The 56,106-nt window shown below is 68.0% G+C and carries 54 protein-coding genes (1 of these 54 only partly in view); 14 read left to right on the top strand and 40 right to left on the bottom strand.

All coding sequences use genetic code 11. The features are described from left to right. Nucleotides 1-138: 138 nt before the first annotated feature. Complete coding sequence (gene pepN / locus AXW83_RS02075) at nucleotides 139-2,778, top strand: aminopeptidase N (RefSeq protein WP_066610194.1); 2,640 nt, start codon at nucleotides 139-141, stop codon at nucleotides 2,776-2,778. Nucleotides 2,779-2,992: 214 nt separating this feature from the next. After that, nucleotides 2,993-5,293 carry a PAS domain-containing sensor histidine kinase gene (locus AXW83_RS02070; RefSeq protein ID WP_066610192.1) on the top strand — a complete coding sequence of 767 codons (2,301 nt, stop codon included), beginning with the start codon at nucleotides 2,993-2,995 and terminating at the stop codon, nucleotides 5,291-5,293. 3 nt (nucleotides 5,294-5,296) lie between these two features. Here the strand turns inward: AXW83_RS02070 and AXW83_RS02065 are convergent, their stop codons facing one another. From AXW83_RS02065 to AXW83_RS01970, 22 genes are all read right to left on the bottom strand, one after another. Then, nucleotides 5,297-8,251, bottom strand: a complete 2,955-nt coding sequence (locus tag AXW83_RS02065) for a bifunctional [glutamine synthetase] adenylyltransferase/[glutamine synthetase]-adenylyl-L-tyrosine phosphorylase (protein ID WP_066610191.1) — start codon at nucleotides 8,249-8,251, stop codon at nucleotides 5,297-5,299. A 16-nt stretch (nucleotides 8,252-8,267) separates the two neighbouring features. Further along, entirely contained in the window at nucleotides 8,268-9,761 is a 1,494-nt protein-coding gene (locus AXW83_RS02060) for a sensor histidine kinase (RefSeq protein ID WP_066619660.1), read from the bottom strand. Between the two features lie 16 nt (nucleotides 9,762-9,777). After that, a complete protein-coding gene (locus AXW83_RS02055; protein WP_066610190.1) occupies nucleotides 9,778-10,461 on the bottom strand; it encodes a response regulator transcription factor in 684 nt (227 codons plus the stop codon). Nucleotides 10,462-10,585: 124 nt separating this feature from the next. Further along, a complete protein-coding gene (locus AXW83_RS02050; protein ID WP_066610188.1) occupies nucleotides 10,586-11,755 on the bottom strand; it encodes a trypsin-like peptidase domain-containing protein in 1,170 nt (389 codons plus the stop codon). A 346-nt stretch (nucleotides 11,756-12,101) separates the two neighbouring features. Then, nucleotides 12,102-12,560, bottom strand: coding sequence for a cytochrome c-type biogenesis protein (locus AXW83_RS02045; protein ID WP_066610186.1), 459 nt, complete (start codon nucleotides 12,558-12,560; stop codon nucleotides 12,102-12,104). Nucleotides 12,561-12,565: 5 nt separating this feature from the next. Then, the gene (locus AXW83_RS02040) at nucleotides 12,566-14,548 is read right to left on the bottom strand and encodes a heme lyase CcmF/NrfE family subunit (RefSeq protein WP_066610184.1); all 1,983 of its coding nucleotides are present in this window, start codon (nucleotides 14,546-14,548) and stop codon (nucleotides 12,566-12,568) included. A gap of 7 nt (nucleotides 14,549-14,555) precedes the next feature. Then, nucleotides 14,556-15,023, bottom strand: coding sequence for a cytochrome c maturation protein CcmE (gene ccmE / locus AXW83_RS02035; RefSeq protein WP_066619656.1), 468 nt, complete (start codon nucleotides 15,021-15,023; stop codon nucleotides 14,556-14,558). A 41-nt stretch (nucleotides 15,024-15,064) separates the two neighbouring features. Then, complete coding sequence (gene ccmI / locus AXW83_RS02030; RefSeq protein ID WP_066610180.1) at nucleotides 15,065-16,168, bottom strand: c-type cytochrome biogenesis protein CcmI; 1,104 nt, start codon at nucleotides 16,166-16,168, stop codon at nucleotides 15,065-15,067. A 74-nt stretch (nucleotides 16,169-16,242) separates the two neighbouring features. After that, nucleotides 16,243-17,625 (bottom strand): sensor histidine kinase, encoded by a 1,383-nt coding sequence (locus AXW83_RS02025; RefSeq protein WP_066610177.1) that lies wholly within the window; start codon nucleotides 17,623-17,625, stop codon nucleotides 16,243-16,245. A 9-nt stretch (nucleotides 17,626-17,634) separates the two neighbouring features. Beyond that, nucleotides 17,635-18,303: a response regulator transcription factor gene (locus tag AXW83_RS02020; RefSeq protein ID WP_066610175.1), complete on the bottom strand. Its 669-nt coding sequence runs from the start codon at nucleotides 18,301-18,303 to the stop codon at nucleotides 17,635-17,637. A gap of 57 nt (nucleotides 18,304-18,360) precedes the next feature. Continuing rightward, the gene (locus AXW83_RS02015) at nucleotides 18,361-18,681 is read right to left on the bottom strand and encodes a PepSY domain-containing protein (RefSeq protein ID WP_066610172.1); all 321 of its coding nucleotides are present in this window, start codon (nucleotides 18,679-18,681) and stop codon (nucleotides 18,361-18,363) included. 89 nt (nucleotides 18,682-18,770) lie between these two features. After that, complete coding sequence (locus tag AXW83_RS02010; protein ID WP_066610170.1) at nucleotides 18,771-22,676, bottom strand: baseplate multidomain protein megatron; 3,906 nt, start codon at nucleotides 22,674-22,676, stop codon at nucleotides 18,771-18,773. Beyond that, on the bottom strand, nucleotides 22,676-23,125 hold the full coding sequence (locus AXW83_RS02005) for a C40 family peptidase (RefSeq protein ID WP_066610168.1): 450 nt from the start codon (nucleotides 23,123-23,125) through the stop codon (nucleotides 22,676-22,678). Before AXW83_RS02005 ends, AXW83_RS02010 begins: the two co-directional genes overlap by 1 nt. Continuing rightward, nucleotides 23,122-24,003 carry a DUF2163 domain-containing protein gene (locus AXW83_RS02000; RefSeq protein ID WP_066610166.1) on the bottom strand — a complete coding sequence of 294 codons (882 nt, stop codon included), beginning with the start codon at nucleotides 24,001-24,003 and terminating at the stop codon, nucleotides 23,122-23,124. Before AXW83_RS02000 ends, AXW83_RS02005 begins: the two co-directional genes overlap by 4 nt. 10 nt (nucleotides 24,004-24,013) lie before the next feature. After that, nucleotides 24,014-24,652, bottom strand: coding sequence for a DUF2460 domain-containing protein (locus AXW83_RS01995; protein ID WP_066610164.1), 639 nt, complete (start codon nucleotides 24,650-24,652; stop codon nucleotides 24,014-24,016). Nucleotides 24,653-24,695: 43 nt separating this feature from the next. After that, nucleotides 24,696-25,295, bottom strand: coding sequence for a phage tail tape measure protein (locus tag AXW83_RS01990; RefSeq protein WP_066610162.1), 600 nt, complete (start codon nucleotides 25,293-25,295; stop codon nucleotides 24,696-24,698). 34 nt (nucleotides 25,296-25,329) lie between these two features. Then, entirely contained in the window at nucleotides 25,330-25,491 is a 162-nt protein-coding gene (locus AXW83_RS26355) for a phage tail assembly chaperone (protein WP_082766895.1), read from the bottom strand. A 38-nt stretch (nucleotides 25,492-25,529) separates the two neighbouring features. Further along, on the bottom strand, nucleotides 25,530-25,889 hold the full coding sequence (locus AXW83_RS01985; protein WP_066610161.1) for a gene transfer agent family protein: 360 nt from the start codon (nucleotides 25,887-25,889) through the stop codon (nucleotides 25,530-25,532). A gap of 11 nt (nucleotides 25,890-25,900) precedes the next feature. After that, a complete protein-coding gene (locus AXW83_RS01980) occupies nucleotides 25,901-26,284 on the bottom strand; it encodes a phage major tail protein, TP901-1 family (protein WP_236841909.1) in 384 nt (127 codons plus the stop codon). After that, nucleotides 26,191-26,745, bottom strand: coding sequence for a DUF3168 domain-containing protein (locus AXW83_RS27690; RefSeq protein ID WP_082766894.1), 555 nt, complete (start codon nucleotides 26,743-26,745; stop codon nucleotides 26,191-26,193). Before AXW83_RS27690 ends, AXW83_RS01980 begins: the two co-directional genes overlap by 94 nt. Beyond that, the gene (locus AXW83_RS01975) at nucleotides 26,742-27,077 is read right to left on the bottom strand and encodes a phage head closure protein (protein ID WP_066610159.1); all 336 of its coding nucleotides are present in this window, start codon (nucleotides 27,075-27,077) and stop codon (nucleotides 26,742-26,744) included. Before AXW83_RS01975 ends, AXW83_RS27690 begins: the two co-directional genes overlap by 4 nt. Nucleotides 27,078-27,080: 3 nt before the next feature. Then, complete coding sequence (locus AXW83_RS01970; protein WP_066610158.1) at nucleotides 27,081-27,650, bottom strand: head-tail connector protein; 570 nt, start codon at nucleotides 27,648-27,650, stop codon at nucleotides 27,081-27,083. 72 nt (nucleotides 27,651-27,722) lie between these two features. Here AXW83_RS01970 and AXW83_RS01965 point away from each other — a divergent pair, with 72 nt between their 5' ends. Further along, entirely contained in the window at nucleotides 27,723-28,502 is a 780-nt protein-coding gene (locus tag AXW83_RS01965; RefSeq protein ID WP_066610157.1) for a S1 family peptidase, read from the top strand. A gap of 64 nt (nucleotides 28,503-28,566) precedes the next feature. Beyond that, entirely contained in the window at nucleotides 28,567-29,406 is an 840-nt protein-coding gene (locus AXW83_RS01960) for a S1 family peptidase (protein ID WP_236841795.1), read from the top strand. Between the two features lie 13 nt (nucleotides 29,407-29,419). Here the strand turns inward: AXW83_RS01960 and AXW83_RS01955 are convergent, their stop codons facing one another. The 9 genes from AXW83_RS01955 to AXW83_RS01920 all read right to left on the bottom strand — a co-directional run bounded on the left by AXW83_RS01955 (nucleotide 29,420) and on the right by AXW83_RS01920 (nucleotide 36,611). Further along, entirely contained in the window at nucleotides 29,420-30,664 is a 1,245-nt protein-coding gene (locus AXW83_RS01955; protein WP_066610155.1) for a phage major capsid protein, read from the bottom strand. Between the two features lie 26 nt (nucleotides 30,665-30,690). Then, a complete protein-coding gene (locus AXW83_RS01950) occupies nucleotides 30,691-31,209 on the bottom strand; it encodes an HK97 family phage prohead protease (RefSeq protein ID WP_066610153.1) in 519 nt (172 codons plus the stop codon). Further along, nucleotides 31,206-31,388, bottom strand: coding sequence for a hypothetical protein (locus AXW83_RS26895; protein WP_156639701.1), 183 nt, complete (start codon nucleotides 31,386-31,388; stop codon nucleotides 31,206-31,208). Before AXW83_RS26895 ends, AXW83_RS01950 begins: the two co-directional genes overlap by 4 nt. Then, nucleotides 31,385-31,585 carry a hypothetical protein gene (locus AXW83_RS01945; RefSeq protein ID WP_066610151.1) on the bottom strand — a complete coding sequence of 67 codons (201 nt, stop codon included), beginning with the start codon at nucleotides 31,583-31,585 and terminating at the stop codon, nucleotides 31,385-31,387. The genes AXW83_RS26895 and AXW83_RS01945 overlap by 4 nt, the downstream gene beginning before the upstream one ends. Then, nucleotides 31,582-32,769 carry a phage portal protein gene (locus AXW83_RS01940; protein ID WP_066610149.1) on the bottom strand — a complete coding sequence of 396 codons (1,188 nt, stop codon included), beginning with the start codon at nucleotides 32,767-32,769 and terminating at the stop codon, nucleotides 31,582-31,584. The genes AXW83_RS01945 and AXW83_RS01940 overlap by 4 nt, the downstream gene beginning before the upstream one ends. A 44-nt stretch (nucleotides 32,770-32,813) precedes the next feature. Then, nucleotides 32,814-34,127: a DNA-packaging protein gene (locus AXW83_RS01935; RefSeq protein WP_082767434.1), complete on the bottom strand. Its 1,314-nt coding sequence runs from the start codon at nucleotides 34,125-34,127 to the stop codon at nucleotides 32,814-32,816. Next, entirely contained in the window at nucleotides 34,060-34,458 is a 399-nt protein-coding gene (locus AXW83_RS26890; protein WP_156639698.1) for a hypothetical protein, read from the bottom strand. The genes AXW83_RS01935 and AXW83_RS26890 overlap by 68 nt, the downstream gene beginning before the upstream one ends. A gap of 160 nt (nucleotides 34,459-34,618) precedes the next feature. Then, nucleotides 34,619-35,200 carry an LOG family protein gene (locus AXW83_RS01925; RefSeq protein ID WP_156639695.1) on the bottom strand — a complete coding sequence of 194 codons (582 nt, stop codon included), beginning with the start codon at nucleotides 35,198-35,200 and terminating at the stop codon, nucleotides 34,619-34,621. Nucleotides 35,201-35,231: 31 nt separating this feature from the next. Further along, nucleotides 35,232-36,611, bottom strand: coding sequence for a dipeptidase (locus AXW83_RS01920; RefSeq protein ID WP_066610143.1), 1,380 nt, complete (start codon nucleotides 36,609-36,611; stop codon nucleotides 35,232-35,234). A 394-nt stretch (nucleotides 36,612-37,005) separates the two neighbouring features. On the opposite strand from AXW83_RS01920, the gene AXW83_RS01915 reads away from it, so the two are divergent. Next, nucleotides 37,006-37,908 carry a transposase gene (locus AXW83_RS01915; RefSeq protein ID WP_168166044.1) on the top strand — a complete coding sequence of 301 codons (903 nt, stop codon included), beginning with the start codon at nucleotides 37,006-37,008 and terminating at the stop codon, nucleotides 37,906-37,908. Between the two features lie 87 nt (nucleotides 37,909-37,995). Here the strand turns inward: AXW83_RS01915 and AXW83_RS01910 are convergent, their stop codons facing one another. Then, the gene (locus tag AXW83_RS01910) at nucleotides 37,996-39,552 is read right to left on the bottom strand and encodes a helicase HerA-like domain-containing protein (RefSeq protein ID WP_066610141.1); all 1,557 of its coding nucleotides are present in this window, start codon (nucleotides 39,550-39,552) and stop codon (nucleotides 37,996-37,998) included. A 144-nt stretch (nucleotides 39,553-39,696) separates the two neighbouring features. Here AXW83_RS01910 and AXW83_RS01905 point away from each other — a divergent pair, with 144 nt between their 5' ends. The 7 genes from AXW83_RS01905 (at nucleotide 39,697) to scpA (ending at nucleotide 46,241) form a co-directional block, all read left to right on the top strand. Then, a complete protein-coding gene (locus tag AXW83_RS01905; protein ID WP_066610139.1) occupies nucleotides 39,697-40,083 on the top strand; it encodes a hypothetical protein in 387 nt (128 codons plus the stop codon). Nucleotides 40,084-40,257: 174 nt separating this feature from the next. Next, nucleotides 40,258-42,177: a methylmalonyl-CoA mutase subunit beta gene (locus AXW83_RS01900; protein ID WP_236841794.1), complete on the top strand. Its 1,920-nt coding sequence runs from the start codon at nucleotides 40,258-40,260 to the stop codon at nucleotides 42,175-42,177. 12 nt (nucleotides 42,178-42,189) lie between these two features. Next, nucleotides 42,190-42,525 (top strand): type II toxin-antitoxin system RelE/ParE family toxin, encoded by a 336-nt coding sequence (locus AXW83_RS01895; protein ID WP_066610137.1) that lies wholly within the window; start codon nucleotides 42,190-42,192, stop codon nucleotides 42,523-42,525. A gap of 44 nt (nucleotides 42,526-42,569) precedes the next feature. Beyond that, nucleotides 42,570-42,818 carry a helix-turn-helix domain-containing protein gene (locus tag AXW83_RS26885; RefSeq protein ID WP_066619648.1) on the top strand — a complete coding sequence of 83 codons (249 nt, stop codon included), beginning with the start codon at nucleotides 42,570-42,572 and terminating at the stop codon, nucleotides 42,816-42,818. Further along, nucleotides 42,815-43,633: a bifunctional hydroxymethylpyrimidine kinase/phosphomethylpyrimidine kinase gene (gene thiD / locus AXW83_RS01885; RefSeq protein WP_066610135.1), complete on the top strand. Its 819-nt coding sequence runs from the start codon at nucleotides 42,815-42,817 to the stop codon at nucleotides 43,631-43,633. The genes AXW83_RS26885 and thiD overlap by 4 nt, the downstream gene beginning before the upstream one ends. Then, entirely contained in the window at nucleotides 43,630-44,079 is a 450-nt protein-coding gene (locus AXW83_RS01880; protein WP_156639692.1) for a hypothetical protein, read from the top strand. The genes thiD and AXW83_RS01880 overlap by 4 nt, the downstream gene beginning before the upstream one ends. Further along, the gene (scpA, locus tag AXW83_RS01875; protein WP_066610131.1) at nucleotides 44,076-46,241 is read left to right on the top strand and encodes a methylmalonyl-CoA mutase; all 2,166 of its coding nucleotides are present in this window, start codon (nucleotides 44,076-44,078) and stop codon (nucleotides 46,239-46,241) included. The genes AXW83_RS01880 and scpA overlap by 4 nt, the downstream gene beginning before the upstream one ends. Before the next feature lie 64 nt (nucleotides 46,242-46,305). Here scpA and AXW83_RS01870 read toward each other — a convergent pair whose 3' ends face one another. From AXW83_RS01870 to AXW83_RS01850, 5 genes are all read right to left on the bottom strand, one after another. Further along, nucleotides 46,306-46,575 (bottom strand): hypothetical protein, encoded by a 270-nt coding sequence (locus tag AXW83_RS01870; RefSeq protein WP_066610127.1) that lies wholly within the window; start codon nucleotides 46,573-46,575, stop codon nucleotides 46,306-46,308. Between the two features lie 100 nt (nucleotides 46,576-46,675). Then, nucleotides 46,676-47,464 (bottom strand): ABC transporter permease, encoded by a 789-nt coding sequence (locus AXW83_RS01865; RefSeq protein ID WP_066610125.1) that lies wholly within the window; start codon nucleotides 47,462-47,464, stop codon nucleotides 46,676-46,678. After that, nucleotides 47,461-48,357 carry an ABC transporter permease gene (locus AXW83_RS01860; protein ID WP_066610123.1) on the bottom strand — a complete coding sequence of 299 codons (897 nt, stop codon included), beginning with the start codon at nucleotides 48,355-48,357 and terminating at the stop codon, nucleotides 47,461-47,463. The genes AXW83_RS01865 and AXW83_RS01860 overlap by 4 nt, the downstream gene beginning before the upstream one ends. Continuing rightward, a complete protein-coding gene (locus AXW83_RS01855) occupies nucleotides 48,354-49,541 on the bottom strand; it encodes an ABC transporter ATP-binding protein (RefSeq protein WP_066610121.1) in 1,188 nt (395 codons plus the stop codon). Before AXW83_RS01855 ends, AXW83_RS01860 begins: the two co-directional genes overlap by 4 nt. Beyond that, nucleotides 49,538-50,647 (bottom strand): polyamine ABC transporter substrate-binding protein, encoded by a 1,110-nt coding sequence (locus AXW83_RS01850; RefSeq protein ID WP_066610117.1) that lies wholly within the window; start codon nucleotides 50,645-50,647, stop codon nucleotides 49,538-49,540. The genes AXW83_RS01855 and AXW83_RS01850 overlap by 4 nt, the downstream gene beginning before the upstream one ends. Before the next feature lie 110 nt (nucleotides 50,648-50,757). Between AXW83_RS01850 and AXW83_RS01845 the strand changes: the two genes are divergently transcribed. Continuing rightward, nucleotides 50,758-51,525: a DUF3750 domain-containing protein gene (locus AXW83_RS01845; protein ID WP_082767433.1), complete on the top strand. Its 768-nt coding sequence runs from the start codon at nucleotides 50,758-50,760 to the stop codon at nucleotides 51,523-51,525. 229 nt (nucleotides 51,526-51,754) lie between these two features. On the opposite strand, the gene AXW83_RS01840 is transcribed toward AXW83_RS01845, so the two are convergent. The 3 genes from AXW83_RS01840 to AXW83_RS01830 all read right to left on the bottom strand — a co-directional run bounded on the left by AXW83_RS01840 (nucleotide 51,755) and on the right by AXW83_RS01830 (nucleotide 55,428). Continuing rightward, nucleotides 51,755-53,038 (bottom strand): cystathionine gamma-synthase family protein, encoded by a 1,284-nt coding sequence (locus AXW83_RS01840; protein ID WP_066610113.1) that lies wholly within the window; start codon nucleotides 53,036-53,038, stop codon nucleotides 51,755-51,757. Between the two features lie 171 nt (nucleotides 53,039-53,209). Further along, nucleotides 53,210-54,211: an alpha/beta hydrolase gene (locus AXW83_RS01835; protein WP_066610111.1), complete on the bottom strand. Its 1,002-nt coding sequence runs from the start codon at nucleotides 54,209-54,211 to the stop codon at nucleotides 53,210-53,212. A gap of 89 nt (nucleotides 54,212-54,300) precedes the next feature. Beyond that, nucleotides 54,301-55,428, bottom strand: coding sequence for an alpha/beta hydrolase (locus AXW83_RS01830; RefSeq protein ID WP_168166043.1), 1,128 nt, complete (start codon nucleotides 55,426-55,428; stop codon nucleotides 54,301-54,303). A gap of 145 nt (nucleotides 55,429-55,573) precedes the next feature. Here AXW83_RS01830 and meaB point away from each other — a divergent pair, with 145 nt between their 5' ends. After that, nucleotides 55,574-56,106, top strand: partial view of a methylmalonyl Co-A mutase-associated GTPase MeaB gene (gene meaB, locus AXW83_RS01825; RefSeq protein ID WP_066610108.1) — the 5' portion only. 454 nt of this gene lie beyond the right edge of the window; only the first 533 of its 987 coding nucleotides appear in the window; the start codon lies at nucleotides 55,574-55,576; its stop codon lies beyond the right edge, outside the window.

The raw sequence follows: 56,106 nt of genomic DNA, 5'->3' as shown, positions 1-56,106 counted from the left end.
CTCCGCCCGGAATGACGGGGGTGTGTAAAAGAGCGGTGCCGATACGGCGACGTCGCGCGGGCTTCCAGGGACCCTGCGCGCGGGCTACACAAGCCTGCATCGCCATCATCGGCCCGACAATCGATTCCACAGGTTTCCATGCGCGCCGACGATACCCCGCTGATCCGCCTCGAGGATTATCGCCCGTCCGACTGGCTGATCGACACCGTCGATCTCGATATCAGGCTCGATCCGCACAAGACCAAAGTGCGAGCCCTGCTGGCGCTGCGGCCCAATCCGGCAGGCGACGGCGGCGCGCCGCTCGTCCTGGATGGGGACGACCTCGCGCTTGCCGGCATCGCGCTGGACGGAACGCCCCTCGCGCAGGATGCCTACAGCGCCACGCCCGGCTCGCTGACTGTGCACGCACCGCCCGCCCGCGGCTTCACTTTGACGATCGAGACTGTGCTCGCCCCTTCGGCCAACACCAAGCTGATGGGGCTCTACCGCTCCTCGAACGTCTATTGCACGCAGTGCGAGGCGGACGGCTTCCGCCGGATCACCTATTTCCTCGATCGGCCCGACGTGATGTCGGTCTACACCGTGCGTCTCGAGGCGAAGAAGAGCGACGCGCCGGTCCTGCTGTCGAACGGCAATCTCGTCGCGGCCGGCGAAGTGGCCGGGAGCGACCGGCATTTCGCCGTCTGGCACGACCCGCATCCGAAGCCCGCCTATCTTTTCGCGCTGGTGGGCGGCGCACTCGACCATGTCCGCGAGGATTACGTCACCGCCGATGGCCGCAAGGTCGAGCTTGCCGTCTATGTCGAGCCCGGCAAGGCCGGCCGCGCCGGCTGGGCGATGGACTCGCTCGTGCGCTGTATGCGCTGGGACGAGCGCGTCTTCGGCCGCAACTACGATCTCGAAATGTTCAACGTCGTCGCCGTCTCGGACTTCAACATGGGCGCGATGGAGAACAAGGGCCTCAACATCTTCAACGACAAATATGTTCTGGCCGACCCGCAGACCGCGACCGACGGCGACTATGCCTCGATCGAGGCGATCATCGCGCATGAATATTTCCACAACTGGACCGGCAACCGCATCACCTGCCGCGACTGGTTCCAGCTCTGCCTCAAGGAAGGGCTGACCGTCTTCCGCGACCAAGAATTCTCCGCCGACGAGCGCTCGAGGCCGGTGAAGCGGATCGCCGACGTGCGGACCTTGCGCGCGACGCAGTTTTCCGAGGATGCGGGCCCGCTTGCCCACCCCGTGCGGCCGCGCGCCTACAAGGAGATCAACAACTTCTACACGCCGACGGTCTACGAGAAGGGCGCGGAGGTCATCCGTATGCTCAAGGTCCTCATCGGCGAGGACGCCTTCCGCACTGGAATGGATCTCTATTTCATCCGCTGCGACGGGACCGCGGCCACGATCGAGGAATTCCTGGCCTGCTTCGCCGAGGCCTCGGGGCGAGACCTGGGCCATTTCGCGCGCTGGTACGAGCAGGCGGGCACGCCGACCATCGTCGCCTCCGGGCGCTACGACGCGCAGGCGAAGAGCTATACGCTCGATCTCGCGCAAACGACGCCTGCGACGCCCGGCCAGACGGACAAGCAGCCCGTGGTGCTGCCCGTGGTCATCGGTCTCGTCGGCAAGGCCGGCGACCTGCCCCTCAAAACGGCTTCCGAGGCCTATGCCGGCGACGGGCTGATCGTGCTCGACCGGGCGTCGCTCTCGGTGACCTTCGACGATGTGCCCGAGCCGCCGATTCCCTCGCTGCTGCGCGGCTTCTCGGCGCCGGTCAGGCTCGAACTCGATCTCGCCGACGCCGATCTGCTGCGGCTGCTGTCGAGCGACAGCGATTCCTTCAACTGCTGGCAGGCGCTGCAGAGCGTCGCCACCCGCGCCCTCGTCGCGGCAGGGCGCGGCGACGGTGCGACGCTCGCCGCAAGGGCCGACGATATCGCGGGCGCGCTTGGGCCGTTCCTGCGTAGCCAGGCGCTGGCCGATCCGGCATTCGCGGCGCAGGTGCTGCGCCTGCCCGCCATCGCCGACATCGCCCGCGAGATCGGCAGGGATGTCGATCCCGACGCGATCCACACGGCCCATCGCGCACTATCTGCCGCGGTCGGCACGAACCTGCGGGCGACGCTGCTGGAATTGCGCGAGGCGCTTGATACGGGGCAGCGCTACAGTCCCGACGCGGCCTCGGCCGGACGGCGCGCCCTGCGCAACGAGGCGCTCGGGCTGATCGCCATTGCCGAACCGGCGGCGGGCGCAAGGCTGGCGGAACGGCAGTTCGCGGCGGCCGACAACCTGACCGACCGGCTGGCGGCGCTCGCAGCGATGACGCTGATCCCCGGCGAGGATCGCGAGGCGCTGATCGCGCGCTTCGGCGATATCTACAGGGGCGAGCCGCTCGTCCTCGACAAATGGTTGATGGCGCAGGCTCTGATCGCGGAGCACGGCACCCTCGACCGGGTCAAGGGCCTGATGCAGCACCCGGCGTTCTCGCTCGGCAATCCCAACCGGGTGCGCTCGCTGATCGGCGGCTTCGCCGCCAACCTGACCCAGTTCAACCGGCCCGACGGCGCGGGCTATCTCTTCATCGCCGACATGGTGATCGCGCTCGACCGCACCAACCCCCAGATCGCCTCCCGCCTGCTCGGCTCGTTCAAGAGCTGGCGTATGCTGGAACCGGGCCGGAAAGCACTCGCGGAGACCGCGCTGGCGATGGTGGCGCAGACGCCGAACCTGTCGCGCGACGTGGCCGATATCGCCGAGCGGGCGCTTGCCTGAACCCGCCGCCCGACCGACCTGTCGGGAAGATTAACGTTTCATTACCCGCACAAGATTCATTGCAACGCACACTGCAACCTGAAGGCGAATTCTGCGGTGTCGATTCAACTCAAGGCTGGACAAACCGACTCACGCGGATTCAACTGAAACTGATTCGCGGGGATGCGGCACGTCTCCCGATCTGCTGACGGTAAAATTCCGAAGGGGGACGGGCATGTCGCGTGCGAACGCGGGCTGCGCAACCATGCGCGCGGCCACGATTCTGGGTGTCGGACGATCGCTGACGCATCCGCTGTACAGGCGGTTCGAGAGCCTCGAACCGACGATCCGCAAGGTCATTCCGGCGATCGTCGCCAGCTTCATCCTGATCCTGAGCGCCGGCGCCGTCATCCAGACCAATGCGATGCGCGACGATGCGGTGCTCGATGCCATCGGTGATGTGGATCTCGTCTCGGCACTGCTTGCACGAGAACTCGACGTTGCCAGCGCCTCCAATATTTCGCCCGAGACTGTTCTGGCGACACTCGCCGGACGCCATCTTTCCGCCAGCGGCCGCATCGTCCATGTCAGCGCGGCGGACGGACATGTCGTCGCCAGCGAGCCGGTGATCGGCCAGACCCAACGGACACTGGTCGATTTCCTCGGCCAGACCCAGCCGCTGACGGTGTTTGGCGACCGCGCCGGCGTGATGCGCATCACCCTGCCCGGCGGCACCGAAGGTCTCGCCACCGTGCGCAACCTCGCAGCCCCGCTCGGCCAGGTGGCCGTCATCCAGCCCATCGTCAAGGCCCTGGGTGCCTGGGAGCAACGCCGCAATGCCCTGATCGGGCTGTTCGGCACGGCAGGCCTGGTGCTGGCGGCGATCACGCTGGCCTTCCTGCTGCAATCGCGACGCGCACGCGCCGCCGACGAGGACTGCGACTGCGTGCGCGAACGCATCGACACCGCCCTCAATCGCGGCCATTGCGGCCTGTGGGACTGGGATCTGGCGCGCGGGCGGATCTACTGGTCGGATTCGATGTATGCGATGCTCGGCTACGACCGGGCCGGCGACTACATGTCCTTCGGCGAGGTCAACGGCTTCATCCATCCCGAGGATGCCGATCTCTACGCACTCGCCGACGCGATCAGCCGCGGCGAGGCCGACCATCTCGACCAGGAATTCCGCGTCCGCGACGTCAATGGCGGCTGGGTTTGGTTGAAAGCCCGGGCCGAGCTCGTCACCGACCGCCGCAGCAGGTCGCAGCATCTCGTCGGCATCGCGGTCGACATCTCGGAGCAGCGCCGGATGGCCGAGCGCACCGCCACCGCCGATGCGCGGCTGCGCGATGCGGTCGAAGCGATCTCGGAAGCCTTCGTGCTCTGGGACGCCGACCAGCGGCTGGTACTATGCAACGCCAAATACCAGCAGCTCCACCAGCTTTCCCCGGAGCTCGCGCAGGCCGGCATCAGCCATGACGAGGTGATGCAGGTCTCGGCCCAGCCCAATATCGACCGCGAGCCGGTCCGGGCCGTACGCGGGGCGGCGAGCGAGACCTCCTATGAGGCGCGCCTCTCGGACGGGCGCTGGCTCCAGATCAACGGCCGCCGCACCAAGGATGGAGGCTCGGTTTCGGTCGGCACCGACATCACCAAGCTGAAGCAGCAGGAAGAGCGGCTGACCCAGTCGGAGCAGCAGCTCCTGATGCACGTCACCGATCTCAAGGCCTCGCGCCAGAAGCTGGAGGCGCAGGCCCAGCAGCTCGCCGACATGGCCGAGCGCTATCTCGAACAGAAGGCCTCGGCGGAGAGCGCCAACCGCGCCAAGTCCGAATTCCTCGCCAATATGAGCCATGAGCTGCGCACGCCGCTCAACGCCATCATCGGCTTCTCCGAGATCATGGAGAACGGCCTGTTCGGCAATCTCGGCAGCGACCGCTATCTCGACTATGTCCGCGACATCCGATCGAGCGGCGGTTATCTGCTCGGGGTGATCAACGACATTCTCGACATGTCGCGCATCGAATCCGGCCGGATGCGGCTGGAAAAGTCCGATATCACGCTCAACCTCGTCGTCGACGAGGCCGTGCGCAAGGCCCGCGACGAGATCGACCGCAAGAACCTCTCCATCGCCGTCGAGGGGCCGCAGCATCTCCATCTCGAGGCCGACCCGCACGCGCTCTACCAGATCCTCGGCAATCTGCTCGACAACGCCGTCAAGTTCACCCCCGAGGGCGGCCAGATCGCGATCCGGATGCGCCAGGTGCCGAACGCGCTGAACATCTTCATCGAGGATACCGGCATCGGCATCCCCAAGGAGAAGATCGACCGGATCGGACGGCCCTTCGAGCAGGTCGAGGGCGATCTGACACGCAGCTACAAGGGCTCGGGTCTGGGCCTCGCCATTGCGCGTTCGCTGGCGGAGATGCATGGCGGCTCGCTGCGCCTGCGTTCCGCGATCGGCTCCGGCACCATCGTCATGGTCCACCTGCCGCTGAACGGCGGCGCCGGGCGGATCACCGCCAAGGCGGCTTGAGCATCACGCCCGCCGCGCAGCGCCGAGCAGGTGAGTAAAGGTCGACCGGACGCTTGCACGGGTCTCGTCCAGTTCTGCCCGCAGGACCTTCGCATCAGGCCGGCCGACGGCGGTGGCGATGCGCTGCAGGACGCGGGGCGGCACCCGCACAGGGTCGAAGGCGTCCTCGACCGTGAAGCGCTGCCAGAGCTGGACGTCGGCGATAAGCCGATGCGCCTCGGTCAGGCCGGCGGCGTCGGCCTGAGTCAGCAGGCCCACCTCGCGCGCCGCCGCGAAGACGGCAGGCGTATCGCCGGCCAGCAGGCTCGAATGATCGTGGGCGTGAGCCAGAACCAGGAACTGCGCCAGGAAATCGAGATCCGTCAGACCGCCGGCGGCGAGCTTGAGATCCCAGCCATCCTTCTCGCCCTTCTCCTTCGCGATCAGCGCGCGCATCTCCAGCACGGCGGCAGCAACCTTGGCCGGGTTGCGCTTGCGCGACAGGATCGCCGCGATGGCGGCTTCGACCCGCTGCCGCAGGCCGGCATCGCCCGCAACGACGCGGGCGCGGGTCAGCGCCATTTCCTCCCAGATCTCGGCGTCGCCGGCGTGATAGGCTTCGAAGCCGCTGAACTGCGTTGCAACGGGGCTCTTGTTGCCGGTGGGGCGCAGCCTCATGTCGACCTGGTAGAGCGTGCCGCGACGCGTCGGCACCGTCATGGCGGCGATGAGGCGCTGGGTGAAGCGGACATGCCAGGTGACCGGGTCGAGCGCCTTGCCGCCGGTGCTCGGGCCTGCGTCCTCCGGGCGATCGTAGAGCAGGATCAGGTCGAGGTCCGATGATGGCGTCAGTTCGCCCGCCCCGAGCCGCCCGAGCCCGAGCACCACGGCCTCCGCGCCCGCGATCGTGCCATGATCGGCGATGAAGGCGGCCCGCGTATCCGCGAAACCGACACGCAAGCAGGCTTCGGCCACGGCACAGTAGGCCTGCCCTGCGGCCTGCGCCGGATAGACGCCCGACATCAGCCGCGCACCGACGAGAAAGTTCTCCTGCCGGGCGGCGTCGCGCAGGCGGTCGAGTCCGTCCTCGACGCTGGGCGGCGGCGTCCCGACCGCGTTGCGGATGCGGCGCGTCAGGCCCTCGACCTCGAGCGCGGCCTTGGTGAAGGCCGGGTCGATGACGCTGTCGAGGACATGGGGGTGCATCGCGGCGACCTTCGCCAGGCGCGGGGCGCTGCCAAGGATGTCGGCGAAGAGCGTCAGCAGCGAGCCATGCGAGCGCAGCAGCGTCAGCAGTTCGACGGCCGCCGGCATCCGAACGAAGGCATTGTCGAGATGGGCGAGTGCGCCGTCAGGATCGGCGGTGCGGCCGAGCGCGACCAGCAGCGCCGGCGTCAGCTCGGTCAGGACCTCGCGGGCTCTGGAACTCGTGACGGCGGCGCGGCGCCCGAAATGCCAGCCCTTGACGGTCTCGATGGCGGTTCCGGGGTCACGGAAGCCTAGCTTGCGCAAGGTCGTGAGCGTGTCGGCGTCGACCTCCGTGCCGGTGAAGCTGAGCGTACCCGCCTCGTTGGCCAGCGACGGCCCCTCCTCGAAGAGCAGCGCATAATGGCCCTCGACCCGTCTGGCATGGGCGGTCAGGGCCTTGCCGAAGGCGGCGGTCGAGGGATAGCCGCAAAAGCGCGCGAAGGCTTCGAGGTCGTCCTTCTGCTTCGGCAGGGTCTGGGTCTGCTCGTCATGGCGCATCTGGAGGCGATGCTCGATGGTGCGCAGGAAGAGATAGGATGCGGTGAGTTCGTCGCGCGCCTGCGCCGTGATCCAGCCCTCGCGCGTCAGCTCGCCCAGCATCTCCAACGTGCGTGGCCCGCGCAGCGTCGGGCGCCGGCCGCCGAAGACGAGCTGCTGCGTCTGCACGAAGAACTCGATCTCACGGATGCCGCCGCGCCCGAGCTTCACGTTATGGCCGGCCACCGCGATCGTTTCGTGGCCCTTCACCGTCTGGATCTGGCGCTTCATCGCATGGATGTCGGCGATCGTGGCGAAGTCGAAATATTTGCGCCAGATGAAGGGCGCGAGATCGGCGACGAAGCGTGCGCCGAGCGCAAGGTCGCCCGCCACCGGGCGCGCCTTGATCATCGCGGCGCGCTCCCAGTTCTGCCCGACCGTCTCGTAATAGGAATAGGCGCTGGGCAGGGCGACGGCGACATGGGTCGATGCGGGGTCGGGCCGCAGGCGCAGGTCGACCCGGAAGACGTAGCCGTCGGGCGTGCGCTCCTGGATGATGCGGGCGATTGCCTGCGTGATCCTGACGAAGAAGCTCCACGGTTCGGCGACGCCGGCCGCCTCTGCGATCTCCGGGTCGAAGAAGACGACGATGTCGATGTCGGAGGAGTAGTTCAGCTCGCCGGCGCCGTGCTTGCCGAGCGCGAGCACGACGAGACCGGAGCCTGTGCCGGGCGCTGCGGGATCGGGCAGGTCGATCTTGCCCTGCGCCGCAGCCTGCCGAAGGACATGGTCGGTCGCCAGCCGCACGGCGGTGTCGGCCATCGCGGTCAGCGCGGCCGTGACGGTCACGACGTCCCAGACGCCGCCAATATCGGCGAGCGCGATCAGCAGCGCCATCTTCTGCCGGAAGCGGCGCAGCGCCCGCATCAGATCGGCGGTCTCGCCATCGGGACCGCCATGGCGCTCAACCTCGGCGAGGAGGGCGTCGCGACGTTGCGCGGGATCGGCATCGAGCGCGGCGAGCAGCGCCTGGGGATCGAAGCGCATGATCTGCGTCAGGAAGGGCGAATGCGCGACCACGCCCGCGACCAGCGCCGCAGCCTTGGGATGGTCCCCGAACAGGGCCGTCAGCGCCGCTCCGGCCTCCTCGTCGCGCAGCCGCTCGATCAGGTCGCGCGCGAGGATGGTCTCCGTCCGGGCGCGGGCCGGCCGGACGGGAGCCTTCGCAATCGCCTCGCAAAGCCGTTCGCCCATGCGTTCTCCCCGTCCCTCACGCGGAGTGCAGGCCATCAGGGTTCGGCGGCGCTGTCGAGGCCGGTTGCGCGGCGGCGGCCGGCATGTCCACAGGCTTCGACGGGAGCGCCGGCAGCGTGATGACGACGCGCAGGCCCGGCCCATTGTCCTCCAGCCTGAGCTGACCGCCATGGAGGCGCACGACACCCGACGCCAGCGACAGGCCGAGGCCGAAGCCGGGCTTGCTGCGGCTCTGGTCGAGGCGCACGAAGCGTTCCAGCACGCGGCCGCGATCGGCTTCGGGGATGCCCGGGCCATGATCGGCCACGACAAGCTCGACCTCGCTGCCCGCCTGGCGGGCGGCGACGAGCAGGCCGGGCCTGGCGTCGCCTTCGGCCTTGCCGTATTTCAGGGCGTTGTCGATCAGATTGGCGAGCGCCTGGCCGATCAGTTCGCGATTGCCGAGGACGCGCAGGCCCGGTGCGACCTTGGTCGAGAGGGCAAGTCCGGCCTCCTCCGCCGGCGGCTCGTAGAGTTCGGCCATGCCGGAGACGATCTCGGACAGGTCGAGTTCGGCCATGCTGTCGTCGATGCGGCCGGTCTCGAGTCTCGCGATCATCAGCAAGGCGTTGAAGACGCGGATCAGGTTGTCGGCCTCGTCGATCGAGCCGTCGAGCGCTGTGCGCAGTTCATCCTGCGATGTCGCCGTGCGCAACGCCTCCTCGGCGCGGTTGCGCAAGCGCGTCAGCGGCGTCTTGAGATCGTGAGCGATGTTGTCGGAGACCTGCTGCATTCCCGCCATCAGTTCGCCGATGCGATCGAGCATCGCGTTGAGGTTCAGCGCCAGGCGGTCGAGTTCGTCGCCGGTACCGGAAATCGAGAGCCTGCCCTTGAGGTCTCCGGCCATGATGGACTGGGCCGTGTCGGTCATGCCGTCGACGCGCTTGAGGACGCGCCTCGCCACGAACCAGCTGGCGAAGCAGCCGAGGACGAAGACCAGCGCCAGCGACCAGCCCGCCGCGCGCCTGATCACGACGCCGAGCCGCTCGCGTTCCTCGACGTCGCGACCGACGAGCAGCCTGAAGCCCGCCGGCAGCATGAAGACCCGCACGATGGCACGGCTGGGCGTATCGACCTGGTCGCTGGAGCGGGCATAGTCGATTTCGCTTTCGCCGGGGCGGTCGAGCGCGCCGGGTGGCAGCGCCTCGACATTGCCGGCGAGCCGTTCGCCGACCGGCGTGGCGACGAGATAGAGCGAGGCGCCGGGACCGCGCGAGCGCCGCTCGATGACGTTGACCAGCCGGCGGATGCCGCCCAGCCGCTGCTGCTCGGCCAGCCCCTGGATCTCGGCATCGATGGTCGAGCGGATCTGGTCGTCGAGCAGGCGCTTGGCGTTCCACGCGACATAGCCCAGCACGAAACCGGCGAAGAGCGCGAAGATGACGAGATAGACCGCCGTCAGCTTGAAGGCCGTCGTGCGGAAGAGGTTCGGCAGGAAGCGCTGCGCGGGTCGCGGCGCCGCTCGACCCAGCGCTGCCGGCCTCAGCTCAACGGGTTGTGTCACGGACCATATATCCCGCGCCGCGGATGGTGTGGATCATCGGATGCTCGAAGCCCTTGTCGACCTTGGCGCGCAGGCGGCTGACATGCACGTCGATGACATTGGTCTGGGGGTCGAAATGATAGTCCCAGACGTTCTCCAGCAGCATGGTGCGGGTCACGACCTGGCCGGCGTGCTTCATGAGGTATTCGAGCAGACGGAATTCGCGCGGCTGCAGCACCAGCTCTTCATCGACGCGGGTGACGCGGTGGGCAAGCCGGTCCAGTACGAGATCGCCGACGCGATAGGTCGTGGGCTCGGAGGCCGGCGCCGCCCGTCTTCGGGCCAGCACCTCGACGCGGGCGAGCAATTCGGAGAAGGCGTAGGGCTTGGGCAGATAGTCATCGCCTCCCGCCCGCAGACCCTTCACGCGGTCGTCGACCTGGGCGAGCGCCGAGAGGATCAGCGCCGGCGTCATGTCGTTCTGCTCGCGCAGCGAGCGGATCAGCGACAGGCCGTCGAGGCGCGGCAGCATGCGGTCGACGACGAGCACGTCGTAGCCGCCACCCTCGGCCATGCCGTAGCCCTCAAGCCCGTCCGCGGCGTGGTCGGCGATATGCCCGACCTCGCGGAAGGCCTTGGTCAGATAGGCCGCAGCCTCGGCATCATCTTCGACGATCAGGAGTCGCATGACTCAATCTTTATCCGATCAAACATGAAAACGGCAGGCCGGATGCGAGATCCGGCCTGCCGCGGCGAAGGCTGATGTCCCGGCGGGGGCGACTCATACCGAAACACCAGCCAGCCCGCCTCCCTTACGCGGCGGGCTGACGCCCGACCTCGAAGCTCAACTGGCGTTCCTTGCCGTCGCGCCAGACGGTGAGGCTCGTCTTGGTGCCGGGAGCGAACTTGGCGATCTTGCGGGACAGGTCGCGCGCATCGACCACTTTCTCGCCGTTGACGGCGATGATGGTGTCACCGCGCCTGACGCCCGCCTTTGCCGCCGGTCCGTCCTTCTGCGCCTCGGCGACGAGCGCGCCCTTGGCATCCTTGAGGCCGATCGCCTCGGCGACCTCGCCCGTCACGGGCTGGATCTGCACGCCGATGAAGCCGCGCGCGACCGAGCCGTCCTTCTTGAGGGAATCGACGACCTGCTCGACGGTCGAGGCGGGGATGGCGAAGGCTATGCCGACGCTGCCGCCGGACGGCGAGAAGATCGCGGTGTTGACGCCGACGACCTCGCCCTTCTGGTTGAAGGTCGGCCCGCCGGAATTGCCCTTGTTCACCGGCGCATCGATCTGCAGGTAGTCGTCATAGGGGCCCGAGCCGATGTCGCGGCCCTGGGCGGAGACGATGCCCGCGGTCACGGTGCCGCCGAGTCCGAAGGGATTGCCGACCGCCAGCACCCAATCGCCGATGCGCGGCTTGGCCGGGGCAAGCTGGACATACTGGAAGCTGCCGCCGTCCTTGACCTTGAGCAAGGCGAGATCGGTGCGCGGATCGGTGCCGACCACCTTGGCATCGAACGTCTTGCCGTCATCGGTGACGAGTTGAACCTCGACAGCATTCTGGACGACGTGATTGTTGGTCACGACATAGCCGTCCTGGCTGACGAAGAAGCCCGACCCCTGGGACATGCCCTGGCGCGGCTGCGGCCGGCCCTGCCGGGGGCCTTCCTCGCGGAAGAAGCGGCGCAATCCCGGAGGCAGATCCTCCAGATTGTCCTGTCCCTCGTCGTTGGCGGCGACGGCCTGCGTCTTGACGCGGACCGAAACGACCGCCGGCTTCACCTTCTCGACGATGTCGGCGAAGGAGGGAAGCGACGACTGGACGCCCGAAAGCTGGATGGGCTGGGCGAAGGCGGGGTGATCCAACTTGAGCGCGCCGTCGGCGAGGCCGGCCGCCAGGCCGATGCCGAGGGTCGCAGCGCCGGCGATCATGATGCCGCGCTTGAGGATGGACTTTGAGCTGGTCGATGTCGTCATGGCTGAAACCTCGAAAACGGGCCGGGCCTTCCCTGCCGTTGCCGAGGACCATGACGGAGCGCTCCTTACGCGGATTTGGCGCGAAGATGACGATTTCGTAAGGTTGGATTTCTTTCAAGGCGCATAGACCGAGGACGCTGACCGATAATCGTCTGCGGGGAGCAACCGCCGTCATTCCGGGGCTTCGCGCAGCGAAGAGCCCGGAACCCATACGCACTGCGCGTGTCGTATAAAGTGATCAGCTCCGGCGCGTTTTCTGGCGCCACCTGAGTTTATGGGTTCCGGGCTCGACCCTTCGGGCCGCCCCGGAATGACGAAGGTGGTTCAGGCCCAACCCATCCCGCCGCTAGTCCTGCATTAACCTGTCGATGCGCAGGCGCTCGTCGTCGGAGAGCGGCGTGGTGGGGGAGACAGGCGCGGCCATGCGGCGGCTGCGCCGGCCGATATAGGCCAGGCTCGTCATCAGGATCAGGAAGGGCGCGCTCCAGAGGGCTGCCGTCCGCCAGGACAAGGGCGGGCTCAGCAGCACGAACTCGCCATAGCGCGCCACGACGAAATCGCGCACGGCGCCGTCGCTGTCGCCCGTCTGCAGTCGCTCGCGCACAAGGATACGCAGATCGCGCGCGAGCGGGGCATCGGATTCGTCGATCGACTGGTTCTGGCAGACGAGGCAGCGCAACCCACCCGAAATCGCGCGAGCCCGCTGCTCCAGCGCCGCATCGGGGAGGATCTCGTCGGGCTGGACGGCCAGCGCCGGCCCGGCACCGGCAAGCCCTATCAGCATGAAAAGAGCGAAGCGCCGCATCTTTGTCATTCGGCCGGCTGCACAGTGGCAGGCGGGCGCATGGCGCGCTTGGGCGCGGCCAGCCTGAATCGCCGGTCGGAGAGGGAGAGCGCGCCGCCAAACGCCATCACGATCGCGCCGATCCAGATCAGCAGGATCAGCGGCTTGTCGTAGAGCCTGACCGCGATGCCGCCATCGCCCTGCGGCTCGCCCAGGCTGAGATAGGCCTGGCTCAACCCGTCGGTGCGGATGCCGGCCTCGGTCGTCGGCATGGCGCGCGCCGTGTAGATGCGCTTGCCGGCCTCGACCGGCCCGAGCACGCGGTCGCCCGAGAAGAGCTGGAAGCGCGCCACCTCCGCCCGGAAATTCGGGCCGGCTCGCGGCACGATCGATTCCAGCACGATGGTGTAGCGCCCGCTGGTCAGCCGCTCGCCGGGCTTGAGCACGCCGATCGCCTCGGTGCTCCAGGCGGCCGCTGCGATGCCGATGACGCTCAGGCCGACGCCGGCATGGGCGAAGGCGGTGCCCCAGGCCGAGCGCGGCAGCCCCTTGGCTCGCGACAGCATCGCCGAAAAGCCGCTTGCACGCGCTGCGACACGCTCGCCGAGATCGAAGGCCGCGCCGGCCACGAGGAAGACGCCGAGGCCGATGCCGAGCGGCGCCAGAACCGGGCCGCCGCGCATCCAGGCGAGCACGCCGACAGCTGCCAGGATTCCCAGCCCGAAGGCCGCCGCCATGCGTTGAGCCGCGCCGAGCAGGTCACCACGCTTCCAGCCCAGCGACTGGCCGAGCGGCATGACCAGCAGCAGCGGCACCAGCAGGGGCACGAAGGTCGCGTTGAAGAAGGGCGGCCCGACCGAGATCTTGTCCGCCGTCACCATCTCCAGCACCAGCGGATAGAGCGTGCCGATGAGGACCGTGGCGCAGGAGGTCGCGATGAAGACGTTGTTGACGACGAGCGCGCCCTCGCGGGAGACCGGGGCGAACAGCCCGCCCTGCCTGAGCAAGGGCGCGCGCCAGGCGAAGAGCGCCAGCGAGCCGCCGACGAAGAAGATCAGGATCGCCAGGATGAAGAGGCCGCGCTGCGGGTCGCTGGCGAAGGAGTGGACCGAGGTCAGCACGCCGGAGCGGACGATGAAGGTGCCTAGAAGCGAGAGCGAGAAGGTCAGGATCGCAAGCAGGATCGTCCAGACCTTGAGCGCATCGCGCTTCTCCATCACCACGGTCGAATGGATCAAGGCGGTGCCGGCAAGCCATGGCATCAGCGAGGCGTTCTCGACCGGGTCCCAGAACCACCAGCCGCCCCAGCCGAGTTCGTAATAGGCCCAGTAGGAGCCCATCGCGATGCCGAGCGTCAGGAAGACCCAGGCGAGCAGCGTCCAGGGGCGCACGGCGCGGGCCCAGACGGCATCGATCCGCCCATCGATCAGGGCCGCGACCGCGAAGGCGTAGGTTATCGAGAAGCCGACATAGCCGACATAGAGCAGCGGCGGATGGATCGCGAGACCGAGATCCTGCAGGATCGGATTGAGATCCTGCCCCTCGGCCGGGGCCGGCACGAGCCGGCGGAACGGGTTCGAGGTCAGGAGCGTGAAGGCGAGGAAGGCGACCGTGACCATGCCCTGGGCCGCCAGCGTTCCCGCCCGGAGCCGCGCCGGCAGCGAGCGCCGCGACAGCGCGACAAGCGCCCCGAACAGCGTCAGGATCAGCACCCAGAGCAGCATCGAGCCTTCGTGATTGCCCCAGGTCGAGGTCAGCTTGTAGATCAGCGGCTGGGCCGAATGGGAGTTCTCCATGACGTTCGCGACCGAGAAGTCGGAGCGCGCATAGGAGGCGACGAGCGCGCCGAACGACAGGGCGACCAGCAGAAAGCAAGCGATCGCCGCCGTCGAGCCGACGGAGGCGAGCGCGCGATCGTGCCGCGCCACACCCCACAGCGGCACCAGCGCCTGCACGACGGCGACGCCCAGCGCCAGCGCCAGCGCGAAATGGCCGATCTCGACGATCATGCGCGCCTCATGGCGTGGACGGGGTTTTGGTCGGTGGCGTGCCGCCCGGCTGCCAATGGCCCTGCTTCTTCAGCGTGTCGGCGACCTCGCGCGGCATGTAGGTCTCGTCGTGCTTGGCGAGCACCGAATCGGCTTTGAAACTGCCGGCGCCCTCGAAGACTCCTTCGGTGACGACGCCCTGCCCCTCGCGGAACAGATCGGGCAGCAGGCCCTCATAGCGGACCCTGACCGTGGTCTTGCTGTCGGTGATCGAGAAGGCGATGCGCTGGCCCGGGCCGCGTTCGAGCGAACCCGTCTCGACAAGACCGCCGAGCCGCATACGGGTGCCCGGCGCCAGACCCTTCTCGACGATTTCGGTCGGGCCATAGAAGAAGACGATGCTGTCGCGCATCGCCACGAGCACGAGACCCGCGGCCACGCACAACACGAGCCCCGCCGCGCCGATCAGCGCAAGTCGGCGCTGTTTGCGGGTCAGGCGTCGGCGGGCGATCACAGGATGGGGCTGACCCGCGACGCTCATGGCGCGGTCGCCCCGAGGCCGAGTTCGGCGGCCAGCGTATCGATCCGGGCGATTGCATTCACGTCCGGTGCGAGGCGCCGGCGTGCGGTCGAAACGGCCTCGCGTGCGGCCTGCGCCTCGCCCAGCACCGTCTGCGAACGGATCAGCCGCATCCAGTCCTCCAGATCTCCACCACTCTGTTTCAGGCGTTCCGCGAGTCCTGCGACCATGCCGCGGATCGCCGCCTGCTGGTCGGGGGCGGGCAAGCCGGCGATCGCCCGTCCGGCATCGTCAGCCTCGAGCGCCTGCAGACGCTGGCGGACAGCCTCCGCCCAGCCGGCATCTGCCGGCGCATCCTTGAGCAGGTCGCGCAGCGCCGCGATCGCGCCGGGGGCATCGCCGTCCTGCTCCTTGGCGACGGCGAGGAAGTAGCGCGCGCGCGCATTACCGGCATCCCGCCTGACTGCCTCGGCGAAGTTTTCGCGCGCAATAACGGTCACGACGCCTCCTGCGACCAGCGTCTGCGCCTCGCCGAGCCCGGCCAGCGCATCGGAATCCTGTCCATTCTGGCGCAGGATCGCCGAAAAGGCCCGGACCGCCTCTTCATAGCGACCCTGCCGGAGATAGATCGGTGCGAGAACCGACCAGCCGCGCGCATCGTCGGGATTGGCGGCGAGATGGGTCTCGATGCGGGCGAGCGCGACCTCGAAATCCTGCCGGGAGGGGTCGCTCTGCAGGCGCGCCGCGAGCGGCTGGTCGGGCGCGTCGGGCGATCCGAAGGCGCCATAGGTCAGCAGCGCCAGCAACGGCACGCAGGACAGGGCCAGCGCCGAGCTGGCCCGCCGGCGGCGCAGCGAAGATTCCGTCTCCCCGGTCGGGCCATCCTCGGTGCCGGCCGCCCGCAACAGGCGGCGTGCAGCCTCGGCCCTGGCCGCGTCGGCATCGGCGGGTCCGATCAACTTGCGGTCGAGGTCGCGATCGATCTCGCCCAATTGGGCGCGGTACAGGCTGGTCGCATCGGCCGTATCGGCGAAGGCGCCGGGATGCCTGCGCCCCAAAGGCCAGAGCAGCGCGAAAACCGCCGCTCCGGTCATGGCCGCGAAGATGATCCAGATCAGCATTCTGCGTTCTTAGCCAATCACGAGGCTCGCTTCATGTCCGAAGATGGCGACAAAGGGTCACGCGCCGGCTTTGCTCACACCGAGGGCAGCACGAGGCGCGCCCTGAGCCCCCCCAGCGGCGACGGCTGCAGCATGACCTCGCCGCCATAGAGCCTGGCGAGATCCTGCACGATGGAAAGTCCGAGGCCGGAGCCCGGCGTGGTCTCGTCCAGCCTGCGGCCGCGCTTGAGGACGACAGCCATGGCGTCGTCGGGCAATCCCGGCCCGTCATCGTCGATCAGGAGAACGAAACGCCCTTCGCTCGTCTCGGCTGCGGGCACAAACCCGACCTCGACCCGCGAACGCGCCCATTTGAAGGCGTTGTCGAGCAGGTTGCCGAGCATCTCCTCGAAATCCTGCTGCTCGCCGCGAAACTTCACGCCCTGCGGCACGAGATGCGTGCCGACGATGCCGCGCTCCTGTGATATCTTGGTGAAGGTCCGGATCAGTGCGTCGAGCGAGGGCACGACCTCGGTGACGCCGCCGAGCGCGCCCGACAAGGCCGCGGCGCGGGCCCGATCAAGATAATACTGGACCTGATCGCGCATCACTGCGGCTTGGGCCTTCACCGTTTGCGGCAGTTGGCCATCCCCCGTGCCGGCCTCGGCCTCGTTCAGCATCACGCTGAGCGGCGTCTTGAGCGCGTGGGCGAGATTGCCGACCTGCGTGCGGGCGCGCTCCAGGATCTCGCGGTTGGCGTCGATGAGCTGGTTGAGTTCGCCGGCCAGCGGAGCGAGATCGGGCGGGTACTTCCCGACGATGCGCGGCGTCTCGCCAGTGCGCACCATGCCTACGGCGGCGCCGAGCCGCACGAGCGGTCGCAGACCGAAGCGGACCTGGATGATGGTGGAGGCGACGAGCGCCAGCCCCAGAAGCAAAAACGTCATGGTCAGGGCGAAGCGGAAATCGCGGATGTCCCCATCGATCTCGTCGGTCGGAGCCGCGACCGCGACGGTGAACCGGCCGTCCTCACCGACGTCGATCTCGCGTTCGAGAATCCGTAGAGAGCGGTCGTCGGGGCCGGAGATGTAGCTTTCCCGCAGGCCGCGCGCGTTCGGCGCAATCTCCTGGTCGAGCAGCTTCGGCAGCTGCCCGCCGACCAGCGAGCGCGACGCGCGCACGCTCGGCCGCTCGCCGTCCAGACGCATGATCTGCCAGTACCAGCCCGACAGCGGCAGGTCGAAACGTGGCTCGCCGAGGTCGCCGATCGCCTGGCGCTCGGTCTCGGGCGGGGCGGCGAGATCGGCGACGAGTTCCTTGATGTAGACGCTGAGGCGCTCGTCGAAACCGCGCTCGGCCGAGCGGCGGTAGAATGTCGTCAGGCCGAAGCCGGCGAGGATCAGCACCAGCGCGCAGCAGATCGCTGCCGAGATGAACAGCCGCGCGCCGAGCGAATAGCGATGCGACCGGAACGGCATCGGACCGGATCAGACCTTCTCGGGGGCCGCGGCGATGTAACCCAGACCACGGATGGTCTCGATGATGTCGACGCCTAGCTTCTTGCGCAGGCGGCCGACGAAGACCTCGATCGTGTTGGAATCGCGGTCGAAATCCTGGTCGTAGAGATGCTCGACCAGTTCGGTGCGTGAGACCACCCTGCCCTGATGGTGCATCAGATAGGCGAGCAGGCGGTATTCGTGCGAGGTGAGCTTGACCGGATTGCCGTCGACGACGACGCGGCTCGCACGCGTATCGAGGCGGACCGGGCCGCAGATCAGTTCCGAGGTGGCATGTCCCGCCGCGCGGCGCAGCAAGGCCCGCACGCGCGCCAGCAGTTCCTCGATATGGAACGGTTTGACGACATAGTCGTCGGCGCCCGCGTCGAACCCCGAGACCTTGTCGCTCCAGCGGTCGCGCGCCGTCAGGATCAGCACGGGCATCGATTTCCCGACCCGACGCCAGCCCTGCAGAACGGCGACGCCGTCAACCTTGGGCAGGCCGAGATCGAGGATGACGGCGTCGTAGGGCTCGGTCTCGCCGAGATACAGCCCTTCCTCGCCGTCGAACGCCTTGTCGACGGCATAGCCGGCATTCTCCAGCGCGGTGACGATCTGGCGGTTCAGGTCCTTGTCGTCCTCGACGACGAGCAGTCTCACGGTCGGCTTGCTCCTGTGGATGAGATCTTCGGCGACATCCCGGCGGGGACGATCCCGTCAGCGTATCGTCGCGACCTTGCCGGACTGGCCTTCAAGCGTGACCCGCGCAACGCGGCCGTCGCGCTTCAGCGTTGTGACCACATAAACGAATTCGTCGCCCTGGCGACAGAGGCGTATCCGCAATACCTCGCCGGGCGCCGCGTTCCTGGCGTGCAGCGAGGCCTGGGCCGGCTGCATGACGCGGCCATCCGACACCGCCTCGCGCGTCTCGTCGGCCGACAGACAGGAAATCGGCGCCGGATCGTCGATCCTGACGATCGGCAAGGGCGCGGCCAGCAAGGCGACGGCGAGGATCGGTTCGAAGGGCATCATCGACATGCGCTAGTCCCGAACAACTGAACGCGCCATGAATAGGCAACCCGCCGAGGCGTCGGCGCTATCGCAGGTTGTGGCCTGCGCAGAGTATGTCAGCGCACCGCGATCCGTCCACGCCATTCGTGCCCCCTCCCCGCGACCACACTGATTTGTGCGATGACGAGGTCGATATCGGCCTGCGGCGCACCGAAATCTGCGAGTTCGAGCGCAGCGGGGTAGAGCCAGGATGGCGCAGCCGTCTCCGCCTGCCGCAACGGCTCCGTCCCGTTCAGCACGCCGACCACATAGCGCTCGCTGTCCTCGCCGAGCGGCACATCGGCGATGTCCCAGGAATCGCCGTCGATTCGCGTGCGCCTGATCCAGCGCAGTTCGATCCCGGCGACCGTGCGCCGCGCCTGCGGCCGGACGGGAGCGAAGGGGACGAGTGCCGCCCCGGTCACGCTTGCCTCGACCTCGGCCATCGTCGGATCGCCGATATCGCTCTGCACGGGCCCGATCCGGTAACGCCGGACCATGCCCAGATCGGAAACGTCGCTGGTCAGCGGAACGGCGGCACCGTCGAGGACGACCACCCGCGACCCGGCCGGCAGCGTGCGCGATGCCGCCGCCTCGGAGCCGCCTATGCCGCGGACGAAGCCCGACAGCCGGAAGATGCGCTCGCCGATGAGTTCGACGCGCGAGGCCGTGACGATCTCGACCGTGCCGTCGGCATCCAACAAGGCAAGCGCATTGGCCCCACCGAGCTCCGCTTCCGGCGGCACGGAGGAGAGCACGCCGCCGCGCAGCCTGACGTCGAGCGTCGCGTGGCGATCGCTGCGCCAGAGCGGCCCCGGCGGCAGCGCGGTCAGCGTCTCGCCGACGATGGAAGGCGCCTCAATCAAGCTGAGCGGCGAGAACACGCCGGCGTCGTCTGCCTGCCAGACAGCGAGCGCGCCCGGCCAGGGCGACGCGAAGGCTGCCAACGACAGCAAGGGCGGCGGCTGGGTTCGCACGATCGGCAGGGACAGCGGCACGACCATCGGGCGGCCGGGCAATGCCGGAGCGGCGCGCGGGATGCGGGCCGGCCCACGTGCCCCTGCCGTCCGGTAGATCGCCGGCTCGACGGCCCGCGCGCTCGCCTTGCGGCTCGGCCCGTCGCTGATCCGGGTCAGGCGGAACAGCCGATCGCTGCCGTCGATCGCGAGCGAGACGACATCGCCGGGTTCGAGGTCGATGCAGCGTGGCGACAGGTCGAGTTCCAGCGTCTCGCGGCCGGCCCAGACCTCCTGCAGGCGCTGGTCGGCCAGCCTTTGACCCTCGGCCGGGCGCGTCACGATCGCGGTCTCGACACCGATCTCTCGACGGGCGGCGCCCGCGAGCCGGCGCGAGCGCGCGGCCGCCGCGCGATAGTCGCCGTCGCCATCGCTGAAGGAGAGCCGCAGCTCGCGCGGCAATTCGCTTTCCTGGGCGCGGCGCAGTTCGTAGGGGCGCCCCTCGCGATCGAGCAGCAGATCGTCGAGGCCGAGCGCGCGCACAACCTTGCCGCCCCGGCCGCGAAAGACGAGCCGGCCAGCGCTCATCGTCGCATCGAAACCGAAGGCCTGCGCCAGCGAGTCGAGCGCCTGGCGCGCCGACATCGGGCGCTCGATCACATAGCCATCGACGAAGCCGTCCAGCGTTACCTCGTCGGGCGCCGGCAGGCCGAAATCGGCGAGGATGGCGCGCAGCAGGCGGTCGACAGGCGTGCCCTCGATGCGTCCGTTGATCCAGTGCCCGGTGTCGTAATTGGCGCCGTCGGCCCAGATCGCGTTGAGATCGGGGAAGGCCGGGAACGGCCTGGCATCCCAGGTCCAGACGAAGATGCCGGCGGGATCGACCATGCGGATGCCGGTGACGGGATGAACCGGGTTGCGGGCCGGGTCGAAGCCCGCGCGCGCCGGATCGAAACCGGAGATGATAGCCTCCAGCCCGCGCGCCTGCACCAGATCGTCGCGCGCGCCACTGGAGAAATGCGGCCAGGCGTCCTCGGCCGATTTCGGATCGACGAAGGCGTTTGGGGCATTGCCGCCCTTGTCGATCGCCGGCAGCCCGATCTCGGTCAGCCAGATCGGCTTGGCGCCGGGCACGAATGAGGTGGCTGTGGTCTCGACGCCCCCCGCGCGCTCGACATGCGGCTGGCTCCACCAGTTCACGAGGTCCTTGGGGCGGAAGATCCAGGGCTTGTCGTAGGCCCCATCCTCGATCGGCAGCCGGTCCTGCGCGAGGCGTCCGTCAGCATCGTCATAATACCAGTCATAGGCCTCGCCCGAATTCAGGCGCGACCGCAGATAGGCGAGATCGGCCGGTCCGCCGGCGATCGCGGCATCGGCATGGCCGCCGCCGTCGCGCCAGTCCGAAAGCGGCGGATACCAGTCGATGCCGATCGCGTCGATGGCGGGCGAGGCCCAGAGCGGATCGAGCGGAAAGCGGATGTCGTCGCCGTCATCGCGGACATCGGCGCCATACTCCGTCCAGTCGGCGGCATAGGTCAGCTTAGTGTCGGGCAGCAGCGTCCGCACGTCCTGAGCCAGATCGACCAGCCCGTCGACCATGGGATAGCCGGCCTCGCCTCTCACATGCGTCAGGCCGATCAGCTCCGAGCCCAGGACGAAGCCGTGGACGCCGCCTGCCGCCTGAGCCAGCATCGCGGCGTGCATGACGAGGCGGCGATAGCTCCATTCGTCCGGCTTGGCGCAGAGGATCTGTTCGCCTGCAAGCGCCATGTCCGCTGGCGCAACTGTGCCGATGAAGGCGGCGATCTGCGCATCGGCCGCCGCGCTGCCCTCGGCATCAGGCGCGGGGTTGCAGGTGATGCGGCCGCGCCAGGGATAGGCCGGCTGTCCGGCGAGCCCGGTCTGGGGGTCGATGAGGCCGTTGCCAGTCGGGATGTCCATCATAACGAAGGGATAGAGCACGACCTCCAGCCCATAGGCATCGCGCAGGCGCCGGATCAGCGCGATCACGCTCTCGTCGGAGGGCGTGCCGCCGAAGGCCGGACGGCCGTCGACCTGGCTGACGATAAGGGCCGTGGCGCGCGACAGTCCGGCGGCGGACCATTCCGCGCCGATGGTCGGCTTGTGCGGGATCTCGACGCGCGGCGCGAGCGTGCAATGCCCGGCGCGCAGATCGTCGCCGAACCAGGAGACGACGAGCGAGATGCGACGCAGCGCCGGGCAGAGCTCCATCAGATGTCCGAGCGCGGTATCGACATCGGCACCGCCATAGAGCTGGTGGCGGGTCTGGCTGGCGGTGACGCCGGGTTCCGGCTCGTGGCTGACGGCGCGCGTCTCGTAGATGAACTCGCCGGCGCCCGGGATCAGGGTCCCGGCCCGGATCATGCCGCCGAGCCCCTCGACGGCCCGCACCACCTCGAAGGAGAATTGCGGTACGCGATTGCCATAGTCGCCGAGCGAAAAGCGCTCGAACACGACATAGGCGAGGCCGCGATAGGCCGGCGCCGCGCCCGCTTCCTTGGCCGCGATCAATGGGTCGTGCTCCTGGCTCTCATGGCCGTGATGAACACGCATGGCGATCGTCGCGACATCGATCTCGCGGCCATCGGCCCAGATCCGGCGCACGAAGGCGATCGGCCCCTCGCACAGCCCGATCGCGAGATTGGCGTAGTAGCTGTAGGTGGTCTCGGTCGTCTTCTGCGAGCGCCCGCCCTTGCCGCCGGATTTCGTGCGCGAGACGGTGACCTTGATCTCCTCCTCGAAGCGCGTCGCCCAGATCAACTGGCCGCCGAGCCGCGCCCGGCCGTAGAGGCGCGGGACGGCTGCGCCCTCGGTCGAGGCAAGCCCGCCGATCTCCTTCAGGCGCGGCCCCTCGACGGCGCGGCTGCCGCCCTCGCCGCCGAGAAGGGCCTGGTCGATCCGGCTGCCGGCGATGCCGCCGAGCGCCTGCCCGATCGCGCCGCCGATCGGCCCGCCCAGCGCCGTCCCGATCGTGGCGCCGGCGACCTGGAGAAGAAGCGTGGCCATCAGTCTGCGAGCTCCGGAAAGGAAAAGGCGTGGCTGCGATGGCGCCGCCACCAATCCGTGAAGGCGACCTCGCTCACCTGCGCGCCGTCATGAGCGTGGATGATGCGGTCGGGCGCGCTCAGGATGGCGCAGTGCTTGGCCGGCAGATGCGCGCGCCAGCGAAACAGCAAAACGTCGCCGGGCAGGGCCTCGCCGGCGTCGGATAGGGGCCGCAGATGCCGCAAGGCTGCGGCGGCAAGCCTGTCCCCTCCGAGACTTTCTGCCCAGCTCTGCGAATAGGGCGGCGGCAATTCCGGCTCGCTGCCATAAAGATCGCGCCAGATGCCGCGGATCAGCCCGAGGCAGTCGCAGCCGACGCCGCGCAGCGAGGCCTGGTGGTGATAGGGCGTGCCGAGCCAGGCCTGGGCCGCCTCGACGATGCGCGCTTGCGTGACGAGCCCGGCGCTCATCGAAACAGACTCCCGCCGTCGAGTTGCCCGTCTCCCGGTTTCACGCCGCCGATGATGAAGTCGTTGCCGGGGATATGCGGAAAGCCGCGAAAATTGATTCCGTTTGAAAATTTCGATCGGCAGGTCTCGAAGGTCTTGTCGCAGCCGGGCGTCAGCATGAAGGCGTCGCCGACGGCGATCGCGGCGGGCGACGCCTGCCAGAGTTCGATCGCGACGAGCCCATCGGCGCCGGAATGGCGCTTCACCTCCGTGACGAAGCCGAGATTGGCGCCGCTGGTGAAGACCAGCCTCCCGCCGGTGAAATACCCGTCGGCATAGGCGCCCAGCCCCGGCGCGGTCAGCCCGAGCCGGCCGTCGCTCGTTGCGACGACAGCCTCGACCGGAGACAATGCGACGCCGCAGCGCGCATCGCCGAGATCGGCGGCGCAGGAGCGGGTGTAGAGCCGGCCGCGCTCCTCGTCGAATGCCTTTGCGAGCCCTCTCACCTCGGCGGTGAAGCCGGTATCGCCGCGCCGGACCTCGCCGACGAAGCCGGCTTCCAGCAGCAGGCGCTGGTCTGGAGAGGCCCAGTTGACCAGCCAGACCGAAACGCGCGCATCGTCGTAGAGCCCGCGCGACAGATCGGCCTCGTTGAGCCCGCTTGCGGCAAAGGCGCCCGAGACCTCGCCGCCGCCGATGGCGAAGCCGAGTTCGGCCGCGGTTTCGGCCGCCTCAAGTCCGGTGCTGGCGGCGAAGACGATGCCGTCGAAACTCAGGTCGCGGTCGTGATCGGTGAAGCCGAGCACGAGCCCGTCGCGTCGGGTCAGGCTCCAGCAATGGCACAAGGTCGTGGCGGTCCCTTCGAGATGGGCGGCCAGAGCGGTCGGAATGGCGCGCATCGCGGCCTCCTCAGATGATGATCTCGACGACCGGGATCTTGGGGATCTCGCCAGCCTCGAAGGCCGAGAGATCGACCTCGATCATGTCGGTGTCGAAGCGCACAGGAACGTCGAAGGAAAAGCCCGCCGTCACGGCGGCGCCGGACGCCGGAGCGTGTCCCGGCGCGAAGGTGACGCGACCGGTCGCCGGGTCGCAGCTCGCGACATCCGGCAACGCCGTGATGCCCGCGACGGCGACGAGCACGCTGCCGTCAACCGGCTTGGCGATGACGCGCCGGTAGGGCGCCTCTGCCAAGCCATAGTCCTTCGCGAGCTGGAAGATTCGCGTCACGCCGTCGCCGATGCCGAGCGTCTGGTCGGTCGCCGACGGCGTCTGCGAGGGCGGACAGCTCTTGCAGTCGAGCTGGTCGCGCCAGCGGAAGCCGTAGAGCCGACCGCGCCGCTCCTCGAAGAAGTCGATGATCGCCATCAGCGCATCGAGCGTGCGCACGCCGAGCCCGGCATCGTAGCGCCGCCGCGAATGGGCCCAGCGGCTGTTGCGGACCTCGCGACCCGAGGCCAGCGCGACGATCTGCGTCAGCCGCTCCGGCCCGCCCCGCGCACCGCGCGCGATGTCGAGCGGAAACCGAACCTCATGGAAATCGCTCATCGCCGCCGGCCTCCCGTGTCATGGCATGTCCGCGAAAGGGTTCTCACAGTGCGCGGCTGCCACGCGCCACGGCCCGCGCGATCGCGGCCGAGACCTGCGCCTCCGAGCGACGGAAGCTGTCGGCGTCTGGCGTCTGGACCTGGACCGTGACGCTGAGCGGGCGCACCGCCGCACCTCCCGCCCGGACGCCAAGCCTGCCATCGGGTCCGCGCGACAGCGGCATGATCGCCTCGGCGCCCCTCTCGCCCATCAGACCGAGACCACGACCGAGCGGGAAATAGGATGGTGAGGCGACGACCCCGCCATCGGCGAAGGGGACCGGGCGCGCCGCGCCCCCACCTCCACCGAGGCCTCCCAGCGCTCCGGTGAACAGCCCGGTCAGGCTCTTCACGCCCGAACTCAGCAGGCCGGAGAGACTGCTCTGGATCGGCTTCAGCGCGGATTTGAGCAGGCTCTCGGTCATCGACTTGCCGACGCTGCGCAGCACGTCCTCGAAGCGCTTGCCCTCGATGATGCCCTTGGCGAAGGCTGAGGTGATCGATTTGCCAAAGGCATCGGCCGATTTGCTGAGATTTCGAGTCAAGATGTTCATCGCGCGCAGATCGGCGAGACGGGACGAACCCGCGATATCGTCCTCGGCCATGGCAGGCCCCTCCTTTGATCGCAAACGAGCGGCCTCACCCATCGGGGTGCGCCGCCATCAGTTGCTGCAGAACCCCACGCTCCGTCGCGGCGCGACGCGCGGGACGATGGGCCATAAGCGCGGCGCCGATCTCGCGTGGCGTCGCGTTCCAGAACTGGTCGGGGCTCCAGCCCAGCCGTCCGAGGCCGAAGCTCATGACTTCATCCCAAGGAAACGGTACCGCCGCCGAAGGGCTCACCCCGCCGGCGGCAGCGAAGGGCGGCTTGCGTCGCCGGCCTCCGCAGCGGGATCGCCGAAGGTGGCGTCGAGCAGGCGGATCGCCGCCGTGATCGCGCCGTTCAGCCCGTTCTCGAAGGAAAGGCCCGCGACCTGATCGTCGCTGATGCTGCTGCCCGCGCCGCGCAGGCCGGCGGCCAGGATGCGCGTGACGTCGCGGGCCGAGAGCCGACCAGCGACGAATCGCTCGCCGAGCGCCGGCAGGCTGTCGACCGAGAACGCATCTTCCAGTTCGGCGAGTGCGCCAAGCGTCAGGCGCATCGGCAGGGCCTCGCCCTCGACCATGAGGGCGGTCTCGCCCCGGTAGCGATTGACCATGGAAAAGCTCCTCAAAGCGCGGTGAAGGTCAGCAGGCCGGCGGATTCCAGCGACAGGTCGAAGGTGACCTCGCCGTCGTGGTCGCCGCGGTATTCGAGGCTCGAGAGCTGGAACGGCCCCGCGATCGTGCCGAATTCCGGCACGACGACCTGCCAGTTGCGGATCACGCCGTCGAAGAATATCTGGCGCACGAGCGCGTCCGAAGCCTCGTCCTTGAAGATGCCGGCGCCGCTGATGCTGGCGCGCCTGACGCCTGCGCCGGCAAGCAGTTCGCGCCAGCGCCCGGCCGATTCGGCGTGGGTCACGTCGACCGCCTCGGCATTGAAGGCGATCTGGCGGGCCCGCAGGCCCGCGACCGTGACGAACGCACCGCCGGCATCGGCCGCCTTGAGCAGCAGGTCCTTGCCTCTTTGGGCCGACATCGGCACCTCCTTGTCAGATGGGAGCAGAGAGTTTCGGTGACGGCGCGCAGGCGGATCGTGACCGATGCCAGACCCGTTCGGCTCGTGCGCGCCAGCCGCGACGACTGCCAGCGCAGGTTGATCAGGCGGTGCCCGGACAGCGCGAGCGGCGCCTCGTCCAGCGCCAGGACGACGAGCGCGGCCGCTTCCAGCGCGAGGCGCGACGAACTGCTCCGGTCGGCCCAGACGACGAGCGACAGACCCTGCTCGCAGCCCTTGTCGCTGCCGGTGGACCAGTCCTGCGCGTCGACCTCGCCATGGACGACATAGACGCCGCTCGCGGCGCGCGGCGCCTCGTCGTGGACGCACCCGGCGCCGATCAGCGCCGTGAGATCCGTGTCTGCGGTCAGCCGGGTCTGGATCGCCGCGCGGAGGGCGAGGATCGCGTCGCTCATGGCTTGATCTCCTCGACGAGACAGACAAGCCGGCGCCTGCCGCCATCGGGATCGACGACGGCGCGGATCTCGAAGATCCGCTCCTGATCGCGGAAGCGTTGGCTGGCATCGATGCCGGCGCGCCAGCGCAAAGTGATGCGGTGGGTGGCCAGCTGTTCAGGCCGACCCATGCGCCAGCGCTCGTCGCCGGAGAGCCATTCGACCTGGCCCCAGAGCGCCGCAATGGTGGCGAATCCTTGTGTCCTGCCGCCAAGGCCGTCGGGCGTCTCGACCGGGGCCTCGAGAGCGAGACGTCGCTTCAGAATTCCGACCGTGTGGGATGGCGCACTCATCGCTCAGAGCCTCGCCCGGCGGAACGGTGCGACCAGCGCCATGATCTCGGGCGGGAGCGCAGCCGCGTCGCGGCCCGCGACATCGCCGCGCAGTTCGAACCAGCGCGCCGCCAGCCTTAGTACAGCCTGCCGCAGCAGCGCCGGCACATCGGATACGGCCGGCCCGTAGCCGGCCGTGACATCGATCTCGATCGCACCCCGGCTGCGGCCGGGAGCCGGCACGGCGCCTACCGCCCGGACGACAGGCGGGTCGGCCAGCGCATCGAGTTGCAGCGAACCAGGCGATACGGCCTGGGGCTGCCCGAGGCCGTCATAGACCCGCGCGGCGACGATCGCAGCGACCGGCGAAAGCGGCAGCCGCAGTTCTCCGCCCTCCGGCCAGCGGTCGATCACGATCCGCCAGCCCTGAGAGATCAGCATCCGGCCGGACGCCGCCTCGATCATCAGGCGCGCGGCCGTGATCAGCGTGGCGAGAAGCTCGTCTTCATCGGACTGGTCGAGGCGCAGGAAGGCCTTGGCCTCGGCAAGTGGAACCGGCTCGATCGCCGGCGGCGTAAGGGCAAGGGGCGTCATGGTCGCTCCGAATGCGGGTTCAATTGATCGGCTCGGCGCGCTATCAGCCCTCGTGACGAGAGGGAGAACGCGATGAAGATCGGTCACGGGATCGCAGCCGCGCTGTCGGCGCTCGGCCTGCTGCTTGTTGCAGCCCCCGCCGCGGCCGTGGTCGGCGGCCGCGAGGGCGGGCCGGCAGCGACCGCGACTCTGATGGTGCTGAACGCCCGCGGCGGCGTCTGTTCGGCGATCGTATTGTCGTCCCGAGCGATCCTGACGGCGGCGCATTGCGCCGATGGCGGTGTCGATCTCCGGGTCCACTGGAAGGACGGGGCAAACGCGCCGGTGCTGATCGCCCCGGCCGGCATCGCGCTCCATCCCGAATTCGACGCCAAGGCGATCACGACGCGGCGACGCTCGATCGACCTGGCCTTGCTGCGTATGGCCGAGCCGCTGCCGGCCCGCTTCGTGCCGGCCACGCTGATCGACGGTCCGCTGCCGCGCGCCGGCGCCACCGTCATGCTCGCGGGTTATGGCGTTTTGCGCGAGGGCGAGGCCCGCACCACCGGCGCCTATCGCTCCGCCGAACTGGTCGCGGTCGAGCCCTATGGCCCGGGCCGGATCCTGCTCTGGGCTTCAGACGCCGCGACCGGCGGGAAAAAGCCGGGAGCCGGCGCCTGCCAGGGCGATTCAGGCGGCCCGATGCTTGGCGACGACGGCGGGATCGTCGCCGTTACGAGCTGGTCTACCGGCCCTGCCGGCAAGCAATGCGGGCTGCTCAGCCAGGGCGTCGTGGTCGCGCCCCAGCGCACCTGGATCGACAGAACCTTGTCGCAATGGGGCGAAAGCGCGCTCTGGACGACACGCCGCTGATCGGGGGGCTGGACTGGCGCGCCGCAAGCCATAGACTGGCCTTGTCTTCAAACAGGTTCCGGCCATGACATTGCGCGTCCTTCCCCTCGCCTTCGCCGCCATGGCGGCCCTGGCCTCGCCGGCCTTCGCCGTCGTCGGCGGCACGGCCTCGCGCGACGTCTCCGGTGCGCGCGCCTCCACCCTGCGGGTGGAAACCAGCCGCGGCGAATTGTGCTCGGGCGCGGCGATCGGGCCCGAACTCGTGCTGACCGCCGCGCATTGCCTGATGGGCGGCGGCGCGGTCAGCGTCGTCAGCCTCGACCCCCGCTTTCGCGCCCGCCGGCACGCCGTCGTCGCGGTGCTGCCGCATCCGAGCTTCGTGCCCGGCACGACGCCGCGCACCCAGCCGGGAGCCGATCTCGCAGTGCTGCGCCTCTCGGCGCCGCTGCCGCGCGACATCGAGCCCCTGACCCTCGGCGGTGGGATGTGGCAGGGCGAGACCGTCACCATGGCGGGTTTCGGGCTCGCGATCGAGGACAACAAGGGCACGGCGCGCCGCCTGCGCGAGACGCGCCTCGTCAATGCCGGCAACTACACGACCGCCAACACCGTCAAGGTCGCCGTCGATACCGAGGCCAAGGGCGAGACCCCCGGCGCCGGAGCCTGCCGCGGCGATTCCGGCGGGCCGGTGCTGCGCGGCAGAGCCAGTTCCCGCGATCTCGTCGGGATCGTGAGCTGGTCGAGCGGCCCTCTCAATGCCCGCGTGCGACGCATCTGCGGCGGCTTCACCGCGATCACGCCGGTCAGCGACCATCGCGCCTGGATCTCCGAGGCAAGCACCCGGCTGCTGTCCTTCGGCGCCGACGCGCGGGAGGTCGAACGCGAACCTCCGCGCGCCGGCTACAGCTGGTGGTTCTCGCGCTGAGCCTGCTTTCGGCTCAGACCGCGAAGCGCAGGCCCTTGATCGCCGCGAAGTCCTGCACGCCGCCGCCGACCCGCTTGGTGGTGTAGAACAGCACATAGGGTTTCGCGGAATAGGGATCGCGCAGGATGCGCACGCCCGCCCGGTCGACCACCAGATAGCCGCGCTGGAAATCGCCGAAGGTCACGGCGACCGCGTTGTTGGCGATGTTGGGCATGTCCTCGGCCTCGACCAGCGGGAAGCCCATCAGTGTCGCGGGCGCACCCACCGAGGCCGGCGGCTGCCAGAGATAATGCCCGGTCGAGTCCTTGAACTTGCGGATAATGCTCTGCGTCTTGCGGTTCATCACGAAGGAGGCGTTCTGGCGATAGCCGGCCTTCAGCGCATAGACTAGGTCGACCAGGATGTCGGACTGGTTGGCGCCCGGAAAGGCGCCCGCGACGCCGGTGTTGAGCACGCCGATATTGCCCCAGCTCCAGCTGGTCTCGGCCACGAAGGGGTAGGCCAGGAAACCTTTCGGCTTGTCCGTGCCGTCGCCGATGACGAAGGCCGCGCCCTCCTGTTCGGCGAAGGCGCTCTCGACCTCTTCTGCGATCCACTGGTCGATGTTGACGATCGCGTCGTCGAGCAGGGTCTGGGTCGCAGCCGGCATGGCGTAGAGCTCCATCGCCGGGAAGCTGAGCTCGGCCAGCGTCGGCGAGCCGGTCTGCGGCCGCGCCGCGGCCTCCGCGACCCAGCCCGAGGCCGGACCGGTGGTCGAGAACGCCTTCTTGTAGGTCCCCGATGAAATCGTCCGGACGCTGGCGATGCCGCGGATCGGCGAAACGTTGGCCAGGCGCCGCAGGATCTCGCTCTCGACCGTGGAGGGAGCGAGATAGCCGCCGTCGGGGCCCGAGCCCGCCGACAGCGCCTTGCCTTCAAGGCGTTTCAGGCCGCCGGCCTCGCCGCTGCGGATATAGGCGGCGAAGGCGGCCTTGTGCTCGCCCACCAGCGGATCGCGCTTGTCGTCATGGCCGAGCGCCGGGCGGCTGCGATCCAGCACCAGCCGATCGAGGCGGCGCTTCGAATCGTCCAGCGCGGCGTCGATGCGGGCGAGCTTCTCCTCGGTCAGCGGATCGGCGCCGCTGCGGCCCTCGATCTGCGCCAGCCGCTGCTCGTTGGTCGCGCGGTAATTCTCCAGCGTGTAGCGCAGATCGTCGAGCGCCATCGACAAATCAGGGCCTGCGGCCTTTGTCTCGGGAGCGTGTGTCGAAAGGGTCATGGTCTCTCCTCGGGGTGAACGGGGTGTCAGGCGTAGGCGAAGGCGTCACGCGGCAGCGCCTTGACGGCGGAGACGCGGGCCTGCGGCAGCATCGGGAAGGTGACGATCGAGATTTCCCAGAGATCGACCCGCTCCAGCCGCCGCAATCCGGTGCGCGGCTCGGTGCGGGCCTTCTCCGGCCGGAAGCCGATCGAGAGCCCGTCGACCGCGCCTTCGCGCATCAAGGCGTGGATCTCGCGGGCCCGGGCGACGGCGAGCGAGAGTCGGCCGCGCACGAACAGGCCGCGGCTGTCCTCGATCAGCGTTGTCCAGCGGCCGATCGGCTCGGCCGGGTCGTGTTGCCAGAGCATCTTGATGCCGGCCGGGCCGCGCCTGACCAGGCTCTCGCGAAAGGCGCCCTGCTCGACGATGTCCTTGCCGAGATCGGCGATGCGGAACAGGCTGGCATAGCCCTCGAACATGCCGTCGAGGCCGATATGGGAGGGCGGCAAGGGCAGGAACTTCGATTCCCGCGCAAAGGGTGTCAGCGGCAGGGCCGCCCTCATCGGGCGCCCTCCCCACCCTTTGTCGGCCGGCCGGAGCCGCCTTCGAGCCGCCCGAGATTTTGGACGAAGCGGCCGAAGGCCTCGATCTTCGGGGGCGGTGTAGCGGGCCTGGGCGGCCGGGCACGTCCCGTACCCGAAGACAGGGATGGCGACGGCGTCTTCTCGCCCGAGCGGGTCATGGCTGGTCTCCTTCATGGCGGGCGTTGAAGCGGTTGAGTTCGCGCACGAACTCATCGAAGCGCCGGTTGGCGGCGGTCAGTTCGCGCATCACGACATAGGCGAAAGCGGACGCCGAGCCGGCCCAGAGCAGCAGCCCGAGATGGCCGACATCGCCCTTGCCGACGAAGGCGGCGAGAAGCTGTTCGAGCGCGTTCATGATCGTTCATCTCCAGTTGCCGGCGCGGCCCGGCCGTAGCCGACGGCCTCGCGTTTCTCGTCTGCGCTGAGGAAGTCGGCCGCGCCGACCCGACGCCAGAGCGATTCCCGCTCATCCGCGAGCGCTTCGACCGCATCGAGATCGGGCTCGAGCGTGAGGTCGTCGCCGAAGGCCGGCCCGAGCCATTGCGCCAGCGATTGCGCGGTGCGGCGGACCAGAGGGATCGCCGTCTGTCGCCAGAAGGCGCGGTTGGCCTCGGCGAAATTCGCGTGGGTGTTGTCGCCGGGCAGGCCGAGCAGCAGCGGCGGCACGCCGAAGGCGAGCGCGATCTCGCGCGCCGCCACGCCCTTGGCCGCAACGAAATCGAGCTCCGCCGGCGTCAGGGACAGAGGCTTCCAGTCGAGTCCGCCTTCCAGCAGCAGTGGCCGGCCGGCATTGCGGGCGCCTTGGAAGCTCTCCTCCAGCTCTCCCTTGAGGCGATCGAACTGCGCCTGCGTCAGGCTGGCGCCATCGGGGCTGTCATAGACCAGCGCGCCCGAGGGTCTGGCAGCATTGTCGAGCAGGGCCTTGTGCCAGTTGCTGGCGGCATTGTGGATGTCGAGCGAGCAGGCCGCCGCCTCGATCGGCGACAGGCCGTAATGGTCGTCGACGGGATGGAACAGTGTCAGATGCAGGATCGGCGGCAACGGGCCATCGTCCTGGCGCAGGCGCACGGTCTGGCCGTCGACGCTGTAGTCATAGGCTTCGGCCCAGCCGTCGCGACCTGGCACGACGCGCATCCGGTCGGGCCGCAGCGCATGGAGTTCGCGCGGCTCGCGACCAAGGCTCGCTACTTCGACATAGGCGTTTCCGGCGACGAGCAGGTGGCCATAGAGCATCTCGCGGAAGGCGATGCCGCCCTGGCGCGGGTTGGGGCTGTCGATCAGCATCAGCGCCGGATGCCCGGGCTCCTCCCGCCCGGCCACCTTGGCGACGAGCGGGGTCTGCGCCGCCGCTTCCGCGATCAGCCGGACGCAGCGATGCACGACCGGGTTGCGCTCATAACCCTCTCGAGCGAGCGCCGCATAATCGCGCGGCGTCCAGACCGGGCGACCGGCCTCGTGCAACGCGATCAACGGCCCGACGCGCGAGCGTTTGCGATCCGGCGCGGCAAGGCCGCGCAGGCTGCGAAGAAAGTCGAGCATGGAGATCTCGCTATTTTGAGTCCGGGACCGGCGGCGGGATGTCGCTACAGCCCTCTCACTCGCGGGCGGCCCTTGGCTGCCAGCATCAGATGCGTCAGTGCCCAGACCAGCGCGTCGAGCCGGTCCGGCGATCGGCCCGAACTCAGTCCTCCCGGCCCGAAATCGCACATCTCGTCCTCCAGCGCCGGGAAGCATCCGGCATGGCGCACCCGGCCCTGCGCATAGAGCGCCGCCACCGGCTCGGCCCGGAGGTACTTGCCGCGCGTCGCCCTGACCGCCATCACCGGCACGCCCGGATCGACCTCGCGGATGACGGAGGTCGCCATTTCGCCGCCCTGGTTGACCTCGACGACCAGCGCATCGGCCTCATGGCGGCGATAGAGCGCCACGGCCTTCGCCGCCCATTCATGCGGACGGCAGCCGGAGACCGTGCCGTCTTCCAGCACATGCCCGACGCCGTCCCTGTCGATGCCGGCAACCACCAGCCCGCAGGAATCGGCCCGCTGCGAGGACGAGGCCGGCGGATCGACGGCGACCACGATGCGCGCCAGCCCCGGCGCCTCCGTCTCGCGGCAGGCCTCGATCGTCGCCCGCGTCCAGAGTGCGTCGGCGCTTTCCTCGACAAGTTCGCCATCGAGTTCCTGCCGGCCCAGCCACGTGCCGCCATAGGTCTGCGTCACGCTGCGGATGAATTCAGCAGCCAGATTGAAGTGGTTTGCGCGGGTTGCTGCGCGGCTGATCGCGACATGCGGATCGGCCAGCAGGCGCTTGATCAGCGGCACGGGACGCGGCGTCGTGGTGACGATCTGGCGCGGCCGGTCGCCGAGGCGAAGCCCGAATTGCAGCATGTCCCAGCACTCCTGAAGGTTCGGCCATTTGGCCAGTTCGTCGGACCAGGCGGCGCCGAATTGCGGGCCGCGCAGGCCTTCGGGATCTTCGGCCGAAAAGGCCTGGGCGATCGCGCCGTTGGGCCATTCGAGCCGGCGCCGCGACGGAAACCAGGTCGGGCGCTCCCAGCGGGTGTGGATCGAGAGCAGGCCGGAAACGCCCTCGATCATGACGTCGCGGACCTGCCCCTGCGTCTCGCCGACTAGGGCGATGCGGTCCGTTTTGATGTCGGCGAAGGGCGGATGGCCCAGCGCCATGCCTTTGACCCATTCGGCGCCGGTGCGGGTCTTGCCGGCGCCGCGCCCGCCGAGGACGAGCCAGATCGGCTTCTGCGGCGGCTCGCCAAGCCGCTGATCGAGCCGGCCAAACAGGCTCCACGCCTCGCCGAGCACCGTCAGGCAATCAGCTTCCAGGTCCGGAAGGAGATGCTGCGGGATCAGCCTTGCCCAACTCTCGGTCGGCAAGCGCATCAAGACGTCGTGCAAGCTCCTTTCGGAGTTCGGCAACGTGGCGCAATCCGTCGGCGGGGTCGGCTTCATCGGTGGGCTTGCCCTCCTGGCTCGCGTTCGCCGCTTCCATGGCAACCAGTTCACGGACGGTGCGGGCGAGCACTGCAAGCGCCTTGGCGTCGGACTCGCTCGCGACGGAGCCCGTCGGCAGATCGTCAAGACGCGCCTCGTGCGCATCGAGATGCCGTTTGGCCGCCCGCCACAGGGTGTTGACCACGGCCTTGCGGCCGACGGTCAGACGTTTGGGTTTCGCAGCCGGCAGCACCGGGGCGTCGTTTTCGTCATCGGACATGTGGAAACCTCGACAGCCAGACATGCGAAAGCCGCCGGCTGAGGGGCTCGGCGGCTTGGCGTCTGGTCACACTTCGTGAGCGTTCCGAATGTCTACCGGATCAGCGTCACGCTGTCAAGATAATATTCCTACAACCTGGAGGTGCGAAGCCGGGGATAAGTCAAACCTCCTCCTTCTCCACCCATTTGATCGTCTGCGCCGGCACGTACTGTTCCATCCGGTCGAGCAAGGTCGCGGGCTGCGTGTCGGTGATCGTCATGGCGCGGTGGGTCTGCTTCAGAAAGCCGGCCTCGACCGTCTGATCGAGAAATGCCGCCAGCGGGTCGTAGAAACCCGCTATGTTCAGGAATGCCAGCGGCTTGGAATGGATGCCAAGCTGGCCCCAGGTCCAGATCTCGAACAGCTCCTCGAAGGTGCCGATGCCGCCGGGCATGGTGATGAAGCCGTCCGAGAGTTCGGCCATGCGCGCCTTGCGAATATGCATGGTCTCGACGATCTCGAGCCGGGTCAGCCCGAAATGGCCGACCTCCTTCTCGCGCAAGGCCCGGGGGATGACGCCATGGACTTCGCCGCCGGCTTCCAGCGCCGCATTGGCGACGATGCCCATCAGGCCGACAGCGCCGCCGCCATAGACTAGGACCAGCCCACGCCGGGCGACCTCGGCGCCCATGGCGCGGGCGCCGTCGGCATAGACGGGATCGTTGCCGGGATTGGACCCGCAGAAGACACAGACAGATTTCATGCCAGCCATTTTCCTTAAAACGCCTTTCTCCTCAGCCCAGAGCCTGCAAGATGCGCGCCCAGGAGCGCTGGCCCTTGTGGAACGAGGACAGGTCGTATTTCTCGTTGGGCGAATGCACGCGGTCGTCATCGAGGCCGAAGCCGACGAGCAGCGTGTCCATGCCGAGCAGGCGCTTGAAATCGCCGACCACGGGAACCGAGCCGCCCGAGCCGATGGTCACGGCCTTGCGGCCCCATTCCTCGGTCAGCGCCGCGCGCGCCTTGGTCAGCGCCGGCGAATCCGAGGGAACCGCGATGGCGGGCGAGGCGCCGTGCGCGATGAACTCCGCCGTCACATCGGCCGGCAGGCGCTCGCGCACGAAGGCCTGGAACGCCGCGGCGATCTTGCCGGGGTCCTGCTTGCCGACGAGGCGGAACGAGATCTTGGCCGAGGCCTTGCCGGCGATGACGGTCTTGGTGCCCTCCCCGGTATAGCCGCCCCAGATGCCGTTAACGTCGCAGGTCGGCCGCGACTGTATCTGCTCGATCAGCATGCGGCCCTTTTCGCCGATCGAGTGCTTCAGGCCGATCTGGCCCAGAAACTCCTCCTCGGTGAGGTTCAGATCGGCCCAATCGGCCTTCTGCTGGTTGGACGGTTCTTCGACGCCCTCATAGAAGCCGGGCAGCGTGATCCGGCCGTCCTCGTCGTGCAGGCCGGCGACGATCTTCGCCAGAACATGCACCGGGTTGGCGGCCGCGCCGCCGAACAGGCCCGAATGCAGGTCGCGATCGGCGCAGGTGATCGTGACCTCCTGATAGACCATGCCGCGCAGCGAGGCGGTGATCGCAGGTGTCTGCCGGTCCCACATGCCGGTGTCGCAGACCAGCGCGAAATCCGCCTTCAGCTCCTCGGCATTCTCACGGACGAAGGCCGGCAGGTTGAGCGAGCCCGATTCCTCCTCGCCCTCGACCATGATGGTGACGCCGACCGGCAGGTCGCCGGTCTCGGCGAGCGTCGCACGCATCGCCTCGACGAAGGTCATGACCTGGCCTTTGTCGTCGCACGCTCCGCGCGCGATGATCGCCCGGCGGCCCGGCTCGATCTCCCTGACCACCGGCTTGAACGGTTCGGTATCCCAGAGATTGAGCGGATCGACCGGCTGGACGTCGTAGTGGCCGTAGAACAGCACATGCGGCGCGCCGGGCCTGGGGCGGTGCGCGAGGACGATCGGCTGGCCCGGCGTTTCGCGCAGGCTCGCCTCGAAGCCGAGCGACTCGAGATCGGCAACGAGCCATTCGGCAGCGCGGCGCGTATCGGCGTTGAAAGCCGGATCGGTGCCGATCGAGGGGATCTCCAGCCAGGACGACAGACGCCCGAGCGCAGCCTCGAGATCGGAATCGAGGCGGGAGAGGATCGCGGGAAGTTTTGACATGGCACTCGGCACAGGCTGGGCTCTCATCGCCTGAGAGCCGATTCAGGTGGCGCCATCATGACAAGGCTTGGCGGCGGCGTCAGCTACCAAGACGGGCATGACGCATTGCGTCGGCTCGACAACCGAGCGCCGTCATTCCGGGCGCGGCGCAGCGAAGACCCGGAATCCATGCCGGAACGCCAATCTAGGCTCAGGCATGGATTCCTGTGTGTTTGATCTGTGTCATGATTTGTGCGGGCGGGAAGCCGTTGGATTCCTGGTGGCAAACACCGTGACCCGGCCAGGCTCCCGCCCGCGTTCCAAGACCCCATCCTGAACAGTTGACCGAGGCCGCTTGCACCGGACCTCGCAGCACAGGGACAGGCCCCATGATCATACACCCCTGCTTCATCGGATGCGATATCGCAAACACCATCTCGACCTGTTCGATGAGGCGAGTGGCACAAGTCTTCGTATCGCCAATACGAGCCCGGCCATCGCGGCCTGGCTGTCGGGGCTGGCCGATCCGGCCGGTAGCCTCATCGCCTTCGAGGCCACCGGCCCCTACGATGCAACCCTGCGCCGTGCGCTGGAACAGGCCGGCTTGCGTTTCGTGCGCCTCAATCCGGCGCGCGCGCGTGACTTCGCCCGCGCCACGGGGCGCCTGGCCAAGACCGATGCGATCGACGCCCGCATGCTCGCCGCCATGGCCCGCAGCCTCGCGCTGGAACCCGACGCACCTGTCGAGCCCGCTCGCAACGCTTTGGCCCAACTGCACAAACGCCGCGACCAGCTCGTCGCGATCCGTGCCGCCGAGCGCGTCCGTCTCAGCGAGGGACAGGACCAAGGCGGCAGCCTGGCGCGCCATCTTGCCTGGCTCGACGACGAGATCGACACGCTCGAGCGCCTCATCAGCGATGCCTTGTGCGCAAACGAGGCCCTGGCCCGCACACAGGCTCTGTTGCGTTCGGCGCCGGGCGTCGGACACGTCACCGCAACCACCCTGATCGCGCTGATGCCAGAACTCGGACATGTCTCGCCAAAGGCGATAGCAGCCTTGGCGGGGCTGGCCCCCTTCAACAACGACAGCGGCCGCCACCGCGGCAAGCGCAGCATCAGGGGCGGGCGCAGCCGCGTCCGGAGCGCCCTCTACATGGCGGCACTGGCAGCCAAGCGAACCTGCCAGCGCTTCAAGGCCTTCTACGACGCCATCCTCGAACGAAGTGCCGCAGCAAAAGTCGCCCTGATCGCCGTCGCCAGAAAACTCCTCACAATCCTCAACGCCATGATCAAGACAAACACAGCCTTCCAGCCATGATCAGGATGCGCAACGACACAGTTGCCGGGTCTCCGCTTCGCTCCGCCCGGAATGACGCCACGCTTTTGCGTAGACTTGCGAACCTTCTCAGCGCCGCCCACCCATCATGCTGCCGAGCACGCCGCGCAAAATCGCGCTGCCGACCTGGCGGCCGATAGACGTGGCCGCCGAGCGCGCCGCCGAGGTGATGATCTTCTCGGTCATGCTCTGCGGCAGGGCGCCGCCGCGGCTGCCAGGGCCGGTCTTGGGGCGCGGCGCATTCGCGTTGCCGCCGAGCCAGCCGCCGATCGTATCCATGATCCCGCCGCCGCCCGTGGTCGAGGCCTCGACCGGCGCTTCGCCGTCCGGCGTCAGGTTCTTGCGCTTCATCAGTTCTTCATAGGCCGAATCGCGGTCGACCATCGTGTCGTATTTGCCCTTGAAGCCGGACGCGTTCATCGCCTGCTGGCGGATCTGCGCCGAGCAGGGACCGACCTGAGCCATCGGCGGCGCGATCATCGTGCGCTCGACCATGGTCGGCGTGCCTTTGCCTTCCAGCGTCGAGGTCAGCGCCTCGCCGACGGCGAGCTGGGTGATCGCCTCCTCGGTGCTGAATTTCGGGTTCTGGCGGAAGGTTTCGGCAGCGGCCTTGACCGCCTTCTGGTCGCGCGGGGTGAAGGCGCGCAGCGCGTGCTGGACGCGGTTGCCGAGCTGGGCCAGCACCGTATCGGGGATATCGAGCGGGTTCTGCGTGACGAAATAGACGCCGACGCCTTTCGAGCGGATCAGCCGCACGACCTGCTCGACGGCCGTCAGCAGCGCCTTGGGCGCGCCATTGAACAGCAGATGCGCCTCGTCGAAGAAGAAGACGAGTTTCGGCTTGTCGAGGTCGCCGACTTCGGGAAGCTGCTCGAACAATTCCGAGAGCAGCCAGAGCAGGAAGGTCGCGTAGAGCCGCGGATTGGCCATCAGCTTGTCGGCGGCCATGATGTTGACGATGCCGCGGCCATAGCGGTCGGTCTTCATCAGGTCGGCGATCTCCAGCGCCGGCTCGCCGAAGAACAGGTCACCCTTCTGGTTCTCCAGTACCAGCAGCGAACGCTGGATCGTGCCGACCGTCTGGGAGGTGACGTTGCCATATTTCGTCGTCAGGTCCTTGGCGTTCTCAGCGATGAAGGCAAGGATCGCGCGCAGATCCTTGAGGTCCAGTAGCAAGAGCTTCTGCTCGTCGGCGATGCGGAAGGCGATGTTGAGCACGCCTTCCTGGGTGTCGTTGAGATCGAGCAGCCGCGCCAGCAGCAGCGGCCCCATCTCCGAGATCGTCGCACGGACGGGATGGCCCTGCTCGCCGAACACGTCCCAGAACACGGTGCTGAACTGGTCGGGCTCGTATTTGATGCCGATTTCCTGGGCGCGCTTGACGAAGGGCGGCTTGGAATCGCCTGGCGCCGCGATACCCGACAGATCGCCCTTGATGTCGGCGGCGAAGACCGGGACGCCGTTGCGGGCAAAGCCCTCCGCCATCACCTGCAGCGTCACGGTCTTGCCGGTGCCGGTCGCGCCTGTCACCAGCCCATGGCGGTTGGCGAGCTTGAGCAGCAGATCTTCCTCTTTCCAGCTCTTGCCGATCAGGATCGCGCCGTTGCCGGTGTCCGCTTGCGCCATGATATCCGCCTGTTGTGTTATCGAAAGGTCAGGGGCAAGGGTGTAGCGAAACGCGCTGGCCGGCGGAAGTCCGATCCGGGCTTGATTAGATCGTTGATATGTGAACTATCCGCCGGCACCCGCCGAATTGAGAGGACACCACCGATGGACGAACTGATCTCCCGCATCATCGCGGCCTCGGGCCTCAATGAAGAGCTCGCTCGCAAGGCGATCGGCATCATCCTCGCATTCCTGCAGAAGGAAGGCCCTCCCGCCGAGATCAGCCAGTTGATGGCGGCGCTGCCGGGCGCGCAGGAACTTGCCGACGCCGAGGGCGGCGCCAAGGGCGGGCTGATGGGCATGGTCGGCGGCATGATGGGCGGCGGTGGCGGCGTCATGGCGCTGGGAGGCCAGCTGATGGGCGCCGGCCTTTCGATGGGACAGATCCAGTCGGTCTCGAAGGAGATGTTCGCGGTCGGACGCGAGAAGGCCGGCGAGGACGCGATGGGGTCGATCGTCGGCGCGATCCCGGGCCTCGGCCAGTTCGTCTGAGCCCGGCCTATCTCCCCGTATAATTCGACGCCGCCCTCGCCGGGCGGCGTTTTCGTTTTTTGCGCCCGTTGGCGCACGAGGTCTGCGACGAAGTAGGGATGGCGGTGCACCGACGCCCATGGCAATCAGCGCTTCGCGATTGCACAATGGGCCGGCAGAGGAGCACCCGCGCAGATGAACCCGGCCGCCTTGTCAGACCTGCCTTTCATGGATGCCTTTCCGCAACCCGACATGGCGCAGTGGCGCGCGGCGGTCGATAAGGTTCTCAAGGGCGGCGATTTCGAGAAGCGCCTCGTCTCCCGCAGCGCCGACGGCATCCGGATCGAGCCGCTCTACCCTGCCGCCAGCCCGGCCCGGCGGCCTTCGCGCGACACGAGCGGGCGCTGGGACGTCTGCGCCCGCATCGACCATCCTGAGCCTGAGCAAGCGCGCGAGCTTGCGCTGGCCGATCTGGAGGGCGGTGCAACCGCACTCGTCCTGAGTTTCGCCGGAGCGCGGGCGGCACGCGGCTTCGGCCTCGTCGCCGACGATGTCGCGAGCCTCGAGACAGCACTCGACGGCATCATGCTCGACCTGATCCGGCTCCGGCTCGACCCGGCGCCGCGAGGGCACGCCAACGCGCTGATGCTGGCGGCGCTGGTCGAAACGCGCGGCGTCGCGCCGTCGCTCACTTCAATCGATTTCGGCCTTGATCCGATCGGCGTACTGGCGAGCGATGGCAGCTTGCCCGCTCCATGGCCCGAGATCGGCCGCAGACTGGCTGAAACGATCCGGCACCTGAAGACGCGCGGCTTCGCCGGCCCCTTTGTCACCGCCGATGCCCGCCCCTGGCACGAGGCGGGCGCGAGCGAGGCGCAGGAACTCGGCAGCGTGCTGGCCACCGCAATCGCCTATCTGCGCACACTCGAAGCGCAGGGCATGGCACTGGCTGAGGCGCGCGACGCGATCTCCTTCGTGCTGGTCGCCGATACCGACGAGTTCATGACCATCGCCAAGTTCCGGGCAGCGCGGCTGCTCTGGGAGCGAGTGCAGGTCGCCTGCGGACTGGAGCCGGCTCCCATGGTCCTGAACGCCGAGACGGCGTGGCGCGCGATGACGAGGCGCGACCCGTGGGTCAACATGCTGCGCGGCACGATCGCGACCTTCTCGGCCGGGATCGGCGGCACCGACAGTCTAACCGTCCTGCCCTTCACCGCCGCGCTCGGCCTGCCGGATAGCTTTGCGCGGCGTGTCGCTCGCAACACGCAACTGGTCCTGCTGGAGGAGGCGCAACTGGCCCGCGTTGCCGATCCGGCTGCCGGCGCAGGCGGCTTCGAGGCCCTGACGCAGGCGCTGTGCGAGCAGGCCTGGAGCAAGCTGCAGGATCTGGAGCGCGAGGCGGGCGACGGCCTGCCGGGTATCGTCGCGGCGCTCGCCAACGGCCATGTGCAGGCCGGCCTCGGCCGGGAGCGCGATCTGCGCGCCAAAGTGGTCGCCACGCGACGTGAGCCGCTCACCGGCACCAGCGAATTTCCCAATCTGAAGGAGGCCGATGTGGCGGTACTGGCAGTCGAGCCAGTCGCGCCAGTCGCGCGCGACGACGCAGGCATTTCAGCTCCGGCTAGCGGCTTACGCCTCGAGCCGCTGCCGTCCTGGCGTCTTGCCGAAGCGTTCGAGGCGCTGCGCGACAAAGCCGATGCCGCCGACGAACGGCCGACCGTGTTCCTGGCGACGCTCGGCCCCGTCGCCGATTTCAGTGCGCGCGCCGGTTTTGCCCGCAACCTGTTCGAAGCCGGAGGATTGTCGGCGCCGAGCACGGACGGCTTCGCCAGGGACGGCGCGACGGACATCGCGGCACTGGTCTCGGCCTATCAGGCTTCCGGCGCGAGACTCGCTTGCCTATGCGGCTCGGACGCGGGCTACGAGGCCGAAGCGATCGCGGTGGCAGAGGCGCTGGCGGCCGGCGGAGCGACGGTCTGGCTCGCGGGCAGACCGGGCGATCTGGAGGTCCGGCTACGGGAAGCAGGCGTGGGAACGTTTATCCAGGCCGGTTGCGATGCCGTAGTGGTCCTGACAGAAGCGCAGGACGTGGCACTGCCGGCCTTGCCGGATTAGCGCTTTTTTGCTATGAACCTGAAATCAGGCTGGACGTTCGAGTTCCTGAATGCGGCTGTCAAAGCAGAGGCGGGCGCGCTGCCGCGGGATATGCGAGCCAAGCTCTATCGTTATTCCGACCTCATCGAGGATGAAGGCCTTGAGGCTTTGCCCTATGGCTGGGTCAAGCCGCTTGGCGACAAGCTCTGGGAGCTGCGGTTGACGGGCCGCGACGGGATCGCGAGAGCGATCTATCTGGCTGCGACCGGCAAACGGGTCGTCATTCTGCGTGTTTTCCTTAAGAAGACCGAGAAGACGCCGCCGAAGGAACTTCGTATCGCCCGCGAGCGAGCAAGGGACATTCCGTGAAAGCAAGCCAGACACTCAGCGTCCGGGAATGGGGCCTGGAGCAGATGAAAGACCCCGACTTCAAGCGCGAATACGACGCGTTGGAAGAAGAATTCGCCCTGCTCACCTCCCTGCTGCGCGCCCGCACCCGTGCCGGGCTGACGCAGGAGGAACTCGCCACTCGCATGGGCACGACGCAATCGGTCGTCGCTCGGCTCGAAAGCGGCCGGGGCAAGCCTTCGACGCGGACTCTGGAACGCTACGCCAGGGCGACCGGCACGAGGCTCCGGATCACATTGGAAGCCGCCGAGTGAGCACACGCCATCCCATAGCGCTGACCATCGCCGGATCGGATTCGAGCGGCGGTGCCGGCATCCAGGCCGATCTGAAGACCTTCGCGGCGCATCAGGTCTATGGCGCGAGCGTCATCGTGGCGCTGACGGCGCAGAACACGATGGGCGTCAGTGCGATTCATGCCGTGCCGGCCGACTTCGTCACGGCGCAGATCGACGCGGTCTTCGCCGATCTCGACGTGGCGGCAGTCAAGATCGGAATGCTCGCCACAACCGCACTGATCGAAACGGTCGCAGCCGGCCTGAAACGTCACAAGGCACGCAACATCGTGCTGGACCCTGTGATGGTCGCGGCCTCTGGTGCCAAGCTGCTGCAGGACGACGCGGTCGATGCGATCCGGCGCCATCTCTTTCCGCTGGCCGCGCTGGTGACGCCCAATCTGCCGGAGGCCGCGGCGCTGCTTGGAACGAGCATCGCTCAAAGCGAGACGGCCATCGACGATCAGGCGGCGCGGCTGCAGGCGCTCGGCGCAATGAGCGTCCTGATCAAAGGCGGCCATGGAGCGGGCGAAACCAGCAGCGATCTCCTGCTGCTCGCCGGCGGTGAGCGGCGACACTTCAATGCGCCGCGCCACGACACGCAAAACACGCACGGCACCGGCTGCACGCTGTCCTCGGCAATCGCGTCGGGGCTGGCGCATGGGCTCGCCCTGCCCGACGCGGTCGCCCAGGCCAAGACCTACATCACGGCAGCGATCGCGGCGGCCGATCAGGTTCCGGTTGGCCATGGCCATGGACCGGTGCATCATTTCCACCATTGGTGGGGCAAGGCGTGAGCACTGCCCCCAGCAAGACGCGCTCTTCCGATCCGCTCCGCTCCCGGCGAGCCGAGCGGTTACGGCGCGAGATCGGGCTGCTTGAACACATGGACGGCCGCCTCTGGCGCAGGGCGCTCATCGATTCAGGCGTCGCCGTCGCCTTCATGGCCCTGCTTTTGACGCTGACCGCGGCGAAGCTGCATTATTTCATGTATCATCCCGTCGCCGTCATCACGGCGAGCGTTGCGATCGCGGCGCTGGTCTGGTGGCTCGGGCGGTACACGCTCTGGATCCCCGTGATCCTCGTCGCTCTGCTGCTCGCCATCCTGTTCGAGGGCGATCTCGGCGGGCTCGATTTCGGTGGCGACGGCAAGGGCTCGGAGAAACCGGGCCGTCGCCGCAAGCTCGACACGGCGCTGGCCAAACGACGCGCCGCCCTGGCGAAACTGGAGGCACGGCCATGACCGCGATCCCGGATTTCACGACACTGGCTTTCAGCGATGGCCCCACGCCCTCCCCGGCAACGCGTCCGACAGGCGAGGACTGGCTGACGCCGGAGGGCATCCCGGTGAAGCCGCTCTATACGGCAGAAGACCGTGCCGGCCTGCCCTTCGTCGATACGCTGCCGGGCATCGCGCCTTATCTGCGCGGCCCCTACCCGACCATGTATGTCAACCAGCCCTGGACGATCCGGCAATATGCCGGCTTCTCCACCGCGGAGGATTCCAACGCCTTCTACCGGCGCAACCTCGCGGCCGGGCAGAAGGGGCTCTCGGTCGCCTTCGATCTCGCCACCCATCGCGGATATGACAGCGACCATCCGCGCGTCGGCGGCGATGTCGGCATGGCGGGCGTCGCGATCGACTCAATCTACGACATGCGCACGCTGTTCTCCGGCATCCCGCTCGACCAGATGAGCGTGTCGATGACGATGAACGGCGCCGTGCTGCCGGTGCTGGCGCTCTATATCGTCGCTGCCGAAGAACAGGGCGTGCCCGCCGCCAAGCTCTCGGGGACCATCCAGAACGACATCCTCAAGGAATTCATGGTCCGCAACACCTATATCTATCCGCCCTCCCCCTCGATGCGGATCATCGGCGACATCTTCTCCTACACCTCGGCCAACATGCCGAAGTTCAACTCGATCTCGATCTCCGGCTATCACATGCAGGAGGCGGGGGCGACGCAGGATCTGGAGCTGGGCTACACGCTCGCAGACGGCGTCGAATATATCCGCGCCGGCCAGCGCGCGGGACTTGGCGTCGATGCCTTCGCACCGCGCCTGTCGTTCTTCTGGGCGATCGGCATGAACTTCTTCATGGAGGTCGCCAAGCTCAGGGCGGCGCGGCTGATCTGGGCCAAGCTCGTCAAGGATTTCGGCGCTACCTCGGAAAAATCGTTTCCCTTGCGCACGCATTGCCAGACCTCCGGCTGGTCGCTGACGGCGCAGGACGTGTTCAACAACGTGCCGCGCACGATGATCGAGGCGATGGCGGCCACCCAAGGCCACACCCAGTCGCTGCACACCAACGCGCTCGACGAGGCGCTGGCCCTGCCGACCGACTTCTCCGCCCGCATCGCCCGCAACACCCAGATCGTGCTGCAGCAGGAGAGCGGCACGAGCCGGATCATCGATCCCTGGGGCGGCTCCTATTACGTCGAGCGGCTGACGGCCGAGCTCGCGGCCAAAGCCTGGGCTCACATTACCGAGGTCGAGGCGCTGGGCGGCATGGCCAAGGCGATCGAGGCCGGCATCCCCAAACTGCGCATCGAGGAGGCTGCCGCCAAGACGCAGGCGCGCATCGATGGCGGCCAGCAGGGCATCATCGGCGTCAACATGTTCAAGCCCGGCAACGAAGCGTCTATCGACGTACTCAAGGTCGACAACGCCTCGGTGCGGACGCAGCAGCTCGAAAAACTGCGCAGGCTCAAGGCCGAGCGCAACGAGGCCGATGTCCAGTCCGCGCTGACCGCCCTGACTAATGGCGCGAAGGGCGACGCCAACCTGCTCGACCTCGCGGTCAAGGCGGCGCGCGCCAAGGCCACCGTCGGCGAGATTTCCATGGCAATGGAACAGGTCTTCGGCCGCCATCGCGCCGAGATCAAGTCGATCTCGGGCGTCTACAAGCGGGAGGTCGGCACGATGAACCCGACGGTCATGCGCGTGCAGATGATGACGCAGGCCTTCGAGGAGGCCGACGGACGCCGCCCGCGCATCCTCGTCGCCAAGATGGGGCAGGACGGGCACGACCGAGGCCAGAAGGTCATCGCCTCGGCCTTCGCCGATCTCGGCTTCGACGTCGATATCGGGCCCTTGTTCGCCACGCCCGAGGAGGCGGCACGCCAGGCCGTCGAGAACGACGTCCATATCGTCGGCGTTTCGTCGCTGGCCGCCGGCCACCTGACGCTGGTGCCGGAACTGAAGACGGCGCTGACCGATGCCGGCCGCCCCGATATCATGATCGTGGTCGGCGGCGTGATCCCGCCTCAGGATTTCGACGCGTTGATGAAGGCGGGCACCTCGGCGATCTTCCCGCCCGGCACGGTGATCGCGGATGCGGCGGAGAAGCTTCTGGAAGAGCTGAACGGGCGACTGGGCTATGCGCAGCGGACGGCAGCCGAGTGAAGCGTGAGGCTCGGCCCTCACGGGCCGAGCGTTATCCCGTACCAGAAATCAGCTCCCGCAGGCTTCACCGCCAGCCGTAACGATAGGCCGGAGCCGGCGGGGGAGCGCGGAAGCCGTGGCCGTACCCATCATGACGGCGCCAGCGACGCTCGCCCCAATAGCCGTGGAAGGCCGGCGGGGCCGGGCGCCAGCCATAGGACGGGCGGTCCCAGCCGCGCTCGTGGCGGCCGTCATAGGCCTGCGCCGCGTCGGGGGTCATGAAGCTCGCGCCCGCCAGCGCCGCGGCGCCGATGACGAGGGTGGCGAGGCTGGTGGCGGCGAATCTGCGGACCATGGTTCCTGTCCTTGTGTATCGGCGAGAGACATCCCTCGCCTGACACGGACATTCGCATTCCCGATCTGAACGGCGGTTGAGGCCGCCATTCACGCGGCATTTATCCGCGAACGCGGTCCTCGCGCTTCAGGAGCAGCGATGCGGCGATCACGACCGACGCCACGGTCGCGATCATCAGCGTGCAGGCCGCGTTGATCTCGGGCGAGACGCCGAGCCTGACGGCCGAATAGAGCCGCATCGGCAGAGTGGTCGCGCCGGGACCGGTGGTGAAGCTCGCGATCACAAGGTCGTCGAGCGAGAGCGTGAAGGCGAGCATCCACGCTGCGGCCACGCCGGGCACGATCAGCGGCAGGGTCACGGTGGCGAAGGTGACCAGTGGCGTTGCGCCGAGATCCTGCGCGGCCTCCTCCAGCGAGCGGTCGAAGCCGGAAAGCCGCGCTTGGACGACGATGCAGGCGAAGCCCATGCCGAAGGTCGCGTGCGCGACCGTAACCGTCCAGAAGCCGCGCTCGACATCGGCCGCGACGAACATCAGCAGCAGCGACAGGCCCGTGACCACCTCCGGCATGACCAGCGGCGCCAGCACCAGCCCCGAGAACAGGGCTCTACCGGCAAAGCGGCGATGGCGCGCCAGAGCCAGCGCCGCCAGCGTGCCCAGAACCGTTGCCAGCGTCGCCGAGACTGTGGCGAGGCGCAGACTGAGCCAGGCGGCGTCCAGCAGCGGCTGGTTGCCGAGCAGGGCACCGTACCAACGGGTCGAAAAGCCGCCCCACACCGTGACCAGCCGGGAGGCGTTGAAGGAATAAGCCACCAGCGCAACGATCGGCAGATAAAGAAAGGCGAGGCCAGCCGCCAAGGCAAGGACGAGACCGGGACCGAGCCGCCTCATGGCGCCCCTCCCCTTGCCAGCCTCGCGCGCTGCAGCAGCGCCAGAGGCAGGACCAGCACGAGCAGCAGCACGACCGCCACCGCCGAGGCGAGCGGCCAGTCGCGGTTGGAGAAGAACTCCGTCCAGAGCACTTTTCCGATCATCGCCGTATCGGGGCCGCCGAGCAGGTCGGGAATGACGAACTCACCGACAGCCGGGATGAAGACGAGTGCCGTGCCTGCGAGAATGCCCGGCAGCGAGAGCGGCAGCGTCACCGTGAGGAAGGCATGGGAAGGCTTGGCCCCAAGATCTGCTGCGGCTTCGAGCAGCGTCCGGTCGAGCTTCTGCAGGGTCGTGAACAGCGGCAGGACCATGAAGGGCAGGTAGGAATAGACCATGCCGATCAGCACCGCCGCTTCGGTGTTGAGCAGCCGCAGAGGCTCGGATGTGAGGCCGAGCGCCATCAGAGCGCCATCGAGCAGGCCGTCGGGCCGCAGGATGCCGATCCAAGCGTAGACGCGGATCAGGAACGAGGTCCAGAACGGCAGGATGACCGCGACCAGCAGCACACCCTGCCAGCGACGCGGCGCGCTGGCCATGGCATAGGCCAGCGGATAGCCGATCGCGAGCGCGAACAGGGTGGTGAGCCCGGCGATGCGTAGCGACGCGAGGTAGCTGCCCCAATACAGCCCGTCATCGGCCAGCAGCCTGAAGTTTTCGAGATCGAGAGCGGCGAGGAAGTCGCCCAACCCGGAAAAACCCTCGAAATGCGGCGCATAGGGCGGCAGGGCCGTGTCGGCATCCGACAGCGACAGCCGCAGCACGATGGCGAAGGGCGCGAGCGTGAAGGCCAGCAGCCAGAGATAGGGGATGGCAACGGCAAGCCGACGCAGGCGGCCGGTCGTTCCGGTCATGGCGGCAGCACCAGCCCGGCCCCGACGTCCCAGGAGAGCCAGACCTCGTCCTCCCAGCCAAAGGGCCGCGCGATCCGGCGCGTGCGGTTGGCGATGGCGACCTTGAACAGAAGCCCGCCCACGCCGCCGACCATGACCTGGATCATGGTGACGTCGCCGAGATAGCCGATGTCCCAGATGGCGCCACGGATCTTGTTTGCGGCCTGGCCCGGCTCGTCATGGCCGAGCGCGATCTTCTCGGGCCGCAGGCCGACCACGATCGCGTCGCCCGGGCGTTCGGACGGTGCCTCGTCGTCGAGCTCGACGATGCCGGCGAGTCCTGCATCGACCCTGACCCGGTCGCCCGCGATGGCGATCACACGGCCTTCGAGGATATTGATGTCGCCGACGAATTCCGCGACATGACGGTTGGCCGGCTGCTCGTAGATCGCCTCAGGCGTGCCGGTCTGGACGAGCCTGCCATGGTCCATCACCGCGATGCGATCGGCCATGGTCATCGCCTCGTCCTGGTCGTGAGTGACGACCATGAAGGTGGTGCCGAGCTCGCTCTGCAGGTTGACGAGCTCGAACTGCGTCGCCTCGCGCAGCTTGCGGTCGAGCGCGGCCATGGGTTCGTCGAGCAGCAGAAGCTTGGGCTTTCGGGCCAGCGCGCGGGCCAGTGCCACGCGCTGGCGCTGGCCGCCCGAGAGCTGGTCGGGCCGGCGAGCGCCGAGCCCGTCCAGCTTCACCAGTGCCAACATGTCGGCGACGCGGCCCGCCACCTCCGCGCGTGGCAGCCCGGCGCGCTTCAGGCCATAGGCGATGTTGCCGGCGACGCTGAGATGGGGGAACAGCGCATAGGACTGGAACATCATGTTGACCGGCCGCAGATGCGGCGGCATCGCCGTGATGTCCTGCCCGTCGAGCCAGATCGAGCCCTCGTCGGGCGTCTCGAACCCGGCCAGAATCCGCATCAGCGTGGTCTTGCCGCAGCCCGAGGGTCCCAGCAGGGCGAAGAACTCGCGCGGATAGAGCGAGAGGGTCACGCCATCAACCGCCGTCACGCCGCCGAAGCGCCGGGTCACGTCCCTGAACTCCACGAGCGGCCGCACCGAGGGGTCGTTCCAGGGCTGGAAGGCGCGGCGCACGCTGCCGGGCGACGCCTTGCGCGTCGCGCGCGTGCTGGGGCCTCCGGTCTCGCTCACTTGCCGGTCTTGACGCGCGTCCACAGCCGGTTGACCAGCCGCTGCGTCTTCTGATCGTAGGGCGTGATCGTATAGAGCCGCGCCATCACCGCTTCGGTCGGATAGATGCCGGGATTGTCGCGCACGGCCGCTGAGAGCAGCGGCTTCGAGGCTATGTTGCCGTTGGCATACTGGATGAAGTCTGAGTTCTTCGCCGCCATCTCGGGACGGTTGACGAAGTCGATGAACTTCAGCGCCGCTTCGGGATTCCCGGCGTCCTTCGGGATCACGAAGGAATCGAACCACATCAAGGCGCCTTCCTTGGGAATGGCATAGGCGATCTGGACGTTGTTCTTGGCCTCCTCGGCGCGCTTCCTCGCCTGCAGCACATCGCCGGAATAGCCGACCGCCAAGCAGATATCGCCGTTTGCCAGCGCGTTGATGTATTCCGAGGAATGGAATTTCTGGATGTGCGGGCGGATCCTGCGCAGCAGGTCGCCGGCCTTGTTGAGATCGGCCTCGACCTTGGAATCCGGGTTCAGCCCGAGATAGCGCAGAGCGGCTGGAAACATCTCCTCGACCGCATCGAGCACATGCACGCCGCAGTTCGACAGCTTCTTCAGCTGGTCGGGCTCGAACAGGATCTTCCAGGAATCGATCACCGCATCGGGTCCGAGCCGCTCCCTGATCTTGGCGACGTTGTAGCCGATCCCGGTCGTGCCCCACATGTAGTTCACGGCGTAGGCGTTGCCGGGATCGTATTTCGCCAACCGCCCCTGAATCTCCGGCCAGGCGTTCTTGAGGTTGGGCACCTTGGCCGCATCGATCGGCGCATAGAGCCCCAGCGGGATGTGGCGCGGCAGGAAGGAGGCGGTGACCGCGATCAGGTCGTAGCCGGTCTTGCCGGCCAGAAGCTTGGTCTCGACGGTCTCCATCTGGTCGAAGGTGTCGTAGACGACGGCGATCCCGGTCTCCCTGGTGAAGGCGTTCAAAACCTCCGGATCGACATAGTCCGACCAGTTGTAGATCCGCAGTTCCTTGTCCTGCGCCGCCACCCCGCCGGTAAACACAGCGAACCCCAATGCGGCGCCCCAGACGATCCGCTTCAGCCAATCACGCGCCGTCATCGTCCGTCCGATTCCCCTCGTCGCCGTCGCTGCGAAGCTAGCAGCTTGCCCGCGCGCCTCAACCCATTGTGATCGCCCGCAGGCGCAAGACGCCAGCCTCGACCTTTGCGATGCAACAAGCCGGCCACATATTCCTCGCCATGCGCATCGCCCGCCGTATCCTCCTCCTCTTCACCGTGCTGTTCCTATTGCCCGTCGCGACACATGCCGCATGGTGGTCGATGCAGAGCAACGCCAGCGACTGGCGCGGCGCCGACTGGTCGAGCGCCAAGCTGCTGCCGGCCGCCACGATCGAGCCCGAGGCGACCGTGCATGTCTTCGCTGCTCGGGTCGGGCGCTGGCGCGGCGTCTTCGCGCATCATTCCTGGGTGGTGGTGAAGGAGCGCGGCGCCAGCGCCTATACGCGCTTCGACGTGGTCGGCTGGGGTACGCCGGTGCGCGTCAACCATCGCGAGGCCGATGGGCGCTGGTACGGCAACGTGCCTGAACCGGTCGCCGAAATCCGTGGCGAGGCCGCTGAGCGGCTGATCCCGCGCATCCGCGCTGCCGTGAAGTCCTATGCCTATGTCACACCGGGCACCTATTTCGCGTGGCCGGGGCCGAACTCCAACAGCTTCGTTCAGCATGTGCTCGCCGAGGTGCCGGAGCTGGCGCAGGCGCTGCCGCCGACCGCGATCGGCAAGGATTTTCGCGAGAACGGTCTGTTCGCCGGGCTGACCCCGAGCCGCACCGGCGTGCAGGCCTCGCTCTACGGCGTTGCCGGCGTGACGCTGGGTTGGGTCGAGGGGATCGAGCTCAACCTGCTCGGGCTGGTGGCGGGCTTCGACCTGCGCAGCCCGGCGCTCAAGCTGCCGGGGTGGGGGCGGGTGGGGCTTTAGCGCGAGCCATTCTCCGGAGACGTCCCGCCGTCATTCCGGGGCTTCGCGCAGCGAAGAGCCCGGAACCCATAGACACAGGTTGCGCCGGGTCGATAGCGGTCGGAGCTATGTTCGGCTGCGACAGTGGTTATGGGTTCCGGGCTCGACCCTACGGGTCGCCCCGGAATGACGGAGCGGGTGCCGGTTGAAAATTCATCGCGGCAAACGATCCGAGCATGACGCCCGACCCTCACACCACCTCCAGCGCCTGCGCCAGATCCGAGATCAGGTCCTCGATGTTCTCGATGCCGACCGAGATGCGGATCAGGGCGTCGGTGAGGCCGATCTCCTCGCGCAGTTCGCGCGCGACACCCGAATGCGTCATAGCGGCAGGGTGCGAGACCAGCGTCTCCGTACCGCCAAGGCTCACCGCCAGCTTCATGATCTGGAGGTTGTCCAGCAGCGCGAACGCCTCCTTCTCGCCGCCGACGACGTCGAAAGCGAAGGTCGAGCCCGCCGCCGTGCATTGCCGGTCGAAGACCTCCTTGCGCGGGTCGCCGTCCTGCAGATCGCCGAGATAATGCACCTTGGCCACCTTCGGGTGCGCCGAAAGGTATTCCGCGACCAGCTTGGCGTTCTCGTTGGCGCGGCTCATCCGGATGTCGAGGGTTTCCAGCGAGCGCATCAGCATCCAGCAGGAATTCGGATCGAGCTGCGTGCCCAACGACCCGCGCCAGCTCTTGACCTGCCGCACCAGCCCCTCCGAGCCGCTGATCGAACCGCCGACGAGGTCCGAATGGCCGCCGACATATTTCGTCAGTGAGAGCAGCGAGAGGTCGGCGCCCTGCTTCAGCGGCTTCTGGTATTTCGGGCCGAGCATGGTGTTGTCGACCACGACGGGCGGGCGATGGCCCTGCGATGTCTCGAGTTCGTCGGCGATGATCGCGCAGGCGGCGAGATCGACCAGGCCATTGGTCGGATTGGCCGGCGTCTCGACCAGGATCATTCCGACCCGCCCCTTGGCGGCCGCTGCCTTGGCGCTGGCGCGCATCTGGTCGATGTCGAGCCCGTCGGTGAAGCCGAAGGCGGTGACGCCGAAGGCGCCCATCTGGTTCTTCAGCAGGGTCTCGGTGCCACCATAGAGCGGGCGGCTATGCAGGACCGTGTCGCCGGGACGCAGGAAAGCGAAGCAGGTCGTGGCGATCGCGGCCATGCCGCTGGCGAAGACGGCGCATTTCTCCGCCTCGTCCCAGATCGCGAGGCGATCCTCGAGGATTTCCATGTTGGGGTGGTTGAAGCGCGAATAGACCAGGCCCGGCTTCTCGCCCGGCCTGGGCTGGCGCCGGCCCGAAGTGAAATCGAAGAAATCCTTGCCCTGCTGGGCGTTCTCGAAAACGAAGGTCGAGGTCAGGAAGATCGGCGGCTTCAGCGAACCCTCGGACATCGCCGGCGAATAGCCGAAGCCCATCATCAGCGTCTCGGGATGGAGCTTGCGGTTGGCGATCCGGTCCTTGTGGTAGTTGTCGTCGGTCATGGTTTCCTCCGATGCGGCTCGCGGTCGCCTTTACGATAGGCGCATTGCGGCGGCTTTGCTTGCCGACTTCACATGACGGCGCATGGAGCGGAAAGGTCGATCCACCGAAATCGTTCAGTTCATTCAGCCAGCCTGCCAAAATGAAGGCTTTGGAAATTGCCGAACAGGCGCTCAGCCGCGATCCATCGCCCGGCGGACCACCTGCGTAACCTCGCTGTCGGAGAGGAAGAGGTCGTGCCGCAGCATGCTCCAGCCGCGCCCGGAGGTGTCGGCGACGCGCACGCCGAGCGCTTCCAGCCGCGAGCGATCGGCCGCACCAGCCCGTGCGACGCCGCCGGCGATCCGCGCCGAGACGGCGAGCGCCCGGTCGCCGGGATCGATGATCAGCGTCATGCGGCGCGCGAGGGGGCCGAGCCTGGAGACGGTCTGCTCGAAGGCGTCGATGTCGATATCGGGCGACGCGAAGACGAGCGAGCCGATCCGCGCATAAACCTCGGGCGAATCACGCAGTTCGCGCAGGCCTTCCAACGTCAGGAACGTACCCATCGAATGGGCGACGATGTGAATGCGCCCGACCGTCGGGTTGGCGACGAGTGCCTTCAGCGTCTGGACGAAACCGTCGCGCGACCACAGCGCGCTCTCGCGGTCATAGGCATAGTCGAAGAGCTTGCCGCCCGATGGCCAGGTGAAGAGGGCCGTCCTGCCCTGGAATTCCAGCGAATGCGAGAGTTGCGCGGCGCTGCGGACGGCCGATTCGAAGGTCTCGTTGTAGCCATGGACGTAGAGCAACACGTCGCGGCCCGTCGCGGCCTCCGCGAAGGCGCGGGCGGCGTCGCTGGAGGTGCGCTTCTCGACACCGAGCACGGCCCAGTCACCGCTGACCACCGAGGAGACGCGGCCGGAGATGCCGCGGCCCGGTGGCGCGAGCTGCACTTCGGCAAAGGTCAGGGAGCTGCGATCCGAGCCGAAGAAGGGCTCGCGGGCGCCAAGCGACTTGCGGGTCGTGGCGACGAGCAGAGTCGGCTCCTTGCCGAGCGCCGAGGCATCGGCGCGTGTTGGTTCGGTGAAGGGCGAGACGCTGGCCTCGCTCTGGGCGCAGGCCGCGAGCGTGGTCGAAAGCAGTGCGAACAGCACGGAGCGTCGGCAAAGGGATGCGTGCCGTGAATCTGGCATGGGCGGAAACCGTCCGGGTGTCTGGGGTCGGCCGAATTGGCCACGATCCCCTTAAGGACAGGCTAACGCGGCCATATTGGGGCGGAAGGCTATCGCCCGACGACGGCGGCCGGCGTCGTGACGACGAGATCGACGGTCGAACCGACCGTCCCGACGACGCCGCTGGCGATGTCGCCGATCTTGTCGGCGATGCGCGGGCCGGCGATGGCGATGCCGTTATCGGCCTTCAGGCGGGCGCCGATCAGTTGAACGACCTTGGGCGACGCGGCGAATTTCGCATGGTTCAGGCTGTCGCTGGTCGAAATATCCGACAGGTCGATGATTTTGACGCCGAGCTTTTCCAGATCGGCGATGATCTGCGTGTCCTTGGCCGACACCGCACCGAGCCGCGTCTTGTCGCCGGCGAAGCGGCGCGAAAAATCCAGCGCCCGGTCGTCGGCCGAGGCAAAGACCGTCACCGGCCGCCGGATTTCGCGCATCTGCGTCTTGAAGACGTCGATATCGACGTCCGGCGCCGCCAGAATGACGTCGCGCAGCTTGCCGCCAAAAGTGCCGTCTCCCCGGATCGCGGCCTGGCGCAGCGTTTCCAGCGTCAGCATCGTGCCCATCGAATGCGCCAGGATGTCGACTCGGGCGCCGCCGAGATCGCGGGCGATCGCGCGCAGGTTGGTCTCGAGGAAATCGCGGGAATAGAAGGCGCTCTCGCGATCGTAGGGATAGGCGAGCAATTGGCCGCGCGACGGCCAGGTAAACAGCACCGGCACGCCCTTGAAGCCCGAATCATGGACGATCTGGGCGAAGCGATAGGCGGCGTCGGCGAAATTCGTGTTGAAGCCGTGGACGAAGACGAGAACGTCCCGCTCAGAGGCCGGCCGGCTCGCGATCTCGCGCCGGACGCGGGCGACGACCGGCGGCAGATCGAGCCGCTCGACTGAGGTGACCGCGAACTGCGCCGCCGGATCGGCCGCGCTGCCAGTCGAGGGCAGTTCGAGTTCACCGGATTTGTGAGCGCGCGGGACGGTGATGTCGACCTGGGCGAAAGACAGCTTCAGGCCGCGCTCGCCGGTGAAGTATTGCGGCTCGGCGGAGGTTTCGCGCGTCGTCGCGACGAAAATCCGCACCCTTCCGGCCAGATCGTCCGGCTTGACCGTCGATAGCATCAGCGTGCGCGGCGCGCCGCCGCAGGCCGCGAGCGCCAGCGGGACCAGCAACGCCAACAGCAACGCCCGAAACCGCAAACCGCCACGCATCATGGACGCACTCGTCCCATCGAAGACCGCGATGATCAAGATGTATCCGCGACACAGTAACGACGGGATCGCCGCCTTGTCGCGGCACGCGCTGCCTTGCTACTGAAGTGCCATGGCCGAAGCAGCAACCCCGTGGATCTCTCTTGGCGACGCGATCCTCGCCGGGGAGCGGGCGGCGCTGGCGCGCGGCATCACGCTGGCGGAATCGCGCCGGCCCGACCATCGCGAGCAGGCGCGCGCGCTGATCCAGCGGCTGCTTCCGCATACGGGTCGCGCGATCCGGATCGGCATCACCGGAGTTCCCGGCGTCGGCAAATCGACGACGATCGACGCGCTCGGGAGCTTCCTGACAGCAAAGGGCCATAAGGTCGCGGTGCTGGCGGTCGATCCGTCCTCGACCCGAACCGGCGGCTCGATCCTCGGCGACAAGACCCGGATGGCGCGGCTCGCCGTCGATCGCCAAGCCTATATCCGGCCCTCGCCCTCGTCGGGAACGCTGGGCGGCGTCGCGGCGAGGACGCGCGAGACCATGCTGCTCTGCGAGGCGGCGGGCTTCGACGTGGTCCTGGTCGAGACGGTCGGCGTCGGACAATCGGAGACGGCGGTCGCCGACCTCACCGACCTTTTCCTCGTCCTGATGCTGCC

It is taken from the genome of Bosea sp. PAMC 26642 (genome assembly GCF_001562255.1).
Classification (GTDB): domain Bacteria; phylum Pseudomonadota; class Alphaproteobacteria; order Rhizobiales; family Beijerinckiaceae; genus Allobosea.
Note: the sequence above shows the minus strand (reverse complement) of the source record. Positions and strands in the feature narration are given on the sequence as shown.

Coding starts and splice junctions, on each gene's coding strand:
- pepN (WP_066610194.1), top strand. CDS start 139: ATGCGCGCCGACGATACCCCGCTGATCCGCCTCGAGGATTATCGCCCG.
- AXW83_RS02070 (WP_066610192.1), top strand. CDS start 2,993: ATGTCGCGTGCGAACGCGGGCTGCGCAACCATGCGCGCGGCCACGATT.
- AXW83_RS02065 (WP_066610191.1), bottom strand. CDS start 8,251: ATGGGCGAACGGCTTTGCGAGGCGATTGCGAAGGCTCCCGTCCGGCCG.
- AXW83_RS02055 (WP_066610190.1), bottom strand. CDS start 10,461: ATGCGACTCCTGATCGTCGAAGATGATGCCGAGGCTGCGGCCTATCTG.
- AXW83_RS02050 (WP_066610188.1), bottom strand. CDS start 11,755: ATGACGACATCGACCAGCTCAAAGTCCATCCTCAAGCGCGGCATCATG.
- AXW83_RS02045 (WP_066610186.1), bottom strand. CDS start 12,560: ATGCGGCGCTTCGCTCTTTTCATGCTGATAGGGCTTGCCGGTGCCGGG.
- AXW83_RS02040 (WP_066610184.1), bottom strand. CDS start 14,548: ATGATCGTCGAGATCGGCCATTTCGCGCTGGCGCTGGCGCTGGGCGTC.
- ccmI (WP_066610180.1), bottom strand. CDS start 16,168: ATGCTGATCTGGATCATCTTCGCGGCCATGACCGGAGCGGCGGTTTTC.
- AXW83_RS02025 (WP_066610177.1), bottom strand. CDS start 17,625: ATGCCGTTCCGGTCGCATCGCTATTCGCTCGGCGCGCGGCTGTTCATC.
- AXW83_RS02015 (WP_066610172.1), bottom strand. CDS start 18,681: ATGTCGATGATGCCCTTCGAACCGATCCTCGCCGTCGCCTTGCTGGCC.
- AXW83_RS02010 (WP_066610170.1), bottom strand. CDS start 22,676: ATGGCCACGCTTCTTCTCCAGGTCGCCGGCGCCACGATCGGGACGGCG.
- AXW83_RS02005 (WP_066610168.1), bottom strand. CDS start 23,125: ATGAGCGCCGGGCTCGTCACGCAAGCGCGCATCGTCGAGGCGGCCCAG.
- AXW83_RS02000 (WP_066610166.1), bottom strand. CDS start 24,003: ATGCGCGCCATTCCGACCGCTCTGGCCGCCCATCTCGAAGGGACCGCC.
- AXW83_RS01995 (WP_066610164.1), bottom strand. CDS start 24,652: ATGAGCGATTTCCATGAGGTTCGGTTTCCGCTCGACATCGCGCGCGGT.
- AXW83_RS01990 (WP_066610162.1), bottom strand. CDS start 25,295: ATGGCCGAGGACGATATCGCGGGTTCGTCCCGTCTCGCCGATCTGCGC.
- AXW83_RS26355 (WP_082766895.1), bottom strand. CDS start 25,491: ATGAGCTTCGGCCTCGGACGGCTGGGCTGGAGCCCCGACCAGTTCTGG.
- AXW83_RS01985 (WP_066610161.1), bottom strand. CDS start 25,889: ATGGTCAATCGCTACCGGGGCGAGACCGCCCTCATGGTCGAGGGCGAG.
- AXW83_RS27690 (WP_082766894.1), bottom strand. CDS start 26,745: ATGAGCGACGCGATCCTCGCCCTCCGCGCGGCGATCCAGACCCGGCTG.
- AXW83_RS01975 (WP_066610159.1), bottom strand. CDS start 27,077: ATGAGTGCGCCATCCCACACGGTCGGAATTCTGAAGCGACGTCTCGCT.
- AXW83_RS01970 (WP_066610158.1), bottom strand. CDS start 27,650: ATGACGCCCCTTGCCCTTACGCCGCCGGCGATCGAGCCGGTTCCACTT.
- AXW83_RS01965 (WP_066610157.1), top strand. CDS start 27,723: ATGAAGATCGGTCACGGGATCGCAGCCGCGCTGTCGGCGCTCGGCCTG.
- AXW83_RS01960 (WP_236841795.1), top strand. CDS start 28,567: ATGACATTGCGCGTCCTTCCCCTCGCCTTCGCCGCCATGGCGGCCCTG.
- AXW83_RS01955 (WP_066610155.1), bottom strand. CDS start 30,664: ATGACCCTTTCGACACACGCTCCCGAGACAAAGGCCGCAGGCCCTGAT.
- AXW83_RS01950 (WP_066610153.1), bottom strand. CDS start 31,209: ATGAGGGCGGCCCTGCCGCTGACACCCTTTGCGCGGGAATCGAAGTTC.
- AXW83_RS26895 (WP_156639701.1), bottom strand. CDS start 31,388: ATGACCCGCTCGGGCGAGAAGACGCCGTCGCCATCCCTGTCTTCGGGT.
- AXW83_RS01945 (WP_066610151.1), bottom strand. CDS start 31,585: ATGAACGCGCTCGAACAGCTTCTCGCCGCCTTCGTCGGCAAGGGCGAT.
- AXW83_RS01940 (WP_066610149.1), bottom strand. CDS start 32,769: ATGCTCGACTTTCTTCGCAGCCTGCGCGGCCTTGCCGCGCCGGATCGC.
- AXW83_RS01935 (WP_082767434.1), bottom strand. CDS start 34,127: ATGCGCTTGCCGACCGAGAGTTGGGCAAGGCTGATCCCGCAGCATCTC.
- AXW83_RS26890 (WP_156639698.1), bottom strand. CDS start 34,458: ATGTCCGATGACGAAAACGACGCCCCGGTGCTGCCGGCTGCGAAACCC.
- AXW83_RS01925 (WP_156639695.1), bottom strand. CDS start 35,200: ATGAAATCTGTCTGTGTCTTCTGCGGGTCCAATCCCGGCAACGATCCC.
- AXW83_RS01920 (WP_066610143.1), bottom strand. CDS start 36,611: ATGTCAAAACTTCCCGCGATCCTCTCCCGCCTCGATTCCGATCTCGAG.
- AXW83_RS01915 (WP_168166044.1), top strand. CDS start 37,006: ATGCGATATCGCAAACACCATCTCGACCTGTTCGATGAGGCGAGTGGC.
- AXW83_RS01910 (WP_066610141.1), bottom strand. CDS start 39,552: ATGGCGCAAGCGGACACCGGCAACGGCGCGATCCTGATCGGCAAGAGC.
- AXW83_RS01905 (WP_066610139.1), top strand. CDS start 39,697: ATGGACGAACTGATCTCCCGCATCATCGCGGCCTCGGGCCTCAATGAA.
- AXW83_RS01900 (WP_236841794.1), top strand. CDS start 40,258: ATGAACCCGGCCGCCTTGTCAGACCTGCCTTTCATGGATGCCTTTCCG.
- AXW83_RS01895 (WP_066610137.1), top strand. CDS start 42,190: ATGAACCTGAAATCAGGCTGGACGTTCGAGTTCCTGAATGCGGCTGTC.
- AXW83_RS26885 (WP_066619648.1), top strand. CDS start 42,570: ATGAAAGACCCCGACTTCAAGCGCGAATACGACGCGTTGGAAGAAGAA.
- scpA (WP_066610131.1), top strand. CDS start 44,076: ATGACCGCGATCCCGGATTTCACGACACTGGCTTTCAGCGATGGCCCC.
- AXW83_RS01870 (WP_066610127.1), bottom strand. CDS start 46,575: ATGGTCCGCAGATTCGCCGCCACCAGCCTCGCCACCCTCGTCATCGGC.
- AXW83_RS01865 (WP_066610125.1), bottom strand. CDS start 47,464: ATGAGGCGGCTCGGTCCCGGTCTCGTCCTTGCCTTGGCGGCTGGCCTC.
- AXW83_RS01860 (WP_066610123.1), bottom strand. CDS start 48,357: ATGACCGGAACGACCGGCCGCCTGCGTCGGCTTGCCGTTGCCATCCCC.
- AXW83_RS01850 (WP_066610117.1), bottom strand. CDS start 50,647: ATGACGGCGCGTGATTGGCTGAAGCGGATCGTCTGGGGCGCCGCATTG.
- AXW83_RS01845 (WP_082767433.1), top strand. CDS start 50,758: ATGCAACAAGCCGGCCACATATTCCTCGCCATGCGCATCGCCCGCCGT.
- AXW83_RS01840 (WP_066610113.1), bottom strand. CDS start 53,038: ATGACCGACGACAACTACCACAAGGACCGGATCGCCAACCGCAAGCTC.
- AXW83_RS01835 (WP_066610111.1), bottom strand. CDS start 54,211: ATGCCAGATTCACGGCACGCATCCCTTTGCCGACGCTCCGTGCTGTTC.